We start from the raw sequence: 57,671 nt of genomic DNA on the forward strand, positions 1-57,671 counted from the left end.
TTAGTTTTCAAAGAACTTGTGTGTCACTCTCTCAAAGCGACCACTTAAATATATCATATATCTCTATCAACAGTCAACATTTTTCTTGAAAAACATTTTATTTTTTTAAGAAGTTTCCACTGTAAAAGAGATAAAAAATAGAGCCTCTTTTTGCTCCTTTGAAAGATTAACACATATCTATGAAAAAAGCATTATAAATTTCAAAAAAACTCATGTTTTTTCAGAAAAAAATAAAGCCGGTGAAGAACCGGCTTTATTTTTACTCAGATTGCTCTTGATCTGACTCTATAGTTTCTACGTTTTCTTCAGAATTCTCTTCATCATCTTCTTGTGATTGTTCAACTAATGCCACTGTAGCGACATGTTCATCATCACCTAGACGAATCAGGCGGACACCTTGAGTGACTCGACCTGTTGTTGAAATGTCTGAAACGGCCATACGAATGATCACACCGCTTCCTGTAATAATCATCAAGTCCTCTTCAGCTTCAGCATTCGTCGCCTTCACTGCGACAAGCGGACCATTATTGTCAGTGATTTTACATGTTTTAAGACCTTTACCGCCCCGACTTTGAACACGGTATTCTTTTTCAGGTGTTAACTTACCATATCCTTTTTCGGTGACAATCAATACGTTTGCATCTGGCTCAAGGATTTCCATCCCAACGACGATGTCATCTTCAGAAAGCGTAATTCCTTTCACGCCAGCTGCCGTACGCCCCATTTCACGAACATCTGTCTCGTCGAAACGAATCAGCATACCTTTTTTCGTACCAATGATGATTTGTTTTTCTCCATTGGTTAAACGGACAGCCATCAGTTCATCTTCGTCACGAAGACTTAATGCGATAAGTCCATTGTTTCGAATGTTGGCAAACTGAGACAATGATGTTCGTTTTGATACACCATGTCTTGTTGTAAAGAAGAGATACGAATCTTCATCAAATTCGCTTACTGGAATAATGGCATTAATCCACTCTCCCTTTTCTACTTCAAGCAGGTTAATAATCGGAATCCCTTTCGCTGTCCGTCCGAATTCAGGAATCTCATATCCCTTCGCACGATAAACCTTCCCTTTATTAGAGAAGAAGAGGATCGTATCATGGGTAGATGTTGAAATCAGCTGTTCTACGAAATCATCCTCATTGGTTCCCATTCCCTGAACACCTTTACCGCCTCTTTTTTGACTGCGGTATGTTGATGCAGGCAGACGCTTGATATAACCATTATGAGTCAGCGTAATCACGATGTTCTCAACAGGAATCAAATCTTCGTCTTCAATTGTTTCAATACCTGCTGTTACAATTTCAGTACGGCGCGTATCATTGAAACGTTCTTTGATTTCTGTTAATTCTTCTCTAATGATTTCAAGAACTTTTTCATTGTCTGCTAAAATGGCTTTCAACTCAGCAATCAAATCAACAAGTCCTTTGTATTCTTCTTCTATCTTTTCTCTTTCCAAACCAGTTAAGCGCTGAAGACGCATATCAAGAATGGCCTGTGCTTGTTTTTCGGACAAGCTATAGTTCTCCATTAAGCCATTTCTCGCGATTTCCGCAGTTTGAGAGCTTCTGATTAATGCAATGACTTCATCTAAGTGGTCAAGAGCGATTCTTAAACCTTCTAGAATATGAGCTCTTGCTTCAGCTTTACGAAGTTCATATGCTGTTCTTCTGCGAATGATCACTTTTTGATGCTCTAAATAATATTCAAGACATTGTTTGAGAGACAAGACTTTCGGCTGTCCATCAACTAGTGCCAATAGGTTGATCCCAAATGACGTTTGCAGTGTCGTTTGTTTATAAAGATTGTTTAATAGAACGTGGACGTTCGCGTCTCTTCGCAGTTCAATCACAATCCGCATTCCATTACGATCAGACTCGTCACGCAGATCTGTAATGCCATCGATCTTTTTATCGCGCACAAGATCAGCGATTTTTTCGATCAAACGTGCTTTGTTGACCTGATATGGAATTTCATTGATAACAATCCGCTGTTTACCGCTGGATGTTTCTTCAATAATAGAATTTGCACGTAATGTAATAGAGCCCCGGCCTGTTTCATATGCTTTGCGGATTCCGCTTCGGCCGATGATTTGTCCCGCAGTCGGGAAGTCTGGTCCTGGAATGATCTCCATTAGTTCCTGTGTTGTCATTTCTGGGTTTTGACTTATCGCCAGTACCCCATCAATCACTTCACCTAGCTGGTGAGGCGGAATGTTGGTTGCCATCCCTACAGCGATACCTGTTGCCCCGTTGACTAATAAGTTCGGGAAACGAGCAGGCATGACGATTGGTTCTCTTTCACTGCCATCGTAGTTATCTTGATAATCAATCGTATCCTTGGTAATATCACGAAGGATTTCCATTGAAATTTTAGATAGACGCGCCTCAGTATAACGCATTGCTGCTGCACCGTCTCCATCGACAGAACCAAAGTTCCCGTGTCCTTCAACTAGCATATTTCGATAGTTGAAGTCTTGTGCCATACGAACCATCGCTTCGTATACAGCGCTGTCACCGTGAGGGTGGTACTTACCGATAACTTCCCCAACGATACGTGCAGATTTCTTAAATGGTTTATCACTTGTCATACCTAGGTCATTCATCGCATACAAAATTCTTCGATGCACGGGCTTCAAGCCATCTCGCACATCTGGTAATGCACGCGAAACAATAACACTCATTGCATAATCTAAAAAGGACGTACGCATTTCTTGACTAATATTCACTTCGCGTACATTTGGTGTATGTTGTTCACTCACTATAAGAACCTCCCTTTACGTATCACATGAAATAAATTATGTGGGAGTAAAATATGTATTTATCTTCACAAGACTATTCTCCATTATATCAATAATCTCGGCTTTATACACATTAATTTACTAGAAAATCAACGAAAACACGGAAAACCAGGACATTCGTTTCACACCCCTGTTTCTTGAAAAACAACCTTATTCCAAACAAGAAATAAGGTTGTTCTCAGGAGGGATTCATCTAAATATCAAGGTTTTTCACGTATTGCGCATTTTCTTCGATAAAGTTCCGTCTCGGCTCTACTTTATCTCCCATCAGCATTTCAAATGTCTCATCAGCATCGATCGCATCCTCAAGTGTGACTTGAAGAAGTGTTCTCGCATCAGGGTCCATTGTTGTTTCCCAAAGCTGAGCAGCATTCATTTCTCCAAGACCTTTATAACGCTGAAGTCCAGGCTTTGGTGTTTGAGGAAGTGATTTTAACAGCTCATCCAGCTGTTTATCGTTATACACGTACTCCACACGTTTTCCTTGCTGCACTTTATATAAAGGCGGCTGCGCAATATACACATAACCGTTTTCAATGATTTCACGCATGTAGCGATAGAAGAATGTTAAGAGCAGCGTTCGAATATGTGCTCCATCCACATCGGCATCTGTCATGATCACAATTTTGTGATAGCGTGCTTTCTCTAAAGTAAAGTCTTCTCCGATTCCAGTTCCTAACGCTGTGATCATTGAACGAACCTCGTTGTTCGATAAAATTTTATCTAAACGAGCTTTTTCTACGTTTAGGATCTTCCCTCTTAACGGTAAGATCGCTTGGAAGTGACGATCACGGCCTTGTTTAGCAGATCCGCCCGCAGAATCTCCCTCTACAATATAGAGTTCAGAGATGGAAGGATCTTTAGAAGAACAGTCCGCTAGTTTCCCAGGTAAGCTGGAGACTTCCAGTGCACTTTTACGTCTTGTCAGCTCACGAGCTTTTTTGGCAGCCATTCTTGCACGAGCCGCCATCAGTCCTTTTTCCACAATTTTTTTCGCAGAATCAGGATTTTCAAGCAAGAATTTCTCAAGTGCTTCAGAGAAAAGGGAGTCTGTGATGGTTCTCGCTTCTGAGTTCCCAAGCTTTGTCTTCGTTTGGCCTTCGAATTGAGGGTCTGGATGCTTGATGGAGATAATGGCTGTTAAGCCTTCTCGCACATCTTCCCCACTTAAATTCGCATCCCCATCTTTGAATACGCCATTTTTACGAGCATAGTCATTGATGACACGCGTTAGACCGGTTTTAAAGCCAGCTTCGTGTGTTCCGCCTTCATACGTGTTGATGTTGTTGGCGAAGGAATAGATATTGCTTGTATAGGAATCGTTGTATTGTAAAGCCACTTCAACCGTAATTCCGTCTTTCTCACCTTCGATGTAAACAGGTTCTTCATGAACGACTTCTTTTGAGCGGTTTAAATGTTCTACATAGCTCTTAATACCGCCTTCGTAGCAGTATTCATTTCTCCGCTCTTTGCCTTCACGCAAGTCTTCAATGATGATGTTTACACCTTTTGTTAAGAAGGCTAACTCACGAACACGGTTGGCAAGTGTATCGTAATCAAATTCAATGGTTTCCGTGAAAATTTCTGGATCTGGCACAAAGTGAGTGGTTGTCCCGGTTACATCTGTTTCACCAATAACCTCTAAATCTCCCACTGGAACACCGCGTTTGAACTGCTGATAATGAATTTTTCCGTCACGGTATACGGTCACGTCTAAGGTAGTAGATAATGCATTTACAACAGATGCCCCTACACCATGCAGACCGCCAGATACTTTATAACCGCTGCCGTCAAATTTACCGCCAGCGTGAAGAACAGTCATAATGACCTCTACGGCAGGACGCCCCATTTTCTCATGAATTCCAACAGGAATCCCGCGGCCATTATCTTTTACTGTAATACTGTTATCTTTTTCAATTTGCACTGTAATGTCTGTACAATAACCAGCTAATGCCTCATCAATACTGTTGTCGACAATTTCCCATACAAGATGGTGAAGCCCTTTTGCATTGGTTGACCCAATGTACATTCCTGGACGTTTTCTAACAGCTTCTAGTCCTTCAAGCACCTGTATCTGATTTTCATCATAACTATTATGTTGCTGTTCCATTGCCACGTACATTCACCTACACTTTTCTTAAACGATATATTTATATGAATTGAGCTTTTAGACTTCAATTTCAATCACAAACGAAGCACGTTTTTTGAGCGTGCTTGAGGAAAGAGGAGAGTAATAAACAGATTCAGTTGTGACGACAATGGATTTGGGTGTCCCTTGTGATAACGAAATGATATGTTTCTCCTGTTTTTGTAGAAATTCTTCTACAACAGAAGACGACCTCATTTTGTAATCAACAATTGCGACAATCTCTCGTGTAGAAACAACACAATCATCACCTAAATGAATATACAAGACTCACACCTCATTTATCAGTCAATTACTTTTCCACTGGCTACTCTGAAAATTTCCGCTTCTTTCAGGGTGGCGTGATCGATGCCTTCAACACTTGTTGTGGTGACGAAGGTCTGTACTCGCCCCTGAATGGTATGGAGCAAATGAGACTGTCTGTAATCATCAAGTTCAGATAACACATCATCAAGTAGAAGAATAGGATATTCTCCGATTTCTTCATGTATCAGATCAATTTCTGCCAGCTTTAGTGAAAGAGCTGTTGTTCTTTGCTGCCCTTGAGAGCCATATGTCTGAACATCCCGACCATTCACAAAGAAAAGCAGGTCATCTCTGTGAGGTCCCCACAGTGTCACTCCTCGGTCAATTTCTCTCTCTCTTAGTTTCTGAAACGATTCTTCATAGCTATTCTTTATTTTCGACAAGTCTGACGCTTCTGATACCTCTATTGCCGTCTGGTATTGGAGCGTAAGTGTTTCTAGCTCTCTAGAAATCCCAAAATGCAGCGGCTGCGCCCATTTTTCGAGCTGTTTCGTAAAAGTCAGTCGTCTTTTGACCACTTTCGCTGCCGCATCAATCAACTGCTCTGTTAAAATCTCCAGCATCGCTTGATCCGATTGCTTTCTTGTCTGCAATTGTTTCAAGTAATGATTCCGCTGAGAAAGAATTTTTTGATAGAGCGATAAATCATGCAAGTAGACAGCAGAAACTTGTCCAATCTCCATGTCGAGGAATCTTCTGCGGATTTGCGGGCTGCCCTTCACAAGACTTAAGTCCTCTGGCGCAAACATGATGGTGTTTAATGCACCAACATAATGACTGAGCTTCTGTTGTTCAATGTGATTGACCTTGCCCTTTTTCCCTTTTTTTGAGATCACGAGCTGCATTGGGAGTGGACCATTTTTTTTAATGACTCTACCTTCTATTTTAGCATAGTCTTGGTCCCATCGGATAAGTTCTTTATCATTTGACGTACGATGAGACTTTGCCATCGACAATACATAGATCGCTTCCATCAAGTTCGTTTTACCTTGGGCATTCTCACCGATCATGACATTCACCTTATTGTCGAATTGAAGCTCGGTGTGTTCATAGTTTCGGTATGAAGTTAACGCCAGACTTTGAATGTACATGTATTGTCACCCGTTTCTAATTCACAACTTGAAATGTGCCGTAACCTTCAATCTCGACAACATCTCCTGGGTATAGTTTGCGTCCCCGTCTATTATCTGGCTCTTGATTAATGAACACCTCATGTTCACTTAAAAACCATTTCGCCATTCCGCCAGATTGGATGACTTCGGCTAATTTCAAAAACTGCCCTAATGTAATCATTTCTGTTTCAATGGTTATAAGATTAGGCATTGTATCGACCTCTTTCAATATCACTAATATCTAATTGTACTAAAAAACAAGACAAGAAGGAAAGGGGGAAAGCGAACTGGGATGAAAGAAAGCATGGAAAACGAGAAGAAAAGCTGCTGTGCACTCACACAGCAGCCATTTTAGATTGAATTAATACGTTCTTACCGGAAGAATCAATTGCAAGATAGAATCATCATTCGGCGTACGTAGCAGGAACGGTCTCATTGCACCAGTGAAGCTTACATGAATATCTGTTCCCTCTAATACTTTTAACGCATCCAGCATATATTTTGGACTGAAGGAGATTTTAAGATCTTCCCCTTTAATGTCATCTGCTTGAACCGTCTCCACCACTTTACCGATCTCAGGCGAATTAGAAGAGATTTCAAGGCTTTGTTCAGGATCAGCTGACAGTTTCACGACATTATTACGTCCTTCTCTTGCCAAAAGTGATGCACGATCAATGGCTTGAAGGAACTCTTTCGTGTTGACCACGACATCCGTTTTACTTTCTTGCGGGATCAGACGGGCTGTATCTGGATAATTTCCATCCAGCAACCTTGAGAAGAACAGCACGTTTTGTGCTTTAAAAAGAACTTGGGTTTCTGTAATGACGATGCTCACAAGATCTTGTCCATCATCAAGAATTTTACTTAGCTCAGTTAAACTCTTCCCTGGAATCACGACATTATACGAACTTTCCTCGTTAATATCTAACTTCGCTTTTCTTAAAGCAAGACGGTGGCTATCCGTTGCTGTGCATATTAATTCACCTTTTTCGACCTTCCAGTTTACACCTGTCAAGATAGGTCGTGTTTCTGAGGTGGACACTGCAAAAACAGTTTGACGAATTAAGTTTTTAAGCAAATCTGTCGGAATTTGAAATGCATGATGTTCTTCAATTTGTGGAAGATGCGGATATTCTTCAGCATCTAAGCCGTTTAAGTTAAATTCTGCTGAACCAGAACGGATGATAGTCAGGTGATTTTGTTCTACTTCAATTTCGACAGTGGACATAGGCAGTTTCTTTACAATTTCACTAAAGAAGCGGGCTTGAAGCACAATACTTCCCGGACGATCAATGGTGATAACCTCTAAATCTCCATCTCTTTGAGGAATGAAAGATTCAATTGAGATATCAGAATCGCTTCCTGTTAGAGAAACCCCTTCATCAGACGCAACAATTTTAATCCCTGTCAAAATAGGAATCGTTGTTCTAGAGGATACGGCCTTTAATACATCTTGGACACTTTGGACAAGACGATCTTTTTGAATCGTGAATTTCATAGTGGTCCTCCTAAATTTTCTTAATGACATGTATATATATTTTATTAATAAAAATCGTAGAAGTAATAGTAGGGCTTGTGAATATGTGGATAAGTCGACAAAAAGAAAGGAAAGACAGCCTATCCACATGTGGACAGACTGTGTATGACTATGCTCTAGTTATTCACATTTTCCCGTACTCATTATATCAGCTTGGTTATTTTAATTGTTCTTTGATCTCTTTGACATGCTGCTGAAGCTGTTCATCTTCAACAATTAATTTCGAAATCTTCTCATGAGCATGAATGACAGTCGTATGATCACGACCGCCAAATTCTTCTCCGATTTTAGGCAGAGAGGAATCGGTCATTTCTCTAGAGAGGTACATGGCAATTTGTCTTGGATAAGCAACTGACTTTGTACGTTTCTTTGCTTTGAAATCCTCTAATCGAATATTAAATTGCTGCCCTACAATTCTTTGAATATCTTTAATTGTAATGACCTTAGGCTTTGATGAAGGAATGATGTCCTTTAGCGCCTCAGCTGCTAGATCTGCATTAATGTCTTTATTAATTAAAGATGAGTAAGCAACGACACGAATCAAAGCACCCTCCAGCTCACGAATGTTGCTGTCGATTTGATTGGCAATGTACAGCATGACTTCATTTGGAATGTCTAAGCCTTCTGCCTTTGCTTTTTTTCGCAGGATCGCGATACGCGTTTCTAGATCTGGCGGGGTAATGTCTGTAATTAAGCCCCATTCAAATCGAGAGCGTAATCTGTCTTCAAGTGTCGGAATTTCCTTCGGAGGCCGGTCACTAGAAATGACGATTTGCTTACTTTCTTCGTGAAGTGTGTTGAATGTATGGAAAAACTCTTCTTGTGTTTGTTCTTTTCCTGCTAAAAATTGAATATCATCTATCAAAAGCACATCTACATTCCGATAGCGGTTACGGAAGTCGACAGCTTTGTTATCTCGGATTGAGTTGATAAATTCATTAGTAAATTTTTCAGATGATAGATAGACCACTTTGGCTGATGGATTATGGTCGATCACGTAATGACCAATCGCATGCATCAAGTGAGTCTTTCCTAAACCAACGCCCCCATAAATAAAAAGCGGGTTATATGCTTTTGCTGGTGCTTCCGCGACTGCAAGTGAAGCGGCATGAGCAAAACGGTTGCCTGAACCAATAACAAAAGTATCAAATGTATATTTTGGATTCAGCATATTTTGTGGAATGTCAACGGGCTCTTCTTTAGACATTTTTTTGATAGGAGACTTTGGCATGGCTTCCTCTTCATCCTGATTTTGAGGAATAATAAATTTAATGCTGAGCTCTTCACCTGTTAGTTCATAGATGGTATCAGCAATTAAGTGAAGATATCTTGACTCGAGCCAATCTCTAGCAAATTCATTAGGTGCCGTAATTGTAAGCGTATCTCCCTGAAGAGAATGGGCTTTTGTCGATTTCATCCATGTCTCAAAACTGGGTTTGCTCAATTTTGTCTCTATTTTTTGAAGTGCTTTATTCCACAGATCCAAAATATTTTCCATAAGGCTTCTCCCCCCTCCTTTTCTTTTTAAAATGACCAATATCAAACTGTTATAGAACACGAAAAAGAGCAAATGGTCATCACCATTCGTGCACATACATTGTTGAAAACAATTAATATAGTAGAAAAACGTCTTTTCGACAAATTACACAAGCTGTGGATAAACAATTCAACAGGCTGTGTAATAACTTTCCACAGGTTATCCACAAATTGTGGATAATATAAATGGGCCAGATAAGTAATTAAGAGTTAAAACACAAATATAATATCAAAATAAACAAGATGGTGCAATGGGTGTCACAAACTTATCCACACACTTTACATCCTGTTGAAAAATAATTATCCACATCGGTTATTTGTGTGAAAAAAATGTCGATAATGGGTGTGGATAGTCTAAATATGCCGGAAAAATATCCACATTCTTGTTTTGAAGGTCTTTTAGGAGGAAAAAGAGAATAAAATGCTGGAAACTAAAAAAGAAGGTTTCTTCGTTTGATAACTTATGTTATGCTTATAAGGTTGATAATAAGAGTTTTATCATTGATATTGACAATCGATGGGTTACACAAATATAATGAGTTAGACTGTCTTAAACAGCTATTCCTCAGGGAGGTGTCATAAATGAAAAGAACGTTTCAACCAAATAACCGTAAGCGTAGTAAAGTTCATGGCTTCCGCAGCCGTATGAGTACTAAAAACGGACGTCTAGTTTTAAAGCGACGCCGCAGCAAAGGTAGAAAAAAATTATCAGCTTAGGCCACTGAATAATGTCAGTGGTCTTTTTTACATAAAATCGTAAATGAACTGTCAGTTTTTATCGGAGTGGAAGAAAACATGAAGAAGCGAAACAGGCTAAAAAAAAATGAAGAGTTTCAAAAGGTGTTCAAAAAAGGTCAATCAATGGCAAATCGCCAATTCGTTATTTACCAGCTTGATCAGCCAAATCAAGTTGAACTGCGTCTAGGATTGTCTGTCAGTAAGAAGATTGGTAATGCAGTGATTAGAAACCGAATAAAACGTCTGATCCGTCAGGTGTTTTTAGAGGAAGGCCATAAGTTAAAGCAAGAAAAAGACTACATTGTCATTGCACGAAAACCAGCGAGTGAATTGACCTTTGAAGAAACAAAGAAGTCTCTCCAACATTTATTTAGAAAATCCGCTGTTTATCAACAACAACCGAAAAAGTCTTCGTAATAGAAACTTTCGTTGAATCAATTTTTAAAAGCGCTTCCTTCATCTAGTGAATTAAAATGAAACCACCACTTTGCAAAGAAAAAATGTTACCATACTGATTAGGTGAGTCACTTTCTTAATCAATTCCAACTTAAATAAAGTTTGAAGTAATGGGAGGAATCTTGTTGAAAAGGCGATTATTACTAATATTTAGCTTGATTGGCGTATTGGTTTTATTGGCAGGATGTACACAGATCAATGAACCAATTACATCAGATAGTAAGGGATTCTGGAATTCTTATATTGTTTACCCGCTATCTCAATTAATCACGTACATGGCAAACTTAACTGGTGAAAACTATGGTGTAGCGATTATTATTGTGACACTATTAATTCGCTTGCTTATTTTACCATTAATGATTAAACAGTTAAGAAGTACAAAAGCGATGCAAGCATTACAGCCTGAATTGAAAAAGCTTCGTGAAAAATATAGCTCTAAAGATCAAAAAACACAGCAGCAGCTTCAGCAGGAAACAATGGCCCTTTTTCAAAAAAATGGCGTCAATCCATTAGCAGGCTGTTTCCCAATTTTAATTCAAATGCCAATCCTTATTGGTTTCTATCATGCAATTATGAGGACAGCAGAAATTAAAAAGCATACATTCTTATGGTTTGACTTAGGCAGCCCAGATCCATTGTTTCTATTACCGATTATTGCGGGTGTAGCTACTTTCATTCAGCAAAAGCTGATGATGGCTGGAAATCCTTCGGACAACCCTCAAATGGCTATCATGCTATGGGTGATGCCGATTATGATCGTTGTGTTTGCAATTAGTTTCCCAGCAGCACTTTCATTGTACTGGGTTGTAGGTAACATTTTCATGATCATTCAAACATTGGTGATAAAAACACCTCAAGTAAAAGTTGATACAAAAGAAAAAGCTGGCGGGAATAAAAAATGAAGGAAATAACTGCTGTCGGTCGCACAATCGAAGAAGCAGTAGATTCCGGACTTAAACAAATTCAGCTACTACAAGAAGAAGTAGAAATCACAATAGTAGATGAAGGAAATAAAGGGTTTTTAGGATTATTTGGTAAAAGACAAGCTGTGGTCAAGTTAGTAGAAAAGATAAATGCATTTAAATTAGCTACACAGTATTTAGATAAAATTGTTAAGTCTATTGATCCTAAAGCAAAGATTATTTCCAAACAGGAACCGAAAAAGATTTCTTACCACATTGATGGAGATAAAACGTCATTAATGATTGGAAAAAGAGGCCAAACATTGTACTCTTTAGAAACGTTGGTACAGCTAGTGTTTAATCGTTATTCTGATCAGTATCATCATATAACAATTGATATTGGCGATTATAGGAAGAAACGACAAGAAGCACTTGAACAATATGCAGTCAAAACAGCAAATCGGGTTTTAAAAACGAAGAGAAAGGTTCATTTAGAACCAATGCCTTCGAATGAACGAAAAATTGTTCATGATGCGATTGCTGCATTCTCTAAAGAACTTGCAACGGCATCTGAAGATACAGGCAGCAAACGTCATGTTGTGGTGCTGTATAAAAAATAGCAGAAAGGCTAAGATTCAGCAAAGCTGGATTTTAGTCTTTTTTTATTGAAAAATTGCTTTTTATAGAGGATTCATCCTTTATTTCTAAAAAATGAGTGTGTGATATGGGTGCAAAACGCCAATTTAACAAGTAAGCATAGGGATCAGGGCGTTTAAATTTATTGGATTTAGGTGTAAGATGTGAAGACAAGTTTCAAACGTCGTTATTCACATGTGGATAAGTTAAGTGTTAAAATAGATAAGATGCAAAGCTGTGGATAATTAGATATGAGATACTTTCACTTCGCTTTCATTTATGGTATCTTTAAATTTTGGATTAAGCGTTTTTGATATAGAGATGGACAATGTCCATTTAATAGATAACAGACTGTTTATTAAGTAGAGAAAGAGGTGAATGAGTGATGGATACAATTGCAGCAATTTCTACACCGATGGGTGAAGGAGCAATTGCGATCATCCGTTTAAGCGGGCCTGATGCGGTACAGATTGCTGATCGGATGTATAAAGGTCCTAAGGAGAAAAAACTTGTATCGGTGGATTCACATACAATTCATTATGGTCATATTGTGGACTCTAGCACTGAGCAAGTCATAGAAGAGGTCATGGTGTCAGTATTACGAGCGCCAAAAACATTTACGAGAGAAGACGTTATTGAGATTAACTGCCATGGCGGAATTGTAACGGTCAATAAAGTACTGCAGCTTGCTTTAAGAGAAGGAGCAAGATTAGCGGAGCCAGGTGAGTTTACAAAACGAGCTTTCTTAAATGGAAGAATTGATCTTTCACAGGCTGAAGCGGTAATGGATTTGATTCGCGCAAAGACAGATCGTGCGATGAATGTAGCGATTACTCAAATGGAGGGAAGACTCTCCGGTTTGATTAAACGACTTCGCGGTGAGATATTGGAAACTCTGGCCCATGTTGAAGTCAATATTGACTATCCTGAGTATGACGATGTTGAAGAAATGACGCATCGGGTTTTAGTTGAAAAGGCAACATCAGTGAAAAAGGAAATTGAGTCACTGCTAACGACTTCTCAGCAGGGGAAAATACTTCGCGAGGGCTTATCCACTGTCATTATTGGAAGACCGAATGTTGGGAAGTCTTCCTTGTTGAATAGTCTTGTACAGGAAACAAAAGCGATTGTAACGGATATTCCTGGAACAACGAGAGATGTCATTGAGGAATATGTAAATGTTAGAGGTGTACCGCTTCGATTAGTCGATACTGCGGGTATACGTGAGACGGAGGACATTGTTGAGCGTATAGGGGTTGAACGATCTAGACAGGTCTTAAAAGAAGCTGACCTGATTTTACTTGTGCTCAATTATAGCGAGGAATTGTCAGAAGAGGATATCAAACTTTTTGAGGCCGTCTCAGGCATGGATATCATCGTAATCGTGAATAAGACAGATCTTGAGCCTAAGCTTGATATCGAAAAGGTCAAGCAGTTAGCGAAGGATCGTCCGGTGGTTACTACATCATTATTACAAGAAAAGGGGATTGATGAGCTCGAAATTGCGATTCAATCACTCTTTTTCACGGGTTCAATTGAAAGTGGAGATTTAACGTATGTAAGTAACACAAGGCATATTGCTCTTCTTCAGGCAGCAAAACAATCCATTGAGGATGCTCTTGAAGGAATTGAAATGGACGTACCGATCGACATAGTTCAAATAGATTTAACACGCTGCTGGGAACAGCTGGGTGAAATTATTGGGGATGCTGTTCATGAAAGCTTGATTGATCAGTTATTCTCTCAATTCTGTTTAGGAAAGTAAAGGGAGGAACATAAGAAATGGGTTATGAAGCTGGCAATTATGACGTAATCGTCGTGGGTGCCGGTCATGCTGGAGTTGAGGCTGCTCTTGCTTCTGCAAGACAGGGCGCCAAAACACTTGTATTGACTATCAACCTCGATATGGTTGCTTTTATGCCATGTAATCCGTCCGTAGGCGGCCCCGCAAAAGGGATTGTCGTCAGAGAAATTGATGCTCTAGGCGGAGAAATGGCACGAAATATAGATAAGACGCATATTCAAATGCGCATGCTGAATACGGGGAAAGGACCTGCTGTCCGTGCGTTAAGAGCGCAAGCAGATAAGTTCCAATATCAGCATGAAATGAAAAAAACAATGGAAAATGAACCAAACCTGACAATGCTGCAGGGTATGGTAGATCATTTAATTGTAGAAGATGATGAATGTAAAGGTGTTGTTACTCAAACGGGGGCGAACTATCGTGCGAAGTCTGTTGTATTAACGACAGGGACTTTCTTAAAAGGCCGTATTATTTTAGGAGACTTATCGTATTCAAGTGGTCCAAATAACCAGCAGCCTTCCATTAAATTATCGGATCATTTAGCAGAACTAGGATTCGATTTGGTTCGCTTTAAAACAGGAACACCTCCTCGAGTGAATAGCCACTCGATTGACTATAGTAAAACAGAAATTCAACCAGGTGATGAAGTCCCGCGGGCATTCTCCTATGAAACGGTTGAATATATTACCGACCAGCTGCCATGCTGGTTAACGTACACGAGTTTAGAGACTCATCAAATTATTGATGAGAATCTTCACCGTTCTCCAATGTATTCAGGTATGATTAAAGGAACTGGTCCTAGATACTGCCCGTCCATTGAAGATAAAGTGGTGCGTTTCAATGATAAACCGAGACATCAAATTTTCTTAGAGCCAGAAGGTCGTAATACGCAGGAAGTTTATGTTCAAGGATTGTCTACAAGTCTTCCTGAGGATGTACAGCAGCGAATGCTTTCAACCATCCCAGGACTCGAGAATGTTCAAATGATGAGAGCGGGTTATGCCATCGAGTATGATGCGATTGTGCCTACTCAGTTGTGGCCTACACTTGAGACGAAGAAAATTTCTGGATTATATACAGCCGGCCAAATTAATGGTACGTCTGGTTATGAGGAAGCAGCAGGTCAAGGGATTATGGCAGGTATTAATGCAGGAAGAAAAGCATTAGGTAAAGAAGAAGTCATTTTAAGCCGATCTGATGCATATATCGGTGTCCTCATCGATGACCTTGTCACAAAAGGAACAAATGAACCATACCGTCTCTTGACATCACGTGCTGAGTATCGTCTACTTCTACGTCATGACAATGCTGATTTAAGATTAACTGAACTTGGCTATCAAATTGGATTAATTTCTGAAGAAAGATTCCAAGCATTCCAGCAGAAAAAAGAAGCCATTGAAGCAGAGAAAAAACGCTTATATTCTGTGATCATTAAACCTACAGCAGAGACTCAAGAATTTATTCGTTCACTCGGTGGAAGTGAGTTGAAGGACGGCATTCGTGCAAGTGATTTGATGAAGCGTCCAGAAATGAATTATGAAACTGTTGTGAAATTAGCTCCTGCGGAAACACCGCTTCCTTCTGATGTGTGTGAGCAGGTAGAGATTCAAATTAAATACGAAGGTTATATTGAAAAGTCACTCCAGCAAGTTGAAAAACTGAAAAAGATGGAGAACAAAAAGATTCCTGATCGTATTGATTATGATGCCATCAAAGGGATTGCAACTGAAGCGAAACAAAAGCTGAAAGAAGTCCGACCGCTTTCTGTTGCACAGGCTTCTCGTATTTCAGGCGTTAACCCTGCTGATATTTCTATCCTTTTAGTATATTTAGAGCAGGGGCGTATTGCGAAGATAGCAGAATAGAAAGGATGTCGGCATGAACATTGAACAATTTACAGCAGCACTAGAGGAGAAAGGGATCACTCTTTCTCCTGTGCAGCTTGAACAATTTGAAACCTACTTCCGCATGCTTGTAGAATGGAACGAGAAAATGAATTTAACGTCCATTACTGAAAAGGAAGAAGTGTATTTAAAGCATTTTTATGATTCAATATCAGCAGCATTTTTTATTGATTTTCACAAAGTGACGACGATTTGTGATATTGGAGCTGGTGCTGGTTTTCCAAGCATTCCTCTTAAAATTTGTTTCCCTCATCTACATGTGACCATTGTTGATTCTCTTCAGAAACGAATTACGTTTCTCAATGAGTTAGCAAAAGGATTAAACTTACAAGATACTACTTTTTATCATGATCGTGCGGAAACGTTTGGACAACGTAAGGAAAAGCGTGAAAGCTATGATCTTGTCACTGCTAGAGCAGTTGCACGTTTATCCGTCTTGAGCGAACTATGTCTGCCTCTAGTGAAAAAGGAAGGATTGTTTGTTGCCTTAAAAGCATCTGCCGCTGATGAAGAAATGCAAGCAGGGAAAAAAGCTGTCACAGTCCTCGGAGGAGAGGTTGTTGAAAAGCATTCCTTTGTTCTTCCTTTAGAAGAAAGCGAACGGAACATCATTGTCATTGAAAAGAAAAAGCAAACACCAAAAAAATATCCTAGAAAACCAGGAACACCTAATAAATCACCAATAGAAGGTTGATCATGTAAAAGGTCGGTTTTTCTTCAATATTTATGATTTTACAGAAGGAAAAAACATGAGAAAATAGAATTATAAAAAGGTAGTTTTTAAAGGTGGTGTAGGTTCATGAAGCATTCACTCTCACGCTTCTTCGGGCTTGGAGACAAAGAACATCCTGAGCGTGAAACCGAAATAGAGGCAGAGATTGCTGAGCATGATACATTAAAGGAAGAGATACAGGAGCTCCCGGTCGACACAATTATGCCAAACCGTTTTCAGCCACGCACCATTTTTTCAGAAGAAAAGATACAAGAGCTGGCCACGACGATTCATACCCATGGCATTATCCAACCAATTGTTGTTAGACCAACAGAAGAAGAAGGAAAATATGAACTGATCGCCGGCGAAAGACGTTGGAGAGCGGTGCAGACTCTTCAATGGGAGAAAATCCCCGCTATTATAAAAGATTTTACTGATACGGAAACGGCATCTGTGGCATTGATTGAAAATTTGCAAAGAGAAGAGCTGTCTTCTATTGAAGAGGCTCATGCTTATGCCCGTCTTTTAGAGCTTCATGATTTAACACAAGAGGCGCTTGCTCAGCGTTTAGGCAAGGGACAATCAACTGTTGCAAACAAATTAAGACTTTTAAAGTTGCCTGAAGAGGTACAACAGGCCATTTTAGAGAAAAAAATCTCTGAAAGGCATGCCCGTTCACTTGTGCCCCTAAAGCTTCCAGAATTACAAATCGCGCTATTGCAGGAAATCATCGAAAAGCAGTTGAATGTGAAACAGACTGAAGAGCGTGTAGTGAAGATGCTTGAACAAAAAACAGATCGCAAACCGAAGCCAAAGCGTAAGGCGTTTAGTCGTGATACACGAATTGCAATGAATACCATTCGTCAGTCTCTCCACATGGTAGAAGACAGCGGACTTAAAATAAATACCGAGGAAGAAGAGTTTGAGGAATATATCCAATTAACGATTCGAATTCCTAAATAGAAAAAAGCTGATGAGCGCCACTCGTCAGCTTTTTTTGTTTGTCTTATTTTCTGCACACACCATATTTACATAATATTTATAAATTGGTAAAATATGATTTTCGTAGTATGAAGGAGGTGACAACTACTGATGAAAATGAAGAAGACTATTTTCGCCATTATTTGCTATTTACTAATTTCTTTTTCTCTTTTTCCAAATGAAGCGACAATATACGCTGTGAAATCGCCAACGGCTCATGCGGATGAAGGCCTGATGACCAACGAAGAATTGAACGTTCTGAAGAAGCAAGGTGTTGTTTCTAAAGATGTGACTGTACAGCAATTTAATCAAGAGTATGCGTCTTCCGACGATTCGATCGACTTGATTACAGCTGACGATGATTTGAAGAACTATGGTTTAAGACAAAATAAGCATGATGAGCTGGTGACGGATGAAAAGCCGCACACCCTCAAGCAACTTTTAGGAAAGCCGTATCCTGGTACCGATATTATCCCTAAAAAAGGAGATATCTTGGTGACAACCACTGATGCTGTGAAGGGTTTGGTTGGACATGCAGGTATCGTCATTAATGAGAAAAGCTATGCTTCTATTCCAGGGTTTCGGCAGCATCCTCAACTTGATTCCATTCATAACTGGTTTCGCTATAGTGCCAATACAAAGGTAATTCGGATTAATCAAGAGGAGAAGGCACATTTAGCAGGGGAATGGGCACACGATTATGTGAAAGGTCATCCGAAGGCTCGCTATTCCATCACCATGTCTATTCAATCATTGGACCCGACTTATTGTTCAAAGATCGTGTGGCAGGCCTATGGCAAAACAGGGGACGCTTTGGGACATGCGACATTTATCATTAAGACACCCTATGGATTTTTAAAAAAGAAAAGCTATAAAACAGTAACTCCTAAGGTCATTGTAAGTGAAGGCCGCAAAATAGGTGAATTATACTTTTGATATGTGACCCTCACTTTTGATAGAAGTGAGGGTTTTGATGTATGTCTATTTCTTAAAAAAGATATATCAATATACTTTTTAGGTGTGTTTTCATTCGTTCTTTAATGTACGAAAAGGCACATTCAACGACGAATTTATAATAGGGAAACAAAAAAAGCAAACGTTTCATACTTTTTTTGATAGAATAGAAAGTATGAATGAATGAGAAACTTGTTAAGTTGAAAGTGGGTGACATCGTGGGAAAAATCATAGCGATTACCAACCAGAAGGGCGGCGTCGGGAAGACGACAACTTCTGTTAATTTGGGTGCGTGTTTAGCATACATAGGCAAACGAGTGTTGTTAGTTGATATTGATCCGCAGGGCAATGCCACGAGTGGTATTGGGATTGAGAAGGCCGACGTAGAGAAGTGTGTGTACGATATTTTAGTTGATGATGCAGATGTTCTTGATGTGATTAAGACGACAGAGGTCGAAAATCTTGATGTCATTCCTGCGACAATACAGCTTGCAGGGGCTGAAATAGAGCTTGTGCCTACAATCTCACGTGAAGTGAGGCTGAAGAGAGCACTTGAATCTGTTAAGCAGAATTATGATTATATGATTATTGACTGCCCGCCATCACTTGGACTGCTGACGATTAATGCGTTAACTGCATCCGATTCCGTTTTAATACCAGTTCAGTGCGAATATTATGCGCTGGAAGGATTGAGCCAATTGTTAAACACAGTTCGTCTCGTGCAGAAACATTTAAATACCGATCTTGCCATTGAAGGTGTCTTGCTGACAATGCTTGATGCCCGAACAAATCTTGGGATTCAGGTTATCGAAGAAGTGAAGAAATACTTTAGAGATAAAGTCTATCAAACCGTCATTCCGAGAAATGTGAGGCTGAGTGAAGCGCCAAGTCATGGAAAGCCTATTATCTTGTATGATCCACGTTCAAGAGGTGCAGATGTCTATTTAGACTTAGCAAAGGAAGTGGATGCGAATGGCTAAAGGTCTTGGAAAGGGTATTAATGCACTATTTAACAACGTAGACTCAAATGAAGAAACGGTTGAAGAAATTAAATTAAAGGATTTGCGTCCGAATCCTTATCAGCCAAGGAAAACGTTTGATGATGATGCGTTGTCTGATCTGAAAGAATCGATTCAGCAGCACGGTGTTTTACAGCCGATCATTGTTCGTAAATCGATTAAAGGATATGACATAGTAGCAGGAGAACGCCGTTTTCGCGCAGCACAACAAGCTGGTCTGACAACAATTCCTGCGATCGTTCGAGAGTTTTCAGAAACGCTGATGAGAGAAATTGCCCTTTTAGAAAACCTGCAGCGTGAGGATCTCTCTCCACTAGAGGAAGCGGAAGCGTATGCTTCCTTGCTGGATCATCTAAGTGTGACGCAAGAGGAATTAGCGAAGCGATTAGGGAAAAGCAGACCGCATATTGCGAACCATCTCCGTCTGTTGACTTTACCGGATGACATCCAAAAGCTGATTGCAAATGGAACGTTATCAATGGGACATGGCCGGACATTGCTTAGCTTAAAGAACAAAAAGAAGCTGGCGCCTTTGGTAAAGAAAATCGTGGATGAGGGGTTAAACGTACGACAGGTTGAAAAACTTGTTCAGCAGTTAAACGAAAATGTTCCACGTGAAACAAAGAAAAAAGAAGCACCAAAGGATCGAGTGTTGAAAGAAAGAGAGTCTTTCTTACAAAACTACTTTGGTACTTCCGTGACGATCAAGAAACAGAAGAAAAAAGGGAAAATTGAGATTGAATTCCTCTCGAATGAAGATTTAGAAAGAATCCTTGAATTGCTTTCTACGAGGGAATCATCAGAGTGACCATCTTGATATGAGATGGTCTTTTTTATATTCTCCCAGTGATATTTTGAATAGGGGTGAAGAGAGACCGGTTTTTTTCTCTTGTCCAATCCATTTGGTCAATGTGAGATAGACTTTCAGAAAGTGTATTGGCCATAGACATGACAAGATGAAGACGTGTGTTTTGGAGGACGAAATATTCCATGAAACCACTCACATTGACGATCCCATTAATATGAATATCTCCTACCTCTGGCAGCTCCTTTTGGACACCAGCTCCAGGCTTTAACGGACCATCTCCAATTTGGAAGGAACCGACACTTTTCACTCTTCCTAAACAGGCATCAACCGCTACAATAAACGGGTGTTTATGAGCTTGTTCAATTTCAGCGAGTTTTTCTTTTAAATTGACCGCATGCACTGGGTCAGAGAGTGTTCCATATACATGAAGCTTTTTCAAATCCAGACCTGAAAGCTTTGTACCAACAAGTGGACCTAGAGAGTCGCCAGTTGAGCGGTCTGTTCCAATACAAACGATGGCAACGGGTCTTTTTCCTGCTTTCTGAATATGCGAGAATAAAATACTTTTAAGCTGTTGAATGGCGTTTGTATCCGTATGGGACACGTATTCTTTTACCCTATTTCTAAAAAAAAGACCGTTCTTGCTATTCATAGGTCTCACTTCCTTGTCATAGTAGTTAGTAACAGTATACGGAAACAAGCTTAATTCTATACCTATGAGGTGATGATTGTGTGGAAGGCTGGTTCAAGGTGGACGCTTTTAATTTTAGGAAGCTTAATAGGTGCGGGATATGCTTCCGGCCAGGAAATTTGGCAGTTTTTTGGCATTGATAGCGGACTAGCCATTCTACTGTTTACATTGATGTTTATGCTGTCTACCTATGTGGTGTTAAAAATCAGTTATGAGGTGCGTGCCGATCACTTTGTGCCAGTGCTGGAACGGCTTGTCGGTCCATGGCTGGCTAAGGTGTATGACGTGTTAATTGTCCTTTATTTATTCACGACAACGACGGTCATGATTGCTGGCGGCGGGGTGACGCTTGAGATGTATCATGTGCCTTTTTGGGTTGGCATCGGCGCGTTTTGTTTGTTTTCATTTATGATTTTTTTCTGGGATGTGAAAGGGCTCTTATCTGTGAATGCTTTCATTATACCAATTTTGGTGGCGGGGCTCATCTATGCGTTTGTTTTTTATTATATGAACCATGATCATATGTGGCGGATTGATTTTGGGCAGCAGTACAATTGGCCTGCCAGCATTGTCTTTGCTTCTTTGAACATATTATCTGTTGTGGCAGTGCTGTCTTCGGTTGGGAAAGAAATGAAGGGGCTTGGGGAAGCCAAAGTGGCGAGTATCTTAAGCGGTCTTATTTTTGGTGTCATCTCGTATGTGTATAACGAAATACTGGTTGATATTTCGGGAAGTCTTTCATCAGAGGGAATTCCTTTGTTTACAGTATTAGAAGGGGCGCCGACTTCTTTGTTTGTGTTTATGACCGTTGTCCTTTGTCTAGCAATTTATACGACGACGGCAGCAGGTTTATTTGGATTATCCAGCCGGATGCTTTCTTTTGTACGAATGCCCCGCTGGCTGGTTGTATTGGTGATGCTTCTTTTGATGGCACCTTTAACATCTCTTGGATTTGCTGATTTGATTGCTTTCTTGTATCCAATTTATAGTTTGTTGAATCTGTATTTGCTCGTCTGTTTAATGCTGTATCCGATTTTAAGTAAAAAGATATTTTCTCGTTCTAAAAATTATATTGATAAAACAAAATAAGCACCTCTCTTTTTTAGAGCTGTGCTTATTTGATCTGAATTGAATCAATAGCTTCTTTGATATCATCATAGACAGGCATTTGCTTGAGACGCTGGAGGCGATCCTCTAATTCTGAAATGGCCTGTCCCTTTAAATGCTGGGAAATGTGTTGTTTGACAATGGTCGTCTGGTTTATCATGTCTTCTGTTTTAGCCAATTGATACTCCAAGTGCACGCGAGTATTTGCTAATTCGTCGTGCAGCCGCATTTTGAGCAGCCGTTTTAGATCCTTTCGCTGTCCTTCTCTGCGCATGGCCTGAATGGCGGCGATTTCTTCAGGAGAATGTGTTTGTGTATTTGGTGCCGATTGATTTTCGAATACAGACATGGAGCGGCGGGCACTCACATTTTGCAAGAAACGCTGGGCGTCACTAGGAGGCTTATTTTGATTGATCATGCGATGACTCCTTTCTTAATGAATACCCATTTGCATCGCAAGGCGTCTATCTGCCTTGGCGTAGTCATCACCCATTGTGTACATATGTCTTGAAAGGGCAGAAAGCTCTTGTTCGTAATCCCTCAGGGTGTACAAGGCATTCAGTTGTTTTTCGTGTGAATAAAAGGAGGAATGTGTCTGTTCCATTCTGACTTCCTCTACCAGTGCTTCCACATCACTATGACTTAATAAATCATAGTGGCCAAAGCCGACGAGTCCTTTGAGCTCTTGTTTCACATGATGGACGGCGTCTTTTACGCTTTCATCAATTCCATCGATTTTTTCAAATACAGTGTGCACTTCATGTTCAATAATACTTTGTAGATCATAGGATGAATTTTTCAGTAAATGGGATTTTATGATAATTTCAAGTCCGCTTTGTGCATATGCACGTCCAGAATGAATTTCTTGCAGCAGCATGGCTGTAAAACTTGTATTATGATCAAGCTGTTCATCTAAAATACGGGCGGATCCATTCGGATGGAATGAATATCCATTTGCTTTGAATTCTCCTGAAACGAGAGCTAAAAAAGCATTTGTATCAAAGGATTCGTTCCATTCTATATTCATAGATGCAAAAGCTGATTTTAAAAAGGTGTCAATTTCCCTTTTTTTGTATTTAACGGATTCTTGGACTGAGTCTTGCTGCCGTGGCGGTACGGTGTACTTGACTTGCCCAACTCCTTGATCATGGCGATTGAGTAAACCGACGTAATGACTAGGCTGAATATATTCAATCAACATGCGTGTATATTGACCTTGCTGCGCCTTTTGCTGAATCGAAGGCGACAGGCTGCTCCATATATTTGGGCTGTCAAAGGTGACGGCTTTTTTGACAGCTGGCTGTTCTGTTGCAACATAAGCACAAACAGCACCGGCAAGTGCTTGTCCAGTGAGATGGATACCTGCATTCGGATGCTTCTGACAGACTTTCTCTATGTATTCCTTCCCTTTAAAAAAGACATGGTCTTGATTGCCATCAAGGGACTTTCTTTCAATTGGATAGGCATAGTCTGTTTTGAGTAATGACTGTGCCGCGTTGTGTACATCTTGCTTAGATGTCACCGTCATTTGGTTTGGCAGTGGACAGTGAAAAGCGACGATGAATTCATCTGATTGTTCTGGCTGCATTGTTAAACCATATATTTTATGGTCGATCTTTAGAAAATCGTGGACAGTGAGTGTTTGCTGACCTATTTCTATCGTATGGTGCTGCTGGTAATTGTCTATATTTCCAGCATGATCGGATATGATTTTATATTCTTTATCAGTTAATCTATCCTTTCGATTGACCATCGTACCTGCTCCCTCACATAACATTTATGCAGATATCATAAATCAAAAAATATGGAAAAACCACCGCGTTCTACCAATAAAAACCTTTTGACCTACAGTGTTTGTGACAATATTGAAAAAAAACGGAGTTTAAGTAACTATTGGTCACAAATAAAATGATCTAAAAGAAGGGTTTTTTCTCTAAAAAAGAATAGGATGAACGATTGAAAGAGGCTCTTGGTTTTGTGCATTGCCCTTCATCACCGTTTTTTTGTACAATAGATTCAATGAAGTGAGCAAGGAGAGGTGAAGGCTGATGGCAGACAAAGCGTTTGGGTTACATGATGTTGTAGAAATGAAAAAGCCCCATCCATGTGGTGCCAATCGGTGGAAGGTCATTCGTTTGGGCATGGATATCCGTATTAAATGTGAAGGCTGCGGACACAGCGTGATGATCCCAAGAAGAGATTTTGAACGAAAAATGAAGAAAATTCTCGTCAAGCATGAGGAGCCAACTGCTTAAGTAGGCCTCATGCTTTTTTTATTAAATTTGTCTTTTCTACAGCAAAACCAGGTGCATCTTCTCGTTTTGAAGCATTGATTTATTCTTTTTGACGATGTTTCTTCTATTGAAAATGCATGATGGTTAGCTTGTCTTTTCATGTAAACCTACTTATAATTGCTCTAGGTTCATATTACGCAGTATAACGAGCACGTTTGATATAGAGGAGATGAAAGAATGGCTTTAACAGCTGGTATTGTTGGCTTACCTAACGTCGGGAAGTCAACGCTATTTAATGCAATTACACAGGCTGGAGCGGAGTCTGCTAACTATCCGTTTTGTACCATTGATCCAAACGTCGGAATTGTAGAAGTTCCTGACGAGCGTTTACAAAAGCTAACAGAATTGGTGCAGCCGAAAAAGACAGTTCCCACTGCTTTCGAATTCACTGATATTGCGGGTATTGTCAAGGGTGCATCTAAAGGTGAAGGTTTAGGGAATAAATTCCTTTCTCATATTCGACAAGTAGATGCGATTTGTCACGTGGTCAGAGCTTTTGCAGATGATAACATTACACACGTAGCTGGTAAGGTTGATCCTGTGGCAGATATTGAAACGATTAATCTCGAATTGATTTTGGCTGATTTAGAAACAGTTGAAAAGCGTTTAGCTCGTGTGAGTAAGCTTGCAAAACAAAAGGACAAGGAAGCAGTAGCTGAATTTGAGATTTTGTCGAAGCTAATGAACGCATTTGAAGCTGGGAAATCGGCAAGATCTGTAGAATTTACTGATGAGCAGCAAAAGCTTGTGAAACAGCTTCATTTACTCACATCTAAACCAGTTCTCTATGTAGCAAATGTGAGTGAGGATGAAGTAGCAGATCATGAGGGCAACGAATATGTGCAGCAAATCCGTGAGTTTGCTTCTGGTGAAAACGCTGAAGTTATCGTCGTTTGTGCGAAGATCGAGTCTGAAATTGCAGAGCTTGAAGGAGAAGAGAAGCAAATGTTCCTTGAAGAGCTTGGTATTAATGAGTCAGGGCTTGATCAGCTAATTAGAGCATCTTATTCACTTCTAGGATTAGCTACGTATTTCACAGCAGGTGAGCAAGAGGTACGTGCTTGGACATTTAAAAAAGGAATGAAAGCGCCAGAATGTGCTGGAATCATTCACACAGACTTCGAGCGTGGATTTATTCGTGCTGAAACGGTTGCGTATGAGGATTTACTAGCTGGCGGAAGCATGTCTGCTGCTAAAGAAGCAGGGAAAGTTCGTCTAGAAGGTAAAGAATATGTAGTGAAAGATGGAGACGTCATTCATTTCCGTTTTAATGTATAGGTTCTTGTCATAGGCCAAGTGATTTGTTATAATATACAATTGTGAGTAATATAATTTATTGCTCCTTGCCCGTTTAGGGCCGCTTAGACCAAAAGGAGGTGCAATCAGATGAGAAAGTACGAAGTTATGTACATCATCCGCCCAACAGTTGACGATGAGGCTAAAAAAGCAGTTATCGAGCGTTTCAATAACGTGTTAACTTCTAACGGTGCGGAGATCACTGGAACAAAGGATTGGGGTAAACGTCGTCTTGCATACGAAATCAACGATTTCCGTGACGGTTTCTACCAAATCGTAAACGTTCAATCTGACGCTGCAGCAGTTCAAGAATTTGACCGCTTAGCTAAGATCAGTGACGATATCATTCGCCACATTGTTGTTAAAGAAGAAGTATAAATCATTGAAATATATATTTAAAGGTGGTCTTTCAATATGCTAAACCGTGTTGTATTGGTCGGAAGACTAACAAAAGACCCTGAGCTTCGCTACACGCCTAATGGTGCGGCTGTAGCCACGTTTACTCTAGCTGTGAATCGTACGTTTACGAATCAATCTGGAGAGCGTGAAGCCGATTTCATTAACTGTGTTACTTGGAGAAGACAAGCCGAGAACGTGGCTAATTTCTTGAAAAAAGGAAGTCTTGCCGGTGTAGACGGTCGTTTGCAGACAAGAAACTATGAAAATCAGCAAGGACAGCGTGTCTTCGTGACAGAGGTTCAAGCTGAAAGTGTTCAATTTCTTGAGCCTAAGAGCGGCGGTGCTGGTTCAGGTGGATACAGCGGCGGTGGCAATAGCGGAGGCCAGTATTATGGCGGTAGCCAAAACGATCAGAATCCATTTGGAAATGAACCAAGTCAAAATCCATATGGCAATCAAAACAACCAAAATCGTAATCAGGGAAATAGCTTTAATGATGACCCATTTGCGAACGATGGTAAACCGATTGACATCTCCGATGATGATTTGCCATTCTAATTGATCTGAAAAAATGACTAAAGGAAAGGTGTGAAAACAAATGGCAGGTGGACGCAGAGGCGGTCGTGCGAAACGTCGTAAAGTATGTTTCTTTACTTCTAACGGTATCACGCACATCGATTACAAAGATGTTGATCTTCTTAGAAAGTTTGTTTCTGAGCGTGGTAAAATTTTACCTCGTCGTGTAACAGGAACTAGCGCTAAGTATCAACGTAAATTGACTTTAGCGATCAAAAGATCACGTCAAATGGCATTACTTCCATACGTTACTGGTGAGTAAGTCGTTGACTTAAAAAGCGGAGAGCCCCGGGCTCTTCGCTTTTTTTATTTTCCTCACTGTGAATCTCATCTATTTTTGCTAGAGTTGTTTCTGACAGTCAACCGAGGGGAAGTATGTAAAAGTGACAGTTTATTCTATACAAATATGAGGTTGATCTGTCATATTGGTAGTCTAGAAAATAATTGCAGTCAGGGCGTGGGAAGATGATTGAATTTAAAAAGGTATCGATGCAATTTTCTGATGAGCGCTATGCCGTTCAATCCGTTGATTTGGAGATTCAGAAAGGTGAGTTTTTTGTATTGATTGGACCTAGTGGCAGCGGGAAAACGACAACATTGAAAATGATCAATCGTCTCATTTCTTCTACAGAAGGTGAGATTTACATAAAGGGTCAAAAAATAAGTGATTATGATATGTATGAGCTGCGCTGGGATATCGGTTATGTTTTGCAGCAAATTGCGCTTTTTCCTCATATGACCATAGAAGAAAATATTGCTGTGGTGCCAGAGCTTAAACAGTGGAGCCGGAATGAGACCAATCAGCGTGTCGATGAACTCATGTTGATGGTCGGGCTTGATCCTGCTATGTATCGACATCGAAAGCCAGCAGAGCTCTCTGGTGGACAGCAGCAGCGTGTCGGTGTGGCACGTGCACTTGCAGCTGATCCTGAGATTGTCCTGATGGATGAACCTTTCAGTGCGTTAGATCCACTAACGAGGGAGAAATTGCAGGATGATCTGCTTGATTTGCAGCGCCGTATACAAAAAACCATTGTTTTTGTGACGCATGATATGCAGGAAGCTATGAAGCTTGGTGATCGGATTTGTGTGATGAATGAAGGAAAAGTAGTGCAGATCGGACGTCCTGAGGAATTGGTTCAACATCCAGCCAATGCCTTTGTACAGGAGTTTGTTTCAGGGGCTGCCCGCCATGTGGGACATCGAGCTTTTGAGCTGGAAACCTTGGCACAACCGATAGCCCACGAAGCTCTTTTACCCTATGAGGCGGTCTCATCAGATGCCGAACTGGATGAAGTCTTGTCTCAATTGGCAAAGCACGAGGAATTGGCTGTTGAAAAGAATGGAGAGCGGATTGGACTAGTGAATCGTCAAGCAGTGATTCAGTATTTAGCTGATTCTCCTAAAGAGAGGGGCGAGTCACATGAATGATTGGACCCGTGTGTTATGGGAACGCAAAGAACAATTGGGACATGCCTTACTTGAGCATATTCAAATTTCTTTTATTGCTTTATTTTTAGCGATTTTGATTGCTATTCCATTAGGTATCTATTTAACGAGGGTTCCAAAGCTAGCGGAGTGGGTCATCGGGGTGACGGCCGTCTTACAAACGATTCCGTCGCTCGCACTTCTTGGCTTGTTGATTCCTCTCGTGGGGATTGGGCAAGTACCTGCGATTATTGCGCTTGTGGTCTATGCCCTACTCCCTATTTTAAGAAATACATATACAGGCATTCAGGAGGTTGATCCTTCTCTGAGAGAAGCGGCGCTTGCTATGGGGATGAATCATCGCAAACGGTTATTAAAGGTGGAGCTTCCTCTTGCCATGCCAGTCATCATGGCTGGTATTCGAACCGGGATGGTACTCATTGTGGGGACCGCCACTCTGGCAGCACTGATCGGGGCTGGGGGATTAGGAAGCTTAATCTTGCTGGGAATTGATCGAAATGATATGTCGCTCATTGTCATTGGCGCGATACCAGCTGCCTTACTCGCTCTATTATTTGATGTGGTGCTGCGTACCTTTGAGAAAATTTCCTTTAAAAAGACTGTGATCTCTGTGACTGTTTTTGCTCTGATTGCAGGAGCAGTTGTCGCTGCCCCCGTGCTGTTTCAGCAAGAAAAGAAAGAAATCACCATTGGCGGGAAGCTAGGATCAGAGCCTGAGATTTTGATCTCGATGTATAAGCTTTTAATTGAACAGGATACAGATATTCAAGTGAACCTGAAGCCCGGTCTTGGTAAGACGTCCTTTGTTTTCCAGGCTTTACGCTCTGGTGATATTGATATTTATCCTGAGTTTACGGGTACAGCAATTTCTGAATTCCTCAAAGAAACAGCAAAAAGCACAGATAAAAGAAAAGTGTATGAGCAAGCGCGGCGTGGATTGGAATCGTCCTTTCAGCTCCGCCTTCTTGAGCCCATGGCATACAACAATACGTATGCTTTAGCCGTGCCGCAGTCACTGGCTGATCAATATGAGGTGACCAATATTTCAGATCTAGGGAAGATCAAAAACCGTATAAAAGCTGGATTTACCTTAGAGTTTTCTGATCGTCAGGATGGGTATCGAGGTATTCAAAAAGCTTATCAATTTTCCTTTGACGATGTTGTGACGATGGAGCCGAAGCTTCGGTATCGAGCGATTCAAAAAGGAGATATCAATTTAGTCGATGCGTATTCGACAGACAGTGAATTGAGACAATACAAATTAAAGGTGCTTAATGATGATCAGCATGTTTTCCCGCCATATCAAGGAGCACCGCTGCTCAGGCAGGAGACATTAACTGAATTCCCTGAGATTGAGACCTCTCTCAATAAGCTTGCGGGTCAAATCACAGACGATGAGATGAGAGAAATGAATTATGAAGTCAATGTGAAGGGAAAGGATGCATTTCAGGTAGCGAAGGCCTATTTAAAAAAGAAAAAGTTGCTGCAATAAACAAGGGAAAGCAGGGCTGTTTATGCAAAACAGCTCTGCCTTTTTAAAAGAAAAACAAAAATCATTGACATTTACTTAAAAACATCATATCCTTAATTCGAGATAAATATATTTTTTTGATCTATTATCTCGAATTCGAGATAATATAAAGATGTCAGTAAAGACATAATGAATAGAGGCTTATTACTTCATGATTAGGAGGTCATTAGAAGTGAAAAAAACAGAAGGAATTCACCATATTACAGCTATTGTCGGTCATCCTCAGGAGAACGTTGATTTTTATGCAGGTGTTTTAGGACTTCGTCTCGTGAAGAAGACCGTGAATTTTGATGATCCGGGCACATACCATTTATATTTTGGAAATGAAGGCGGCTCTCCAGGGACAATTATTACGTTTTTCCCTTGGCCAGGTGCACAAAAAGGTCAAATTGGTGCAGGTCAAGTGGGCGTGACGACATATGTCGTACCGACAGGCGCTTTCTCTTTCTGGAAGGATCGTCTTGAGCAGTTTAATGTCTCTTATGAAATGGTTGAACGTTTTGGGGAAGCTTTTCTCTCATTTGAAGATCCACACGGCTTATTGATTGAGCTGGTAGAGCGTGCGGAAGGAAAGCAAAACGAGTGGACATTTAATGGTGTCACACCAGATGTAGCCATTAAAGGATTTGGCGGAGCTGTTTTATTAACATCACAGCCGGAGCAAACGATGCAGCTGCTAGAGCAAACGATGGGACTTGAACGAGTGGGAGCCGAAGGAGACTATGTGAGATTCCGTTCGTTTGGTGAAATAGGCAATGTGATTGATGTGAACATTACGCCTGTTCCACGAGGACGTATGGGTGTTGGGGTTGTGCACCATATTGCATGGAGAGCAACAGATGATCAGGATCAATTAGATTGGCAAAGACATATTGCACAAAGCGGGTATCAAGTGACACCTGTGCAAGATCGAAATTATTTTAATGCTATTTATTTTAGAGAGCTTGGCGGCATATTATTTGAGATCGCTACTGATCCTCCAGGGTTTGCACACGATGAATCAGTGGAAACAATGGGTGAAGCATTGAAACTGCCACCGCAATATGAGGCGCAGCGCCGTCAGATTGAACAAATTGTACTGCCAATTGAAGTGAGAGAAGTTAAAGGGAAAGGAGATTCATGATGAAGCATCTTTTTCGAAAAGGAAAGAATGAACAAAGACCTGTCCTGTTATTACTGCATGGAACTGGCGGGACGGAAGAAGATTTATTGCCGCTTGCACATATAGTAGATCCTGATGCATCTGTTCTTAGTGTGAGAGGGAATGTATTAGAAAACGGCATGCCGCGTTTTTTCAGACGTTTGGCAGAGGGTGTATTTGATGAACAGGATTTGATTGAACGTACTGAGGAACTATATACATTTATCGGCGAAGCAGCTGATGAATATGGATTTGATCGTCACAATGTGGTAGCTATCGGATATTCCAATGGGGCAAACATTGCTGGAAGCTTGTTATTCCATTATGGGGATGCCCTAAAAGGCGCCATCCTGCATCATCCAATGGTTCCAAGACGCGGAGTTTCATTGCCTTCATTAGCGGGGAAACAAGTCTTTATAGCAGCTGGTGAAAATGACCCAATGTGCCGTCCAGAGGAATCACAGGAGCTGGAGCAATTGCTGCAGGGTGCAGGTGCATCGGTTACACTTCATTGGGAAAATCGCGGACATCAGCTAACGAGAGAAGAAGTCGATGCTGCGGCTTTATGGTATCGTCGTCAATTTTAAATAAGGTGGGGAATACAGGTGGGATTTTTACAGAAGCTTTTTGGGCAAAACAAACAAAAGGAGCTGGAACAAATGGAAAACGTAAAATTAGCGATTATTTATTATAGTTCAACAGGTACAAACTATCAGATGGCGAAATGGGCTGAAGCGGGAGCAAAAGAAGCTGGCGCAGAGGTCAAAGTATTAAAGGTTGCTGAATTGGCACCAGAAGCAGTTGTCGCTTCAAATCCAGCATGGAAAGCACATTTAGACGAAACAAAGGATGTGCCAGAGGTTCAATTAAGTGATTTAGAGTGGGCAGATGCCATCATCTTTAGCATGCCGACACGTTTCGGTAACCTGCCAGCTCAAATGAAGCAGTTCTTAGATACAACAGGCGGCTTGTGGTTCCAAGGTAAATTGGCAAACAAAGCAGTCAGCGCGATGACTTCAGCTCAAAACGCAAATGGCGGACAGGAGCAGACGGTTCTCAGCCTATATACGACGATGTTCCACTGGGGAGCCATTATTGCCGCTCCTGGATACACAGATGATTCCTTATACGGTGCAGGGGGCAACCCTTATGGCGTAAGTGTCACTGTTGACCAAAATGGAAAAATCCAAGAGGATGCAGAAGCCGCTGTGAAACATCAGGCAAAACGTACAGTCAATGTGGCAGAATGGATCAAAAAAGGTCAAAACGCTTAATAGATGTATACAAAAAGAATGCAGCCTCGCCGCTGCATTCTTTTTTTCATTAATAAGGATCTGATGGTGTGCTGTTGTTGATGGCTTCGTCCACGGCTTCGGCAGCGCCTGTAGAGCCGATAGGTCCGCTTGGCTGCTCTTGTTTAAAGGCTTTTAAGCCGTCAGCAACACGCTTTCCGTAATCAGGGTCTGCTTTTGTAAAGTTTTCGATCATTTGGTCTTGAATGTCCTTTTGACATGTCGCAAGGGTATTGACTAAGTTCTTAATCAGTTCCTCACGCTCCCAATCATTAAAACGGCGATATGTTTCTCCCGCTTGTCCAAAGTTGTTCGGGCGGTCAATGGCTTCTCGTTTGACTTCACCTTCTACAAAAGGCGTATGATCCTTTCCATCCTGTTTGGCTTCTTTTAATCCTCCGAGGATCGATGGCTCATAATTCACATGGGGATTTTGGCCTTTGCCTTGATCGACATGGTATTCCATTTGTCCGTCTCTCTGATTGGTGGCGACATGCTTTTTCGGTGCATTGATCGGCAGCTGTAAATAGTTTGGCCCTACACGATATCGCTGCGTGTCAGAGTAGGAGAAGGTGCGGCCTTGTAGCAATTTATCATCTGAGAAGTCCAAACCGTCTACGAGTACGCCAGTCCCAAAGGCAACCTGCTCGACTTCTGCGAAATAGTTTTCTGGATTTTTGTTTAATACCATCCGTCCGATTGGTTTCCATGGATAGTCATCTTTGTACCAAAGTTTTGTCGGGTCTAGCGGGTCAAAGTCGAGGTGAGGGTGGGCATCATCTTCCATGATCTGTGCATATACCTCCCATTCAGGATAATCTCCTTGCTCAATGGCTTCATATAAATCCTGTGTGGCATGGTTAAAATTTTCTCCCTGAATCGCTTGCGCCTGTTCTTGGGTCAGGTTGCGAATGCCTTGTTTCGGTTCAAAATGATATTTAACCAGCACCGCTTTTCCGTCATGGTTGACCCATTTGTACGCATGGACACCTGAGCCTTGCATGTGCCTGTATGTTGCAGGGATGCCCCACGGTGAAAAGAGAAATGTCACCATATGCGTCGCCTCAGGTGATTGTGAGACAAAATCAAAAATACGCTCGCCGTCCTGACGATTGGTGACAGGATCTGGCTTAAAGGCATGAACCAAATCAGGGAACTTTAAAGCATCTCGGATGAAGAAAATTTTCAGGTTGTTCCCCACGAGATCCCAGTTGCCTTCCTCTGTATAAAATTTAATCGCAAACCCTCTCGGATCGCGTAATGTTTCTGGCGAATGACCGCCGTGGATCACTGAAGAAAAACGAACGAAAACAGGCGTCTTTTTCCCTTTTTCCTGAAACAATTTCGCTCTCGTATAGGTAGAGATGGGTTCATCCCCGAATGTGCCGTAGGCTTCAAAATAACCGTGAGCTCCAGCACCGCGTGCATGAACGACACGTTCAGGGATGCGTTCACGATCAAAATGACTGATTTTCTCTAGGAAATCGTAGTTTTCAAGCGTAGTGGGTCCTCTATTCCCAACAGTTCTCATATTTTGATTGTCTGTTACGGGATGACCTTGCCGATTCGTTAAGGTTTCTTCTGACTCTGAAGATGGTTTAGGCTGTTGATCTTCTTTCAATTCGAATCCCTCCTTCAATATCTCCCTAACAATATGGTCATGTTGTTCCCTATTTCATACAAGGATTGATATAATGATTGAAAACTTTCACGAGGAGCAAACCAGATGATTCGATTACACTGCCTTCACGCCCATCCATCCAATCAGTCTTATATAGAAGATGTTTTTGGTGATACAGATGTTGATTTGCATCACACGGTCGATTCATCATTTATAGAACGCGCGACACAAGATCCTGCATTTGATCAACACAAGCAGCAAACGTATGCTATCAACAGATTAAAGCAAGAAAGTAAAGCCGATCTCATTCTGCTCACGTGTACACAATACATTGCCGCTTTGGGTGATCAGCAGCACCTCTTTAAACAACCGATTGTTCCGATCGATGAACCGTTATTTGAGCTGATTTGTGAGAAACAAGGGCCTCTTCAACTGGTGTTTTCCAACCCAGATACAGTGGAAGGGACGATGCATCGGCTTGAATCATATGCCACAGAGCGGGGCAAACAGCTTGAAGTAGACATGGTTGTGATGGAGGATGTCTTTCATCTCTGCCTAAACGGTGATATACAAGCCTATGATGAACAAATCAAGGAGCAGCTGAGAACATGTATGATGCAAAAAGGGAGAGACATTTGTGTGATGCAGCTTTCGATGGTTCGTGCGGCAAAGCAGATGGAGCAGAAGACAGGCGTTCCTATTATTCATCCGCTTTCTCCACTAAAACAGTTTGTCCATCAAACATTATCCGCTTGGAAAGAGTGAACCCATCAGGTTCGCTCTTTTTGTATAGGAACGTAAATGCGATGACATGTTAAAAAAATAACCGAGCGCAAACTATTTTCAAAAGGCGCGCGTCTATCCAATGTAAGAAATAACAGATGCGCATTTAAGATAAAGGAGCTCTTTGTAAAATGAAGAAACGAAAAATAGATGATCAATTTGCGGATTACGTCATGGAGCATAAACACAGTTTTTATCGGTTGTCCTATAGTTATGTCAAAAACCCAGAAGATGCTATGGATGTTGTACAGGAGGCCATTCATAAAGCACTCAAATCTGTTCACCGATTAGAGGATGAGAGCAAGATGCATAGCTGGTTTTATAAAATCGTGGTGAACGCTGCCCTAGACTTTTTACGAAAGAAGAAGCGGGTGCAGGTGACAGATGATGAAACGCTTGAATTCTTATCACAGGGCGAATCAGATGTATACGAGGATCAAGACGTCAGACGGGCTATAGAGGATTTGCCTGAGATGTATCGGGTCATCATTATTTTGAGATTCTTTGAAGATTTAAAATTAGAGGACATCGCCCAGATTCTCGATGAAAATGAAAACACCATTAAAACAAGATTATATAAGGCGCTGCGGCTTTTAAAAGTAGAATTATCACAGGAGGAAATATAAATGGATAAGTATTTGGAACATTTAAAAGATGAATATTTAGAAATTCCTATTCCACCGGAATATGATGCAATGGTTGAACGAACGTTGAAACGAAAAAATAAAAAACCTCATTTTCAGCAATGGACCATCGGACTTGTTGCGGCTGCTGCTCTTTTTGTTACAACGGTTAATGTCAGTCCACAGGCAGCAAGAGCGATTTCAGAGGTGCCTGTCATTGGCGAGCTGGTGAAAGTCGTAACGTTTACAGAATTTAAAAAGAGCGATCAAGGAACGAATATTGATCTTAAAACACCACACGTTTCAGGACTTGGGGACGGAACATTACAAGACAGCCTGAATCAAAAATATTTAGCTGAAAACAAAAAGCTGTATCAAGATTTTGAAAAGGAAACAAAGGGTTATAAAAATGGTCATTTAAGTGTTGAGAGCGGTTATGAAGTGAGAACGAACAATGATCAAATCCTTTCACTAGGCCGATACAAGGTGACGACTCAGGCTTCTGCGGCAGAGGAAATGACATATGATACGGTTGATAAGAAAAACCATGTCCTTATTACATTACCAAGCCTGTTTAAAGATGATCGTTATATTGATGTGATTAGTGAAAATATTAAAGAACAAATGAAGAAACAGATGAAAGAGGATTCAAACAAAATGTATTGGATTGGCAAGCAAGATATGGCGGATCCATTTAAGAAAATTAAGCCGGATCAAAACTTCTATATCAATTCAAAAGGGAAGCTTGTGATTTCCTTTAATGAATATGATGTCGCGCCTGGCTACATGGGTGTTGTTGAATTCACGATTCCAACAAGCGTGCTAAAGGATATTCTCGTGAGTGATACGTACATTCATTAAAAAGAAGACAGACAAAAAAGACTGCTGAACAATTCAGCAGTCTTGTCGTGTTTTATTAAGAAAGTGCGTCTGTCAGTGCAGGTACGACTTGTTTCTTTCTTGATACAACACCTTTTAGTAAAGCTGTGTTGTTTTCAAGTGTGACGTTAAATGCTTTTTCTACTTTTGCTGCTTCTGCACCGAGTGCAAGAGCAAGGGAGTCATTTTCTAAAATATCTGTGATGACTAAAACAAATAGATCAAGACCTTTTGCTGCAATGACTTCATTGATTTTCGCTTCAATGTCAGCCTGTCTTGCTGTCACTTCAGCGATATCTACTGTATTGACTTGTGCAATTTCGACTTTGCTTTTGCCTAGTGCGAATTCTTTCGCATCAAGTGTAATTAATTCTTGAACCGTTTTTTGGCTTAGATCAGCGCCTGCTTTCAGCATGTCTAGGCCGTAAACTTCTGGATCTACCCCTGCGATTTTTGCAAGCTCATGCGCAGCATCAATATCTTGCTGTGTGCATGTTGGGGATTTGAATAGTAAGGAATCAGAAATGATCGCAGATAAAAGCAAACCAGCGATTTCTTTTTCAATTGTCACTTGGTTTTCTTTATACATTTTGTTTAAGATCGTTGCTGTACAGCCTACAGGCTCAGCACGATAGTAAAGAGGTTCACTTGTTTCAAAGTTGGCAATACGGTGGTGGTCAATGACCTCAGTAACTTGTACTTGATCAATGTCGCTTACACTTTGCTGGAATTCGTTATGATCGACAAGAATGACTTGCTTTGTTTCGTTTGCAGCCGTTTCAATGAAACGTGGTGCTTCTTGTTTAAAGAAATCTAATGCGTATTGTGTTTCTCCATTGATTTCTCCAAGTCTGACGGCTTCTGCCTGAACGCCGATTTTGTTTTTCAGATCAGCGTAAGCAATAGCAGAGCAAATCGTGTCTGTGTCAGGATTTTTGTGTCCGAATACGAGTGTTTTTCCCATGTGAATTCTCCTTCTTACATTTATTGATGATGTTTCTATTCTAACAGCTTTTGACCTTGAATTCAGGGTTTATAGCTAAGAATAATCTAAAAAATTGTAACATGCTGTTTGAAAACTTGCATGTGCGATTCCATATCGGCGTTCCACGTGAAACGCTCCCAGGACAGCCTGCATTTTACTTGAGATTTACCGCTATGGTAAAATAAAGGTTGGGGCAAGACATGATGGAGCTTACATCATACGTATACATAGAAGGACACATTGAGCAAGATATAGACAAAAGGATTGGATAGAGGTGAAGGTGTGAAACAAACAAAAGCGTTAGTAGAGGGCGCAATCATGATGAGTATTTTTGCGGTCATGATGCTGTTTTATTTGTATGTGCCGCTATTATCTATTATTTTCTTTCTAGCTGCTCCGATTCCGATCATCCTCTATACAATCAGACACGGCTTGAAAAAAGGAATTGCTGCTGGCGCTATTGGCATAGTGATCAGCTTTTTAATTGGGTCTATGGCTGGGCTCATGAGTGCACCTATCTTAATTGCCGTCGGATTAGGCATGGGTGTTTTCTACAGCAGAAGGCAGCCTGGAAATGCCATCATTACAGGTGCGCTGATTTATTTGTTCAGTATTCTCATCTCTTTTGTTATCAGTGTTCAGCTCTTTCAAATCGATATCATGAATATGGCGAAAGAGTCGATTGAGCAAATGATGCCGATGGTAGAGAGTGTTTTAAAGCAATCCGGGGCTTCTGAAAAGGACATAGCCAAACAGCTCAAACAGTTTAAAGAGATGCAGGATACGGCATTAAGTGCTTTACCTGTAGCGTTATTGATATTGGTCACCCTGATGGCTTTCGTGAATCACTGGTTCGTGCAGCCTCTGATCAAACGGTTTGTCAAAGACATGCCGTCCTTGAAGAAATTTAAGGATATGCGGCTGCCAAAAAGCATGGTATGGTATTATTTACTCACATTGCTTTTGATGCTGATTCAGACGGAAAAAGGCAGCTTTTTATGGCTCGTTCAAACGAGTGCGTTTCAAATTTTATTTATACTGGTGCTTATTCAGGGATTTTCTTTTCTCTTCTATTATTGCCACGAAAAAAACATCTCAAAAGCGGTACCCATTTTCGCTGTTGTGCTAACGGTTTTCTTTCCGCCGATCGGTGTGATTGTGCGAATTATAGGGATTGCTGACATAGGCTTTGATTTAAGAGAAAAAGTAAAAAACAAATAATTCACTCTGAATGTTGAGGAGTTGATATCAGTGCCAAGCTTCTATAGAAAACCTGTCATCAAGTATCCGATCTTCGCGTTAATTGTTCTTGCGGTGGTCACAGTCCTCCTCAACCTTTATTTTAATTGGATCATAGGAGCAGTTGGTCTTTTCGTCCTTGCAGGTGTGCTCTACTTCTTAAAGTGGGCAGATACGCAAGTACAGAAAGAGATTGATTCATATATTTCAACATTATCCTATCGAGTCAAAAAGGTTGGAGAAGAAGCATTAATGGAGATGCCTATTGGTATTATGCTGTTTAATGACCAGTATTATATCGAATGGACGAATCCGTTTCTCGCTTCATGCTTTCATGAAAGCACACTTGTCGGCAGATCCTTGTACGATACATTCGAGTCCATTGTGCCTCTTATTAAACAAGAGGTCGAGACCGAAAATGTGACGCTGAATGACCGGAAATTCAAAGTCATTATTAAACGGTCAGAGCGCCTTTTATATTTCTTTGATGTCACGGAACAGGTGCAGATTGAACGACAGTACGAAAATGAACGAACGGTGTTATCTTATATCTTTTTAGACAACTACGACGATGTCACGCAGGGCCTTGATGATCAAGTGCGCAGCGCGATTAATAGTGAAGTGACGTCTCTGCTCAACAATTGGGCACAAGAATACGGTATTTTCCTGAAGAGAATTTCGTCTGAACGATTTATGGCGGTTCTAAATGAGAGTATTTTAGCTGAGCTTGAAGCGTCGAAATTCTCTATTTTAGACGAGGTCCGTGAGAAAACAGGGGCACATAGTGCGACGCTCACTCTGAGTATCGGGATCGGTGCGTCCGTTCCTTCTTTGAAAGAGCTTGGAGCACTTGCGCAGTCGAGTCTTGACCTTGCCCTCGGACGAGGCGGGGATCAGGTCGCCATTAAACAGCCGAATGGAAAAGTGAAATTCTACGGTGGAAAAACGAATCCAATGGAGAAACGGACACGCGTACGCGCACGGGTCATTTCTCATGCTTTAAAAGAAATTGTATCTGAAAGCGGTAATGTCATGATCATGGGGCATAAGTTCCCAGACATGGACTCAATCGGTGCATCCATTGGGATTTTAAAGGTTGCCCAGGCCAATGGAAAAGAAGGTTATATTGTCATTGATGCCAACCAGATTGGCGACAGTGTTCAACGCTTAATTAGTGAAATTAAGAATTATGAAGAGCTTTGGTCACGTTTTATCACACCAGAGGAAGCAATGGAGCTTGCAAAGGATGACACATTGCTTGTGGTCGTGGATACGCATAAACCTTCTCTCGTCATGGAGGAACGACTGCTGAATAAGATTGAAAATGTCGTGGTCATTGACCATCATAGACGCGGCGAGGAATTTATCCGTGATCCTTTACTTGTTTATATGGAGCCGTATGCTTCATCTACAGCAGAGCTTGTGACAGAGCTTTTAGAGTATCAGCCGAAGAAATTGCGGATTAACATGATTGAGGCGACTGCGCTTCTGGCTGGGATCATTGTTGATACGAAGAGTTTCTCTCTGAGAACGGGGTCAAGAACGTTCGATGCAGCATCCTATCTTCGTGCAAAGGGAGCAGATCCTGTCCTTGTGCAAAAGTTCTTAAAAGAAACAGTCGATCATTACATCAAACGAGCAAAACTTATTCAGCATACAGAGCTGTATCAAAATCAGGTGGCTATCGCTTCATTGCCATCTGACAGGTCGGAGTATTATGATCAAATTACAATTGCCCAGACGGCTGATTCCCTGTTGTCAATGAGTGAGGTAGAAGCGTCATTTGCGGTCGCTAGACGAGATGACGACACAGTATGTATTAGTGCCAGATCATTAGGGGATATCAACGTTCAAATTATTATGGAAGCATTAGACGGCGGCGGTCATTTGACTAACGCTGCTACCCAGATTTATGGTATAACCATTGAAGAAGCGGTAGGGAAGTTAAAGGCTGCCATAGACGAATATTTCGAAGGAGGGGTTCAAAGATGAAAGTCATCTTTCTAAAAGACGTAAAAGGCAAAGGGAAAAAAGGCGAAGTCAAGAATGTAGCTGACGGATACGCTCACAACTTTCTCATCAAACAAGGGTTAGCTGTTGAAGCAACTCCAACGAACCTAAGCGCATTGGAAGGGCAGAAAAACAAAGAGAAAAAGAATGCCATCCAAGAGCTTGAACAAGCAAAACAATTAAAAGAAACACTTGAGGCGTTAACAGTGGAACTCACTGCAAAATCAGGTGAAGGCGGCCGTTTGTTTGGCTCAATTACAAGCAAACAAATCGCTGATAAATTGCAAAAAGATCATCAAATTAAACTCGATAAGCGCAAAATCGAGCTGAATGACGCCATCCGTGCGTTAGGTTATACAAATGTACCGGTAAAGCTTCATCCAGAGGTACAAGCAACGTTAAAGGTACATGTGACAGAGCAGGCATAAGCAGAAAAGAACCCGTCTCACGAGGAGACGGGTTCTTTTTTATGAAGGATCTGAAATATAGACGCTGCGTCCGGCACGCATACCGGATAAAAACATGAAAAATAGGATGATGATAAAGATGATAATCGCTGGTGTCCATGTATGTGTGGAATCAAATAGGATTCCAATCATGAACGGCCCAACAGCAGCTAATAAATAACCGAGAGACTGCGCCATTCCAGAGAGGGCAGCTGCTTGTTCCATATTGGTTGTTCGTAATCCGATGAATGTGAGGGCAAGACTGATACTGGCCCCTTGTCCAATGCCGATCAAAAGAACAGAGATGACAAGGATTGGCGTCGATCCTCCGAGAAGAAGTCCAATCATGCCAAGTAAATACACAAGGACAAGGCCGGCGACAAGCGGTCTTTGCGTTTTTAATTTTTCTGCAAAAACGGGCGTTAAGAAGGTGGATGGCAGCCCAACAAACTGCATAATGGACAGCATCCAGCCAGCTGTCGACAGGTTCATTCCATGTGATGTTAAAATATCAGGAAACCATGCGATGCTGCTATAGAAAAGGAATGACTGCAAACCCATAAAAAAGGTCACCTGCCATGCAACACGTGAACGCCATATTGGCTGCTCTGTAAGAGAAATACTTTTGACGGCCGCTGTATTCTGATGAAGAAGCTGCGGCGCCCAAACCATCATGGCGAGAAGGGCAAGTCCAGCCCATACAAGGAATGATGTATTCCAGCCGCCAGGCATCGTATGACTGAGCGGAACACTGACACCTGATGCAAGTGCAGCGAAAACGGACATTGAAGTCGTATATACACTTGTCATCAAACCTGCATGTGCAGGAAATTTATGCTTCACAAGCCCCGGTAAGAGCACATTACAAATCGCAATTCCAACACCGACTAGCGCCGTTCCAATCATTAAGAAGGTGATGGTGCCAAACGAGCGAATCACAATCCCAAAGAGAAGGACGGCAAGTCCAAGCCAGAGGGTTCGTTCATTGCCCAGTCGTTTTCCGATTTTAGGTGCAATTGGAGAAAGCAATGCGAATGAGAGCAGTGGTAATGTCGTGAGAAAACCCGCCAGTCCATTTGAAAGCTGTAAATCGGAACGAATCGCGCCGATCACAGGGCCAACGGATGTAATGGCAGGCCGAAGATTAAATGCAATGAGCAAAATCCCAGCAATCAGCAGGATGGTTTGTCCTGTACTGCGAGGATGTAATGTTGATTTTTCTAGTTGTTGTTCCATGAATGTAAACTCCTTTATTTCTTTAAGAAGAACGATCTTTCTTCTGTTCAAGCTCCGCTAATTTAGCTAATAAGATATGCTGCGGCATATGCATGATTTGTTCTAACGGTACATTGAGTGATGCAGCTAGCTTTTGTGCGGTATCGGCTGAGATTTGTAAAGGTCTCAAGCGCAAATCCCTCCTCTTTCAATCTATACGTTCCAATATATCATATCGGCTTTGTGCCATGCTGATAAAAAATTAGCGTTCTCTTTGATAAAACCACTTTAGGGCCGATAAGAAATTTTTTTGAAATTGTTTCTGATGATGGCCCTCCCCTTGTTCGATGTGATATTGCAGCTGCCTTTCTTGCATCCCTTTCTGTAATAAAAGATCATGTAGTTGTTTGTTGAATAAAGGCATGTGCTGTTGAGCAGATGTTTTTCCTTTCCCTTCTTCACTGCCTACAGACAAATAGACAAGGTGATCCACACACTGAATGCTTTGTTGTTTAGCAAACGATAGAAAATCTTGATACCAAAATGACCCGGAGATCGATGCGATGTTTTTAAAAAGATCAGGGTGCATGAATAAAGTATAAATAGCAAACAGCCCGCCTAATGAAGCACCTACGTGGCTATGTTCATGACAGGTTTCTTGAACTGGATATTCTCTTTTGATATATGGGAGCAAGTCATTCGCTAAAAATGACACATACGTCTGTGCCTCGCCTTTAAAGTCAGGGAACCCAGATCGCAGTGATGACGCCTTCCATGGCGTATATTCGTCAAGTCGATTGAAGGGGTGTATGCCGACGATGATGATTGGCGCGATGGTTTTGGTTTCGATCATTCTTTCGATCTCTAGCAGGCGAGTTCTAAACAAAGAAGAGCCATCTTGTACAAAGACAGCTGGAACATCAATAGAGGTGTCCTGCGGAAGGTAAATATCAAGCTGGCGCCCATTAAACTCGTCATATAGAAACGTTCCGTTCATGTGTATCCTCTCCTAAAGGTTTTCAACTACGTTGAAAAGAAGACAAAGGGCTAAACAATTTAGCCCTTTGTCAAAAATCTGATCACGCATCTTTTTAGTTGTTTTGATCTAACCATTTGACGGCCTTATCAAGGAAGGTTGTTTTGCTTAGTGCTGTTCCTCCTTGAAGCATAGGATCAACGACATTTTCATTGATGTGCCCATTTTTCACAGCTTTTAGGCTTGTCCAAATTTTATTTTTCTCTAAGTCTTTCAATGCATTTGGATTCGATGAGTTTTCCTCTTTAGAGAACTGAACAAAAATATAGTCAGGATTGAGTTCGCCTAGGCGCTCCAATGAAATCAATGCTTGTGCTTTGGCTTTTTTGATATCACTTGGTACTGTAAATCCTAAATCCCCATATAAGGTAGAGTTGAAGTATACGTCTTCTGGATATACGTACAGGTCGCCCTGTCTAATGCGCAAAATGACAGCTGTTTTGTTGCTGCTTTTGTCTTTCAGGGTTTCTTTCGCTTGTTTGAGGTCTTTCTGATAATCTGAAATGATGTTTTTCGCTTCTTTATTTTTTCCAGTCAGTTCACCGAGTAATAATAGATTGCTTTCCCAGTCAGAAGAGACATGGGATACTGGGATTGTTGTTTGGACTTTATCTAGTTTTTTAATTGTTGCAGGCGGGAACTTGGTTGATCCGAGTATCACATCTGGCTTTAGTTTTAAGATTTTCTCTAGGTTCGGTTCTGTTTTTTCACCGATGCCTTCTGTTTTCGCTGTAATGTCTTTAAATAATTCAGGGAATGTGCCGCCTACAGTAGAAGCACCAATAGGCTCGATACCAAGTAATTTTGCATCTTCCATTGATTCAAGGCTTCCAGCAATGACAATTCGTTTCACTGGTGTTTTGAGTTTGTACGTTTGATCTAAGTAGTTGATATTTGTTTCTGTTGTTTCAGCTGACTTGCTTTTGGCTGTGTTTGAAGCAGGTTTATTTTCTGCAGCACCACAGGCTGCTGCGGTGATCGTCATGATACAAAGGATAAGCAATGCGAACCATTTTTTCATTTGTTTTCTCCTTTAACTGATAATTGTTCTCAATTAAAGATTGTATTAGGCTTTCGTCCTTTTATCCATAGACAAATCTCTGTCAAAGGATGGACTTTTTACGGAAAAAAAGATAAAAGGTCCTGAATGACTCGTTGATGACTGGCTGCTGTGTATTCACGCCAAGGGTCAGAAGTGAGCGGATAGACGGCTTGCTGCGTCACAGCTTTGAGATTTTGCCAAGCCTCCTGCTGCTTTAACTTTTGATAAAAAGCAATGGTTTTTGGCTCCTTATGCAGGAAGAGGAAGATGGCGTCTGGATCTAGCTGTTGTATAGAGCGAATGCTGATTTTTTTTTCTATTAGCTGACCGTCATTCTGAAAAGCTGGCAGAAGGCCAATGTCTTGAAAAATCACTTCGGACATGGTGCGATTTACAGACAAGTAGAGCTGATCTTGAAAAATACGAAGAGGCAGGACGGTTTTTGGATCAAAAAGGCATGCCTTTTTCGCTTGATTGACGAGTTCCTCGTAATGAATCAGCCATTCTTCTGCTTCCTTCGCTTCGTTTAGGAACATAGCTGTTTGTCTGAATTGAGTGCGCCAATCCAATTGTGTGAATGGAACAAAGTGAACAGGACAGATGGTTTTTAACACTTGTTTTTCTTCCTCTGTCACATGATCATTGGCAATGATCAGCTCAGGTTTTGTTTCCTTTAATAGCTGTAAATTGGCTTCAGCGTGCTCGTTGATCCGATGTGCACTCAGGTGAATCGGAATTTCTTCTGCATGATGCTCAAAATCATGTGCTGTCCATTTAGGGTGAAGAGGGGCAGCATATGGGATGATATGAATGGGTGTGAGCTGGCCGAGTATGGAATGGCCATAGGCTGCAATTTTCCGCTGACGGCTTTTCATATAAGTAGAAGGGGTCATGCCCGTTTTTTTCTTAAAGATGCGGCTGAAGTAATACGGATCTTGATAGCCGATTTCAAGTGCAATGTCTTTGAGCTTTGCGTTGCCTTTTGCCATTAATTGTTTGGCTCTAGCCATCCTTTTCTTGGTGATATAATCAGTGACACTCACATCAAAATGCTTTTTAAATAGCTCACTGTAATGATTGGCGCTGATGCCAGCCATATGAGATAGACTTGTCAGGCTGAGGGGTTCTTCGGAATGTTGATCGATATATTGTTTTGTTTTGAAAAGGGCATGTGCCGTGTCACAAATATCTTCTTTATGCAGTGTGAAAAGCTGCATAATAAGCTGCTGGAAAAGAGTTTGGCTTCTAAAAAAGCTAATGGATTCAGGTTTTTGCCATTCCTCTGTCATATCGGACAATAAAGAATGAATATGTTCAATCGAGCTAATATCGATAAATTGCCATTTATTCAGTAAAGAACGGGCATGTGCCGTTGATACTTCTCCTATGTTTTGATTTTGCAGCGTGTAGAGCTGAAAGCGAAACAGATAGAGCTCGTGTTTTTGATAAGGCTCTGTTTTCAACATAAATGTTTCCCCAGGCATGATCGTATAGAGTGTCAGATGTTTCAATCGCCATTTTTGATCGTTCAATGTGAGTAAACCGCTGCCGCTTATGCTGAAGAGGAGGCAGAATGTATCTGATAGCTGCTGCTCCGTATGTGGAAGCTCTGCATTATTTATTTTTTCAGTATATGTTAATCGGTAGATGAATTGTTCGGCATTTGCCAATGTACGTAATTGATTGTTGTTTCCCATAAAACCACCTGATCTCTTATTGATTGATAAACATTCTCAATTAAATTGTAGCAGAAAGAGCTGAAAGATGGTGATGTTTATTCTGTCAAAAAAGCACCCTGATGGAGATCAGGGTGCGGTGATTTATTCCGTTTTTCCATGAGCTAGCGCAGGTTCTTTTGTTAAGCTTAATGGCCGCAAGTCCTGCCAGTGTGTCTGGATATAATCGATGCAGGCATTTCTAGTGTCTTCACCAAAGACCTTTTCCCATCCATCTGGCACTGGTGCAAATGATGGCCAAAGTGAATGCTGTCCTTGTTCATTGACAAGCACAAGAAATACACCGTCTTCACGATCAAAGGGATTTGTCATTTGTCATCTCTCCTTTATTCTTAGTGCTTTTGTTTGACCCGATGCAGTGCGTTGTCTAAGATGACACCAATTTCTGCTAGGGGTTTAGGCTGGCACATGTCTTTGTGCCGGCAATGAATGTCGTGCTGTTCAATAGTTCCGTTGATATAAGGTGCCCATGCTTCGGGATCAATTGGTGTAAACCAATCTGGGATAATGGTAGATCTAAAGAATAATATGTCCCCCTGATAAGTTTTTGGCTGATATTCTCCGAGCAATCGAACTGAATTCACATAGGTTTCTTTTAGATTTCTAATGGCATCTTCATTTAAGCTAGCTAGTGCACTGCCATCTTTTTTCAAGATGTCGATGGCACTTTTCATTGTGAGCGGTTCACCTGTTAAGGTATCTGGATCATAACCGCCGAGCGCAAGAAGAGCGATTAGTGCTTCTTCTTCATCAGGTGCTGCTTTAATCGGTAAGAAATGGTTTGGATAGGCATCCAGCATCGCAACGAGTGCGATTTCTTCACCTTGCTGCTGGAGCTGTGTAGCCATTGCCTGAACAACGTTTCCGCCTAGTGACCAGCCAAGAAGATGATAAGGACCTTTTGGCTGAATCGTTTGGATGTGCTTGATGTAATCCGCAGCCATATCATCTAGTGTGTGCGGGTAGTCATCTTTTCTTGCGATTCCTCGAGCCTGTAATCCATAAATAGGGATGTCTTTTTCTAATGTATTCAAGAGACCTGCATAGCACCAGCTCAAACCACCTGCTGGATGAACACAGAAGAGAGGATATCTTTCTCCATTTGTTCGCAGCGGCAGCAAGATGTCTAGTGCGTTTTCATCGCTTCCTGTTTCTAGTTTTTCTGCCAAACTTGCTACATTTGGTGCTTCAAACAATGTTCCGATGCTTAGTTTGACACCAAGTGCATCACGAATGCGGCTGATTAAACGAACCGCAAGTAAGGAATGCCCGCCAATGTCAAAAAAGCGATCGTCTATGCTGATTTTAGGCAAATCAAGCACCTCTTCAAAGAGATGACATAGGATTTCCTCTTTCGGGTTTCTAGGGCCGCGGCCATCCGTTTGCTGTACATGCAATTGAGGGGCCGGCAGTGATTTTTGATCAAGCTTCCCGTTTGCTGTAAGCGGCATGGTGTCAATTTGTACATATGCCGCGGGCACCATGTAATCAGGAAGACTGGCTGCTGCAAAATGACGAAGGGTCTCTGTATCGAAACGGTTTTCTTCAGTTGGGACGATATATGCGACTAAACGTTTGTCGCCAGGCTGATCCTCTCGCATCATGACGGCAACTTGTGCAACTGTATCGTGGCGTGCCAGAACGGCTTCGATTTCTCCAAGTTCAATGCGGAAGCCGCGTATTTTAATTTGATGATCAGCTCTGCCAATGTAATCAAGAGCCCCTTCTTCTGTCCAGCGCGCAAGGTCGCCTGTGCGATACATCCTTGTGCCAGGTGCGCCATAAGGATCGGCAGGGAATCGATCTGATGTCAGGTCAGGTCTGCCTAGATAACCTCTTGCAAGGCCAGCTCCAGCTACATACATTTCACCTGTCGTCCCAGGGGGAACAGGCTGCAGGTATTCATCTAGAACGTAAACGTGTAAATCAGGAATCGGTTCGCCTATTAAACTGCTGGAGTTCTTTGTGATCATGTCTCGATTGAGTTCATTGTACGTAACGTGTACGGTAGTTTCTGTGATGCCGTACATGTTAATGAGCTTTGGCTTACAGTCTGAGTGACGGCTGTACCAATCTTCTAATCTGCTAAGCTCTAATGCTTCACCGCCAAAGATGACATAGCGGAGTGATAATGCTTGACCAAGTGTTTGTTGTTCCTTGTCTATCTGCATAAGCTGATAGAAGGCAGAAGGTGTTTGATTAAGTACAGTCACGCCTTCCTCAACTAGAAGCTGCAGCATCTCTTCTGGAGAGCGAGAGATGGTATGAGGTACAATGACAAGTCGGCCGCCATATAAAAGTGGTCCCCAAATTTCCCATACTGAAAAGTCAAAGGCATATGAATGGAACATTGTCCAAACATCTTCTTCATCAAATTGGAACCAATGTTCAGTAGATGTCAGAAGACGGATGACATTTTGGTGTGGGATGACCACTCCTTTTGGTTTCCCTGTAGAACCGGATGTATAAATAATATAGGCCGGATGCAGAGAAGATAGCGGCTCAATTCTGTCTATATCAGCCGGATTGTGATTTGGCATAGTCAGCAATTGATCGCTCGTTTCCTTTTCGTCTAACAAAATCAAATCGCAATCAGCAGGGAGGTGCACTGCATCTGCTTTTGTTGTGATGCTGCAAACTGGTTTGGCATCTTGTATCATGTATGCCAGCCTGTCTGCTGGATAATCAGGATCAAGCGGAACATAGGCTGCGCCTGCTTTATGAACGGCTAATAAACTTACGAGCATATCGATTGATCTAGGCAGGGCAAGTGCAACGAACTGTTCTGGTCCAACGCCTTTTTCTATTAATAAATGAGCAAGACGATTGGCTTTGTTGTTTAACTCTTCATAGGTCAGCTGCCTCTTGCCATCCGTTACTGCGACTCGATCAGGGTATTGCTCCGCCGTTTTTTCAAATAAGGCCGGGAGACTATGTGCTTGGTCTAACTGAGCAAAAGTCTTTTTGTCAGGGAGAAATGTTTGCCGCTCTTTATCTGATAAAATGTTCACTTGACCAATTGGCACGTGTGGGCGCTCAGTCACTTCAGTTAAAAAGCGCTTCATTCTGTCAGCGATTGCTCGAATGGTGCTTTCTTTAAATACATCTGTACTGAATTCAAACAAACCTGTTAATCCTGCTGCTGATCCAGTTTCCGTTCTTTGTTCTGTCAATTCGATGGTCAAATCAAATTTAGCTGACCCTACTGGTTTCACGTAAAGATCTGAGTCAAGTTGTGTCAGCTTCATTTCTGCCTTCGGTGTATTTTGGAAGGCAAGCATGACTTGGAACAATGGATTTCGTGATCTGGACCGGGTTGGATTTAGGATTTCGACTAGACGTTCAAATGGCAGATCCTGATGCTCATACGCTGCTAAGTCAACGTCTCGCACTCGCTTCAATAGCTCACTAAAGGTTGGATTACCAGCTGTATTTGTACGTAATACTAGTGTGTTCACAAACAATCCCACAATGTCGTCAAGTGCATCGTCATTCCGTCCAGCAATTGGACTGCCAATTGGGATATCTGTACCGGCCCCAAGGCGTGTCAGTAATGCTGCAAGTGATGCTTGAAGCACCATGAACAAACTCACCTGATACTGCTTTGCAAGCTCAAGGAGGTTCTGATGTAAAGCGGGTTCAATCGTAAAATCTATCGTAGCACCGTTGAAGCTTCCTTCCTGTGGACGCGGGAAGTCATAGGGAAGCTCAAGTTCTTCAGGCAGGTCATGTAAGGCGCCTTTCCAATAGCTGAGCTGCTTGGCAAATAGACTATCCGTCTCTTCTTCACTGCCCAACAGCTTCTGCTGCCAAATAGCATAGTCAGCATATTGAACAGGTTCCGCTGGCAAGGAGATGGATTTTCCTTGTATACGGGCTTCGTAAGCAGCAGCTAAGTCTCGCGTCAGTGGTGCAAGTGACCAGCCGTCACCAGCAATGTGATGCAGCAATAGAAGCAGTACGGATCGCTTTGCATCAAGCGTGAATAATTCAGCTCGAAGTGCAGGTTCTTCTTCAATCTGAAAGCTATAGCGAATGGCTTCGTTTAACTGATTCTCAATTTGTTGATCGCTTGAAGCTGTGACATGGAGTTCAGGCTGAACACTTTTGGGGTGTAAAATGACCTGTCTTGGCATGCCGTTCTTATTTGGAAAAATGGTTCTAAGGGTTTCATGTTTTTCAGTGATATCTGCTAAAGCACCAATGAGAGCTGTTTGATCTAGTGTACCTGTCAGTTGAATGACAAGTGGAATATTGTAAGTTGGACTTGGCCCTTCAAGGCAATGAAGGAACCAGAGCCGTTTCTGGGCAAAGGATAACGGAATCTCATCTGGCTTGTCTTCTACCTGAAGCGGCGGCCGAATGTCCTTCGCTTTGTCAATGTGCTGCGCAAGCTCAGCAACCCGAGGAGATTCAAAAATGATACTCATGCTTAGGTCTGCACCAAGTGTATCGCGTATACGTCGAAGCAGACGAGCGGCGAGTAAGGAATGTCCTCCTAAGTCAAAGAAACTATCATCTATGCCGATTTGAGATAGACCCAGGGTTTCTGCAAATAAACTACATAACATGTCTTCTTGTGGTGTTCTAGGTGTACGCTCAGAACTGACTAAAGACATATTTGGTGCTGGTAATGCTTTGCGGTCGATTTTGCCGTTTGGTGTAAGTGGAAGTTCTGGCAAAACGACAACAGCAGAAGGCACCATGTAATCAGGAAGTAATGCAGCCGCAAACTGCCTGAGCTCTGAAGGGTGCAGAGAAGAGCCATCTGTCAGCACAACATACGCACAAAGCATCTGCTGCCCAGGTTGATCCTCACGAACGATAACAGATGTATGCTTAATGGATTGGTGCTGCATCATTACGGTTTCGATTTCACCTAGTTCAATACGGAAGCCGCGGATTTTAATTTGATGATCAGCACGGCTGATATAATCAATCGAACCATCTTCACGCCATCTGGCTAAATCACCAGTACGATACATTCGTGTGCCTTTTGTGCCGAATGGATCAGCAACAAAACGTTCAGCCGTTAAATCATATCGTCCAAGATATCCTCTGGATACTCCTTCACCTGCAATATAAAGCTCACCGATTGATTCTGCTGGGACTGGGTTTAGTCCTTCATCTAAAATGTAAATGCTCGTATTCCAAATGGGTTTACCAATTGCCGGCCCGCTATTCTCCCGGTGTGCTGTGACATTTTCCATCGTAGACCAGATCGTCGTTTCTGTAGGTCCGTACAAATTAGTAATGTCACATTGAAGAGATTGCAATGTGTGCAAAAGGGACGCAGGGAGTGCTTCACCTCCAACAAGAACACGCATACCTGTGATCACATCAGGGTACTCATCTGCTAGCGCATGCCACAACGTTGGCGTTGCCTGCATGATTGTGACATGATGAGAACGAATCATGTCTGAAAGCTTTGCTGGTTCTTGTATGGTTTCTTTTTTTGCCAATAAAATAGCAGCACCATGTAAAAGAGGTAGGAACATTTCCAGCCCAGAAATATCAAAGGCAATGGTCGTTACCGCTAAAAGCTGGTCTTCTTGATCTAATAAAAATGAATCTTGCATAGACAATATAAAGTTGATCACATTTCGTTTTGTTACAACAACACCCTTTGGTTTGCCTGTCGATCCTGATGTGTAGAGGATGTAAGCCGGGTGATGTGGAGAGCCCTCGCTCCAAGTCGGATTGAGGTGCGGACTGTCTGCTATCTCCTGATGAACAGTTGCATCATCCAGCTGAACGATGTGCGGATGGTCCAAACCGTCTGCTGTCTCTTTGACTGTGAGCAAGCACGCTGGTTTGGCATCTTCTAGCATATAGGCGACACGATCGTTAGGATAATCAGGGTCTAGTGGCAGATATGCGGCTCCCGTTTTGACGACGGCTAATAGACTTACGACCATATTGATGGACCGAGGCAGAGCAATTGCGACAAATTGTTCTGGTCCAATGTCATGTTTTTTCAAATAATGAGCTAATTGATTAGCCCGCTTATTCAACTCCTCATAGGTCAAAGTAATTCCTTCAAACTGTAATGCTTTTGCTTGTGGTGTTTTGCTTACCTGTTTTTCAAATAGTTCCCGTAAAGATTCCTCTGGTAATTCTCGTTTTGTATCATTCCAGTGCTTGAGGATGTTCTCTTTCTCTTCAGACAAAAGAAGGTTGAATTGACTGATCGTCTGATCTTGCTCTAGTCCGGTTATTTCCTCCAGCAATTGAAGAAAACGCTGCTGATGAGCGTCAACTGCTTGCTCTTTGTAAACGGCAGGGTTTGCATCAAAGTCGATTTGAAATCCGTTCCCATCCGCGCGGTCGTATATGTTAATCGATATATCATCTACGGGTCCTGCTGAAAGGTTATGTGCTTGACCAACGCTCTGATCGAACATGAGATCATAATCAAATGGCATGATATTGATCTGTGGGCCAAATAATCGCTGATTTCTTCCGATGAGTTTAAAGTCTCTCCGCATGTCCTCGTGACGATATCTTTGATGAGGGCGAATGGCTTTTAGTTCATCAGATACTTGGCGAACAAGTGCTGAGAGTGTCATTTCTGGTTTGCATGTTAAACGAAGCGGTACCAGGTTCATGACCATTCCTGGTGTTTGTAAGGCGCACGATCCAAGGCGCATCATAACTGGTAATCCTAAAACAATATCATGTGCACCAGTCATACGATGCATATATAAAGCGGATGCTGCAAGGATCATTTCATGCCACGTACCACCGAAGGCTTGAGAATTTTTTTTCATTTTGCTTACCTTTTCGGCATCGTAGCCAGCCGTTTTTCGGATAAAATGATCCGACGTTCTTGGGGCAAGCTCAGCAAGGCTGACAATTTCAGGTTGATCAGCAAAGCGATTTTTCCAAAACGTTCGATCAGCTTCATATCGATTGGACTGTCGATAAGTGGTCTCCTCTTGGACTACGTTATGTAAGGCTCCAAATGTTTGAGGAGGCACAGGTGATCCTTGCGATAGGGCTGAATAGACCTCAGCAACACGACGTGCAATGAGCGAAAAGGCGAATCCATCAATGGCAATGTGATGAATGCGCTGATACCAGATAAATCGGTCGTCAGCAAGCTGAAAAAGTACTTCACGGAATAATACATCTTTCTCTAAAGAGACTGGTGTTGAAAGATCTGCCTTCATCCATGCTTTAGCCGCATCAAGCGGCTGTTTTTCATTTTGTAAATTGATATATTGAAATGGAATCTCTTTCTTAGATATCAACCATTGCTTTGGACCGTCAGTATCCTCAACGAAGCGCATATACAAGGAATCTGCTTCTAAGACAGTCTTTCTAATGGCGGCTTCAAAATGTATGGGATCAATTGGACCTTTAATATCTATATACTCAGCTGTATTGAAAATAGGATTAGCTGGATCAAGCTGCTGCGCGTACCAAATGCCTGATTGGGCACCGGTTAGTGGGAATGAATCGACTGACTGGATCGACAAGGGTCTATACCTCCTTTACAAGTAATCGATATTTGGGATAGATGGCTGTTTTTCTGGGAAAAGAAGAGTCCGCCAATGAGCGAGCGTTGGATTTGCGGCAAGCTCAACGAAATTAACTGTCGCTCCTTGCTGCCTCCACTTTTCCGCTAGGCTCATCATTCTAATAGAATCAAGCCCAAGGTAGACGAGATTCTCATCAAGTGGTATTTCATTTGGCTCGATTTGGAGATACTCAGCTACTTGGTGAACGATGGCCTCAAAGGATAAATCATCACTGTTTGCTTCTTGTCCTGTTAAACGACGGATGATTTGGTTTGTCGTTGTGGTGACTGCACAGCGTTCAGCTGCATAGGTCATGGCCATTTTGTGATGTTTCAGTGAAAAGTCAGCGACGGCATCGGCGACAAAAAAGGTTTCAATATCGAGCATGAATGCTTCTGCGGCTGTCAGCATACAGCCAATATGTGCATATACGCCAGTAATGATCAGTTGATCACGCCCGCCTTCTTGAAGGATATCCAAAAAATTAGATTTCTTGAATGCGCTATAACGCCATTTTGTCAGCATTGTATCTGCTTCAGATGGAGCAAGCTGATCAATGATTTTTGTCAATGCTTCATCATCACCAAGTCCAGGTCCCCAAAAATCTGTTAATAAGGCACGATCCTTCGGGTCTTGGTCACCAGGCTGAGCTGTATAGACGACTGGAATGCCAAGTTCATTGCATGTGTCACGTAATTGTTCAATATGCTGAACTAACTCTGTGATCGGTGATGAATCTTGTTGAAATGCATTTAAAAAATATTGCTGCATGTCATGTATCAGCAGAACAGCACGTTTCGGATCTGGTATCCAGTTCACTTTATTTTCGGGTAAATCTTGTGTGCTTGGCATTGGATATGCAGGAATAGTAGGGATTGCCATGGTTTTCACTCCTCTTTTTTATACGTTGGCAGTATGGGTTGCAGCTAGTTCTCTTAATACTTTTTTACTGACTTTGCCTACACCTGTTTGTGGGAACGCATTGATCCATTCAATGCGGTCAGGAATTTTATAGGCTGCGAGCCCGCGTTCTCTTAGAAATGATTTTAAGACGTGCGGTGCTGGTTTGTTGTTTCCTTTCGCGATAACAAAGGCACATGAGCGTTCGCCAAGAAATGGATCCGGCATGGATACCATGGCGGCATCATGAATGTCAGCATGCGCAAGTAAATGGTTTTCCACTTCTTCAGCGGCAACCTTTTCGCCGCCACGATTGATTTGATCCTTGTCTCTGCCTTCTACAACAACATTTCCTTCTTTGGTTAATCGCACGATGTCACCTGTTCTGTAAAAGCCATCGGGTGTAAATGCTTTTTTGTTTTGTTCATCGGCTTTATAGTAGCCGCGAATCGTATAAGGTCCTCTTGTTAAAAGATGTCCAGCTACTTCATGCGGGACGGGCTTGTCCTCATCATCAACCACTAGTACCTCATCATATTCAGACATCGGGCGTCCTTGTGTATGAATTATGATATGTTCAGGATCATCTAATCTGGTATAGTTGACCAGACCTTCTGCCATGCCAAAAACTTGCTGTAACTTACATCCAAGGGCAGGCATCACTCGTTTTGCTGCCTCAGCACTGAATTTAGCACCACCGACTTGTAAGACCTCAAGACTCGATAAGTCATCTGATCGATGAGGAGCGGCCTCTAGCCAAATCAATGCGATAGGTGGAACGACAGCGGTAATGGTCGCCCGTTCTTTTTCAATGAGTGGAAAGACGACATCAGGGCTTGATCCAGGTGCAAGAACGACTCTACCGCCTGCGTATAACGTCCCAAGGACGCCAGGCGAGCTTAATGGATAGTTGTGCGCAACTGGAAGTGCAGCTAGATACACACTATCTTGTGTGAGCTCGCACACCTCATTGCTTTTCCAAAGACTATAAATATAGTCATCATGTGTACGAGGAATGAGCTTTGAAAGGCCTGTGCTGCCTCCAGATAACTGAAGAAACGCTATATCGCTTGCCTCTACATGAATTTGAGGATCGAGTGCTGGGTCCTTGCGCAGATCATCCAAGCCAAGGAATTCCTCAGCTTCCCCTGCAACAATGACATGAGGTAATGAGGGAAGCTTTTCTTTCACTTGACGTGCGAGTGATCGATAATCAAAGCCGCCATCAATATCTGGTATGACATATGCATCTGCTTCGGCAAACTCAATAAAATAAGTGATTTCACTGCTTCTATGAGATGGCAGAGAGAAGACGGGTAAAGCACCGATTCGAAATAAAGCGAAAATGACTTCAAGAAAAGCAGGAATGTTAGGAAGCTGTACGACAACTCGACTTCCCTTTTGAATTCCAAGCTGATGAAAACCGGCGGCAAGACTGCTGACACGCTGATCAAGTTCTTGGTAGCTTATGTGCGTATCAGCGTATGTAATGGCTGTTTTATTTCCTAGCGATGCGGCTCGTTCACGAAGCATACCGCCAAAGGTTTCCCCACGCCAACAGCCGTTTTCACGGTAGCGTTTTGCAAAATCTTCTGGCCATGTAGGTGGTTGAACAAACATGTTTTTGTCATCTCCTATTTATTTTTATCACTGATGGATGCCCATCGCATGAAGCATCGTGTTGAATTTTGCAGATGTTTCAGCTAGCTCTTCTTCTGCCTTTGATCCTTTGACCACTCCTGCACCAGCAAAGAGACGCAGGGAGTGACCCTCAGCTTCTGCACAACGAATGGTGACAATCCAATCACCATCACCATTTGTATCTGCCCAACCGATCATTCCTGTGAAAAATCCTCGATCGAAGGGTTCAATCGCTTGAATGGCTTCACGTGCATCTGCTGTAGGTGTTCCGCATACTGCGGGTGTTGGATGAAGGCTAAGAGCCAAATCAATTGAGGACACATTGGAATCTATTAATTCACCTTTGACCACAGTAGATAAATGCCACATCGTTTCTGTTTGTATGACGGATGGTGATGCAGGCACATCTAGTGTATGACAGTATGGAGTAAGCGCTTTAGTGACAGCTTCGACAACCACTGCGTGCTCGTGTAAATCCTTCGCTGAAGTAAGGAGTTCATCACGGCGGCGCTGGTCTTCTATTGGATCTGAACTGCGCGGCCGAGAACCAGCGAGTGGATTAGAAATCACAGATGAACCAGTTTTTGAAAGAAGCAGTTCAGGGCTTGCCCCAAGAAGTGTGCGCTTTTGGGAAGCCTTCGGGTCAGCTATATTTGCAGCAAACGTATAGCCAGTCGTATTATGACGAGCCAGTCGTTCGAGTATTGTTTTCGTATGAATATCTCGATTTGCTTTAAGATGGAGAGATCGAGAGAGTACGATTTTGCTAAGCTCTCCGTTCTCAATTTTAGCTAATCCTTCGTTCACACCATTCATGTAGACCTCTGGAGAGGGGACAGGTGTCACCTCATAGGATGGCGATGCCGCTTCTGACTCCTCATCACCTTGTTGAAATTCGAGTGGATCACTAAACTGTACATGGACTGGTACATTTAAACGAACGGGCTGCGCCGGATCAAATGGGACAGCACCAGCCACAATCGGTGTTTGGATACCAGCTTGTTTGGCATCGTCAAATACATGCGCTACCCTTGTGGATAGTTCATTTAGCTGATTGGTTTCAATATGCTGGAAAATCCCTTCGGCAAGTATTGTGCGTTTAGGTGAAGCAAGAAAAAAAGCGCCTGGCTGATAGTCTTGAAGCAACTGTATTTTTTCTTCTGACGACAATAATGAATGTTTCATGAAAAGGCCTCCTTTTAAATGAAATGCTAGATTCCGAGTGTTGCCCCGCCATCAATCGTGAGGTTCTGCATCGTAATATGACTGGATTGCTCAGATGCAAAGAAAATGACTGCATCAGCAATGTTTTGAGGATCAGCGATTTTTTGTAAAGGAATACCGGTTTTATACGTCTCTAATGAGCCTTTAATTACCTGATTTTCTCCTTGTTCATCAGACCATAAAGCCCATTGCATGGGTGTTGCGGTAGAGCCGGGAGAGACGACATTGCATCTGATTCCATAAGCAGCCAGCTCTAAACCAAGCGTTTTTGTAAATGAAGTAGCTGCTGCTTTTGAAGCAGCATAGGCAGCCATATTCATTCTAGGAATGGCACCAGCGTTAGAGCTGACGGTCACAATGACCCCATCTGATCTTTTCATCATGTATTTGGAGACAGCTTGAGATACGTAAAAGACACCATGTGTGTTGACTGCGAAAGTTTGTTGCCAGTCATCTGCACTAAGCTGGTCAATAGAACTGATTCGAAGAATGCCTGCTACATTGACCAGTAAATAAATAGGGCCAAGCTGCTTTTCAATTTGATCAACAATGTGCTGAACAGAAGTTTGATCGGTGATGTCACCAGGATAGGCAAAGGCACGTATCCCTTCATCCCTCATTTGCTGGACGGTGCTTTG

The 57,671-nt window shown here is 41.8% G+C and carries 51 protein-coding genes (1 of these 51 running past the window's edge); 28 read left to right on the forward strand and 23 right to left on the reverse strand.

All coding sequences use genetic code 11. The annotated features are described in order from the left end of the window. Window positions 1-259 precede the first annotated feature (259 nt). The 7 genes from gyrA to dnaA form a co-directional block, all read right to left on the reverse strand. Window positions 260-2,764: a DNA gyrase subunit A gene (gyrA, locus tag AWT60_RS04555; RefSeq protein ID WP_087976616.1), complete on the reverse strand. Its 2,505-nt coding sequence runs from the start codon at window positions 2,762-2,764 to the stop codon at window positions 260-262. 232 nt (window positions 2,765-2,996) lie between these two features. Continuing rightward, window positions 2,997-4,913 (reverse strand): DNA topoisomerase (ATP-hydrolyzing) subunit B, encoded by a 1,917-nt coding sequence (gene gyrB / locus AWT60_RS04560; protein WP_024424077.1) that lies wholly within the window; start codon window positions 4,911-4,913, stop codon window positions 2,997-2,999. Window positions 4,914-4,970: 57 nt separating this feature from the next. Further along, on the reverse strand, window positions 4,971-5,216 hold the full coding sequence (gene remB, locus AWT60_RS04565; protein WP_034283648.1) for an extracellular matrix regulator RemB: 246 nt from the start codon (window positions 5,214-5,216) through the stop codon (window positions 4,971-4,973). 17 nt (window positions 5,217-5,233) lie between these two features. Next, window positions 5,234-6,346 (reverse strand): DNA replication/repair protein RecF, encoded by a 1,113-nt coding sequence (gene recF, locus AWT60_RS04570; RefSeq protein ID WP_041105878.1) that lies wholly within the window; start codon window positions 6,344-6,346, stop codon window positions 5,234-5,236. Between the two features lie 16 nt (window positions 6,347-6,362). After that, on the reverse strand, window positions 6,363-6,578 hold the full coding sequence (gene yaaA, locus AWT60_RS04575) for a S4 domain-containing protein YaaA (protein WP_008360916.1): 216 nt from the start codon (window positions 6,576-6,578) through the stop codon (window positions 6,363-6,365). Between the two features lie 150 nt (window positions 6,579-6,728). After that, entirely contained in the window at window positions 6,729-7,865 is a 1,137-nt protein-coding gene (gene dnaN, locus AWT60_RS04580; RefSeq protein WP_024424074.1) for a DNA polymerase III subunit beta, read from the reverse strand. 196 nt (window positions 7,866-8,061) lie between these two features. Then, the gene (gene dnaA, locus AWT60_RS04585) at window positions 8,062-9,402 is read right to left on the reverse strand and encodes a chromosomal replication initiator protein DnaA (RefSeq protein ID WP_024424073.1); all 1,341 of its coding nucleotides are present in this window, start codon (window positions 9,400-9,402) and stop codon (window positions 8,062-8,064) included. Window positions 9,403-10,022: 620 nt separating this feature from the next. Here dnaA and rpmH point away from each other — a divergent pair. The 11 genes from rpmH (at window position 10,023) to AWT60_RS04640 (ending at window position 20,354) form a co-directional block, all read left to right on the forward strand. After that, a complete protein-coding gene (gene rpmH / locus AWT60_RS04590; RefSeq protein WP_073208224.1) occupies window positions 10,023-10,157 on the forward strand; it encodes a 50S ribosomal protein L34 in 135 nt (44 codons plus the stop codon). 78 nt (window positions 10,158-10,235) lie between these two features. Next, entirely contained in the window at window positions 10,236-10,595 is a 360-nt protein-coding gene (rnpA, locus tag AWT60_RS04595) for a ribonuclease P protein component (protein WP_024427652.1), read from the forward strand. Window positions 10,596-10,753: 158 nt separating this feature from the next. Further along, complete coding sequence (gene spoIIIJ, locus AWT60_RS04600; protein ID WP_087976621.1) at window positions 10,754-11,536, forward strand: YidC family membrane integrase SpoIIIJ; 783 nt, start codon at window positions 10,754-10,756, stop codon at window positions 11,534-11,536. Then, the gene (jag, locus tag AWT60_RS04605) at window positions 11,533-12,156 is read left to right on the forward strand and encodes an RNA-binding cell elongation regulator Jag/EloR (RefSeq protein ID WP_024424071.1); all 624 of its coding nucleotides are present in this window, start codon (window positions 11,533-11,535) and stop codon (window positions 12,154-12,156) included. The genes spoIIIJ and jag overlap by 4 nt, the downstream gene beginning before the upstream one ends. Window positions 12,157-12,557: 401 nt before the next feature. Continuing rightward, window positions 12,558-13,937, forward strand: a complete 1,380-nt coding sequence (mnmE, locus tag AWT60_RS04610) for a tRNA uridine-5-carboxymethylaminomethyl(34) synthesis GTPase MnmE (protein ID WP_024424070.1) — start codon at window positions 12,558-12,560, stop codon at window positions 13,935-13,937. Window positions 13,938-13,954: 17 nt separating this feature from the next. Continuing rightward, window positions 13,955-15,841: a tRNA uridine-5-carboxymethylaminomethyl(34) synthesis enzyme MnmG gene (gene mnmG / locus AWT60_RS04615; protein WP_041105876.1), complete on the forward strand. Its 1,887-nt coding sequence runs from the start codon at window positions 13,955-13,957 to the stop codon at window positions 15,839-15,841. Window positions 15,842-15,854: 13 nt separating this feature from the next. Further along, window positions 15,855-16,574, forward strand: a complete 720-nt coding sequence (rsmG, locus tag AWT60_RS04620; RefSeq protein WP_024424068.1) for a 16S rRNA (guanine(527)-N(7))-methyltransferase RsmG — start codon at window positions 15,855-15,857, stop codon at window positions 16,572-16,574. 105 nt (window positions 16,575-16,679) lie between these two features. Further along, on the forward strand, window positions 16,680-17,555 hold the full coding sequence (gene noc / locus AWT60_RS04625; RefSeq protein WP_024424067.1) for a nucleoid occlusion protein: 876 nt from the start codon (window positions 16,680-16,682) through the stop codon (window positions 17,553-17,555). Between the two features lie 129 nt (window positions 17,556-17,684). Then, on the forward strand, window positions 17,685-18,509 hold the full coding sequence (locus tag AWT60_RS04630; protein WP_041105874.1) for an orthopoxovirus pf05708 family protein: 825 nt from the start codon (window positions 17,685-17,687) through the stop codon (window positions 18,507-18,509). Window positions 18,510-18,745: 236 nt separating this feature from the next. After that, entirely contained in the window at window positions 18,746-19,507 is a 762-nt protein-coding gene (gene soj, locus AWT60_RS04635) for a sporulation initiation inhibitor protein Soj (RefSeq protein ID WP_008360890.1), read from the forward strand. Further along, window positions 19,500-20,354, forward strand: coding sequence for a ParB/RepB/Spo0J family partition protein (locus AWT60_RS04640; RefSeq protein WP_024424064.1), 855 nt, complete (start codon window positions 19,500-19,502; stop codon window positions 20,352-20,354). Before soj ends, AWT60_RS04640 begins: the two co-directional genes overlap by 8 nt. Before the next feature lie 25 nt (window positions 20,355-20,379). Here AWT60_RS04640 and yyaC read toward each other — a convergent pair whose 3' ends face one another. Further along, a complete protein-coding gene (gene yyaC, locus AWT60_RS04645) occupies window positions 20,380-21,006 on the reverse strand; it encodes a spore protease YyaC (protein ID WP_076840624.1) in 627 nt (208 codons plus the stop codon). 72 nt (window positions 21,007-21,078) lie between these two features. Between yyaC and AWT60_RS04650 the strand changes: the two genes are divergently transcribed. Then, entirely contained in the window at window positions 21,079-22,134 is a 1,056-nt protein-coding gene (locus AWT60_RS04650) for a YkvI family membrane protein (protein ID WP_076840623.1), read from the forward strand. A gap of 25 nt (window positions 22,135-22,159) precedes the next feature. Here the strand turns inward: AWT60_RS04650 and AWT60_RS04655 are convergent, their stop codons facing one another. After that, window positions 22,160-22,570, reverse strand: a complete 411-nt coding sequence (locus tag AWT60_RS04655; RefSeq protein WP_041105868.1) for a hypothetical protein — start codon at window positions 22,568-22,570, stop codon at window positions 22,160-22,162. Window positions 22,571-22,585: 15 nt separating this feature from the next. Next, complete coding sequence (locus AWT60_RS04660) at window positions 22,586-23,905, reverse strand: phage hydrolase (RefSeq protein ID WP_041105866.1); 1,320 nt, start codon at window positions 23,903-23,905, stop codon at window positions 22,586-22,588. Window positions 23,906-24,200: 295 nt separating this feature from the next. Here AWT60_RS04660 and AWT60_RS04665 point away from each other — a divergent pair, with 295 nt between their 5' ends. From AWT60_RS04665 to wrbA, 10 genes are all read left to right on the forward strand, one after another. Continuing rightward, entirely contained in the window at window positions 24,201-24,407 is a 207-nt protein-coding gene (locus AWT60_RS04665; protein ID WP_008347561.1) for a DUF951 domain-containing protein, read from the forward strand. Between the two features lie 216 nt (window positions 24,408-24,623). Beyond that, window positions 24,624-25,724, forward strand: a complete 1,101-nt coding sequence (gene ychF, locus AWT60_RS04670) for a redox-regulated ATPase YchF (protein WP_024424059.1) — start codon at window positions 24,624-24,626, stop codon at window positions 25,722-25,724. Between the two features lie 108 nt (window positions 25,725-25,832). Next, window positions 25,833-26,120, forward strand: coding sequence for a 30S ribosomal protein S6 (gene rpsF, locus AWT60_RS04675; protein WP_024424058.1), 288 nt, complete (start codon window positions 25,833-25,835; stop codon window positions 26,118-26,120). A 36-nt stretch (window positions 26,121-26,156) separates the two neighbouring features. Continuing rightward, complete coding sequence (gene ssbA / locus AWT60_RS04680; protein ID WP_007497456.1) at window positions 26,157-26,699, forward strand: single-stranded DNA-binding protein SsbA; 543 nt, start codon at window positions 26,157-26,159, stop codon at window positions 26,697-26,699. Between the two features lie 40 nt (window positions 26,700-26,739). Then, window positions 26,740-26,979 carry a 30S ribosomal protein S18 gene (gene rpsR, locus AWT60_RS04685; protein ID WP_008359105.1) on the forward strand — a complete coding sequence of 80 codons (240 nt, stop codon included), beginning with the start codon at window positions 26,740-26,742 and terminating at the stop codon, window positions 26,977-26,979. Window positions 26,980-27,182: 203 nt separating this feature from the next. Then, a complete protein-coding gene (locus AWT60_RS04690) occupies window positions 27,183-28,148 on the forward strand; it encodes an ABC transporter ATP-binding protein (RefSeq protein WP_218676969.1) in 966 nt (321 codons plus the stop codon). Then, complete coding sequence (gene opuFB / locus AWT60_RS04695; protein WP_075621353.1) at window positions 28,141-29,658, forward strand: osmoprotectant update ABC transporter permease/substrate-binding subunit OpuFB; 1,518 nt, start codon at window positions 28,141-28,143, stop codon at window positions 29,656-29,658. The genes AWT60_RS04690 and opuFB overlap by 8 nt, the downstream gene beginning before the upstream one ends. 190 nt (window positions 29,659-29,848) lie before the next feature. Further along, on the forward strand, window positions 29,849-30,820 hold the full coding sequence (locus AWT60_RS04700) for a ring-cleaving dioxygenase (RefSeq protein WP_041105860.1): 972 nt from the start codon (window positions 29,849-29,851) through the stop codon (window positions 30,818-30,820). Next, window positions 30,817-31,425 carry an alpha/beta hydrolase gene (locus AWT60_RS04705; RefSeq protein ID WP_041105858.1) on the forward strand — a complete coding sequence of 203 codons (609 nt, stop codon included), beginning with the start codon at window positions 30,817-30,819 and terminating at the stop codon, window positions 31,423-31,425. Before AWT60_RS04700 ends, AWT60_RS04705 begins: the two co-directional genes overlap by 4 nt. A 72-nt stretch (window positions 31,426-31,497) precedes the next feature. After that, a complete protein-coding gene (gene wrbA / locus AWT60_RS04710; protein WP_034283654.1) occupies window positions 31,498-32,112 on the forward strand; it encodes an NAD(P)H:quinone oxidoreductase in 615 nt (204 codons plus the stop codon). 49 nt (window positions 32,113-32,161) lie between these two features. On the opposite strand, the gene katX is transcribed toward wrbA, so the two are convergent. Next, complete coding sequence (gene katX / locus AWT60_RS04715) at window positions 32,162-33,772, reverse strand: catalase KatX (RefSeq protein ID WP_373272896.1); 1,611 nt, start codon at window positions 33,770-33,772, stop codon at window positions 32,162-32,164. 84 nt (window positions 33,773-33,856) lie between these two features. On the opposite strand from katX, the gene AWT60_RS04720 reads away from it, so the two are divergent. From AWT60_RS04720 to rsiV, 3 genes are all read left to right on the forward strand, one after another. Next, a complete protein-coding gene (locus tag AWT60_RS04720; RefSeq protein ID WP_218676970.1) occupies window positions 33,857-34,516 on the forward strand; it encodes a hypothetical protein in 660 nt (219 codons plus the stop codon). 149 nt (window positions 34,517-34,665) lie between these two features. After that, window positions 34,666-35,160, forward strand: coding sequence for an RNA polymerase sigma factor SigV (locus AWT60_RS04725; protein WP_218676971.1), 495 nt, complete (start codon window positions 34,666-34,668; stop codon window positions 35,158-35,160). Beyond that, entirely contained in the window at window positions 35,161-36,018 is an 858-nt protein-coding gene (gene rsiV, locus AWT60_RS04730; RefSeq protein WP_041105852.1) for an anti-sigma-V factor RsiV, read from the forward strand. It begins immediately after the preceding gene. A 55-nt stretch (window positions 36,019-36,073) separates the two neighbouring features. Here rsiV and AWT60_RS04735 read toward each other — a convergent pair whose 3' ends face one another. After that, a complete protein-coding gene (locus AWT60_RS04735) occupies window positions 36,074-37,000 on the reverse strand; it encodes a manganese-dependent inorganic pyrophosphatase (protein ID WP_024424048.1) in 927 nt (308 codons plus the stop codon). A gap of 303 nt (window positions 37,001-37,303) precedes the next feature. Here AWT60_RS04735 and AWT60_RS04740 point away from each other — a divergent pair, with 303 nt between their 5' ends. Genes AWT60_RS04740 through rplI form a run of 3 tightly spaced genes read left to right on the forward strand, consistent with a single transcriptional unit; the run spans window position 37,304 to window position 40,698 of the window. Continuing rightward, a complete protein-coding gene (locus tag AWT60_RS04740) occupies window positions 37,304-38,242 on the forward strand; it encodes a YybS family protein (protein ID WP_218676972.1) in 939 nt (312 codons plus the stop codon). Between the two features lie 30 nt (window positions 38,243-38,272). Beyond that, window positions 38,273-40,252: a DHH family phosphoesterase gene (locus tag AWT60_RS04745; protein WP_024427639.1), complete on the forward strand. Its 1,980-nt coding sequence runs from the start codon at window positions 38,273-38,275 to the stop codon at window positions 40,250-40,252. Beyond that, complete coding sequence (gene rplI, locus AWT60_RS04750) at window positions 40,249-40,698, forward strand: 50S ribosomal protein L9 (protein WP_008359128.1); 450 nt, start codon at window positions 40,249-40,251, stop codon at window positions 40,696-40,698. Before AWT60_RS04745 ends, rplI begins: the two co-directional genes overlap by 4 nt. A gap of 39 nt (window positions 40,699-40,737) precedes the next feature. On the opposite strand, the gene AWT60_RS04755 is transcribed toward rplI, so the two are convergent. The 11 genes from AWT60_RS04755 to AWT60_RS04805 all read right to left on the reverse strand — a co-directional run. Then, entirely contained in the window at window positions 40,738-41,952 is a 1,215-nt protein-coding gene (locus tag AWT60_RS04755) for a CynX/NimT family MFS transporter (RefSeq protein ID WP_076840620.1), read from the reverse strand. A 22-nt stretch (window positions 41,953-41,974) separates the two neighbouring features. Further along, window positions 41,975-42,121 (reverse strand): YycC family protein, encoded by a 147-nt coding sequence (locus AWT60_RS04760; protein WP_064498621.1) that lies wholly within the window; start codon window positions 42,119-42,121, stop codon window positions 41,975-41,977. Window positions 42,122-42,193: 72 nt separating this feature from the next. Then, window positions 42,194-42,928 carry an alpha/beta hydrolase gene (locus tag AWT60_RS04765; protein WP_218676973.1) on the reverse strand — a complete coding sequence of 245 codons (735 nt, stop codon included), beginning with the start codon at window positions 42,926-42,928 and terminating at the stop codon, window positions 42,194-42,196. 94 nt (window positions 42,929-43,022) lie between these two features. Continuing rightward, on the reverse strand, window positions 43,023-43,988 hold the full coding sequence (locus AWT60_RS04770; protein WP_218676974.1) for an iron-hydroxamate ABC transporter substrate-binding protein: 966 nt from the start codon (window positions 43,986-43,988) through the stop codon (window positions 43,023-43,025). A 98-nt stretch (window positions 43,989-44,086) separates the two neighbouring features. Next, window positions 44,087-45,706, reverse strand: coding sequence for a helix-turn-helix domain-containing protein (locus AWT60_RS04775; protein WP_076840618.1), 1,620 nt, complete (start codon window positions 45,704-45,706; stop codon window positions 44,087-44,089). A gap of 123 nt (window positions 45,707-45,829) precedes the next feature. Then, window positions 45,830-46,057, reverse strand: a complete 228-nt coding sequence (locus tag AWT60_RS04780; RefSeq protein ID WP_025093680.1) for an MbtH family protein — start codon at window positions 46,055-46,057, stop codon at window positions 45,830-45,832. A 20-nt stretch (window positions 46,058-46,077) separates the two neighbouring features. Continuing rightward, window positions 46,078-53,226, reverse strand: a complete 7,149-nt coding sequence (locus tag AWT60_RS04785) for an amino acid adenylation domain-containing protein (RefSeq protein ID WP_218676975.1) — start codon at window positions 53,224-53,226, stop codon at window positions 46,078-46,080. Between the two features lie 15 nt (window positions 53,227-53,241). Next, window positions 53,242-54,150: an isochorismatase family protein gene (locus AWT60_RS04790; RefSeq protein WP_218676976.1), complete on the reverse strand. Its 909-nt coding sequence runs from the start codon at window positions 54,148-54,150 to the stop codon at window positions 53,242-53,244. An 18-nt stretch (window positions 54,151-54,168) separates the two neighbouring features. Continuing rightward, window positions 54,169-55,788, reverse strand: a complete 1,620-nt coding sequence (locus AWT60_RS04795) for a (2,3-dihydroxybenzoyl)adenylate synthase (protein ID WP_218676977.1) — start codon at window positions 55,786-55,788, stop codon at window positions 54,169-54,171. Between the two features lie 27 nt (window positions 55,789-55,815). Continuing rightward, window positions 55,816-56,994 carry an isochorismate synthase DhbC gene (dhbC, locus tag AWT60_RS04800; RefSeq protein ID WP_218676978.1) on the reverse strand — a complete coding sequence of 393 codons (1,179 nt, stop codon included), beginning with the start codon at window positions 56,992-56,994 and terminating at the stop codon, window positions 55,816-55,818. Window positions 56,995-57,020: 26 nt separating this feature from the next. Then, a protein-coding gene (locus AWT60_RS04805) for a 2,3-dihydro-2,3-dihydroxybenzoate dehydrogenase (RefSeq protein ID WP_041105831.1) crosses the window boundary here: on the reverse strand, window positions 57,021-57,671 show its 3' portion. Its footprint extends 135 nt past the window's final position; the window shows 651 of its 786 coding nt (coding positions 136-786); the start codon falls outside the window, past its right edge; its stop codon occupies window positions 57,021-57,023.

This window comes from Bacillus sp. F2HM (assembly GCF_019266135.1).
Classification (GTDB): domain Bacteria; phylum Bacillota; class Bacilli; order Bacillales; family Bacillaceae; genus Bacillus; species Bacillus safensis.

Bases quoted from the DNA above. Each gene is read 5' to 3' on its own strand.
- rsiV (WP_041105852.1), top strand. From the start codon at position 35,161: ATGGATAAGTATTTGGAACATTTAAAAGATGAATATTTAGAAATTCCT.
- AWT60_RS04655 (WP_041105868.1), bottom strand. From the start codon at position 22,570: ATGATCAATCAAAATAAGCCTCCTAGTGACGCCCAGCGTTTCTTGCAA.
- yaaA (WP_008360916.1), bottom strand. From the start codon at position 6,578: ATGCCTAATCTTATAACCATTGAAACAGAAATGATTACATTAGGGCAG.
- AWT60_RS04775 (WP_076840618.1), bottom strand. From the start codon at position 45,706: ATGGGAAACAACAATCAATTACGTACATTGGCAAATGCCGAACAATTC.
- dnaN (WP_024424074.1), bottom strand. From the start codon at position 7,865: ATGAAATTCACGATTCAAAAAGATCGTCTTGTCCAAAGTGTCCAAGAT.
- AWT60_RS04690 (WP_218676969.1), top strand. From the start codon at position 27,183: ATGATTGAATTTAAAAAGGTATCGATGCAATTTTCTGATGAGCGCTAT.
- AWT60_RS04790 (WP_218676976.1), bottom strand. From the start codon at position 54,150: ATGGCAATCCCTACTATTCCTGCATATCCAATGCCAAGCACACAAGAT.
- recF (WP_041105878.1), bottom strand. From the start codon at position 6,346: ATGTACATTCAAAGTCTGGCGTTAACTTCATACCGAAACTATGAACAC.
- AWT60_RS04660 (WP_041105866.1), bottom strand. From the start codon at position 23,905: ATGGTCAATCGAAAGGATAGATTAACTGATAAAGAATATAAAATCATA.
- AWT60_RS04795 (WP_218676977.1), bottom strand. From the start codon at position 55,788: ATGTTTGTTCAACCACCTACATGGCCAGAAGATTTTGCAAAACGCTAC.
- rplI (WP_008359128.1), top strand. From the start codon at position 40,249: ATGAAAGTCATCTTTCTAAAAGACGTAAAAGGCAAAGGGAAAAAAGGC.
- AWT60_RS04640 (WP_024424064.1), top strand. From the start codon at position 19,500: ATGGCTAAAGGTCTTGGAAAGGGTATTAATGCACTATTTAACAACGTA.
- yyaC (WP_076840624.1), bottom strand. From the start codon at position 21,006: ATGAATAGCAAGAACGGTCTTTTTTTTAGAAATAGGGTAAAAGAATAC.
- rpsF (WP_024424058.1), top strand. From the start codon at position 25,833: ATGAGAAAGTACGAAGTTATGTACATCATCCGCCCAACAGTTGACGAT.
- AWT60_RS04780 (WP_025093680.1), bottom strand. From the start codon at position 46,057: ATGACAAATCCCTTTGATCGTGAAGACGGTGTATTTCTTGTGCTTGTC.
- AWT60_RS04725 (WP_218676971.1), top strand. From the start codon at position 34,666: ATGAAGAAACGAAAAATAGATGATCAATTTGCGGATTACGTCATGGAG.
- AWT60_RS04770 (WP_218676974.1), bottom strand. From the start codon at position 43,988: ATGAAAAAATGGTTCGCATTGCTTATCCTTTGTATCATGACGATCACC.
- gyrB (WP_024424077.1), bottom strand. From the start codon at position 4,913: ATGGAACAGCAACATAATAGTTATGATGAAAATCAGATACAGGTGCTT.
- dhbC (WP_218676978.1), bottom strand. From the start codon at position 56,994: ATGAAACATTCATTATTGTCGTCAGAAGAAAAAATACAGTTGCTTCAA.
- AWT60_RS04755 (WP_076840620.1), bottom strand. From the start codon at position 41,952: ATGGAACAACAACTAGAAAAATCAACATTACATCCTCGCAGTACAGGA.
- mnmE (WP_024424070.1), top strand. From the start codon at position 12,558: ATGGATACAATTGCAGCAATTTCTACACCGATGGGTGAAGGAGCAATT.
- ychF (WP_024424059.1), top strand. From the start codon at position 24,624: ATGGCTTTAACAGCTGGTATTGTTGGCTTACCTAACGTCGGGAAGTCA.
- rsmG (WP_024424068.1), top strand. From the start codon at position 15,855: ATGAACATTGAACAATTTACAGCAGCACTAGAGGAGAAAGGGATCACT.
- AWT60_RS04700 (WP_041105860.1), top strand. From the start codon at position 29,849: ATGATTAGGAGGTCATTAGAAGTGAAAAAAACAGAAGGAATTCACCAT.
- AWT60_RS04735 (WP_024424048.1), bottom strand. From the start codon at position 37,000: ATGGGAAAAACACTCGTATTCGGACACAAAAATCCTGACACAGACACG.
- rpmH (WP_073208224.1), top strand. From the start codon at position 10,023: ATGAAAAGAACGTTTCAACCAAATAACCGTAAGCGTAGTAAAGTTCAT.
- wrbA (WP_034283654.1), top strand. From the start codon at position 31,498: ATGGAAAACGTAAAATTAGCGATTATTTATTATAGTTCAACAGGTACA.
- mnmG (WP_041105876.1), top strand. From the start codon at position 13,955: ATGGGTTATGAAGCTGGCAATTATGACGTAATCGTCGTGGGTGCCGGT.
- rpsR (WP_008359105.1), top strand. From the start codon at position 26,740: ATGGCAGGTGGACGCAGAGGCGGTCGTGCGAAACGTCGTAAAGTATGT.
- opuFB (WP_075621353.1), top strand. From the start codon at position 28,141: ATGAATGATTGGACCCGTGTGTTATGGGAACGCAAAGAACAATTGGGA.
- dnaA (WP_024424073.1), bottom strand. From the start codon at position 9,402: ATGGAAAATATTTTGGATCTGTGGAATAAAGCACTTCAAAAAATAGAG.
- AWT60_RS04705 (WP_041105858.1), top strand. From the start codon at position 30,817: ATGATGAAGCATCTTTTTCGAAAAGGAAAGAATGAACAAAGACCTGTC.
- AWT60_RS04650 (WP_076840623.1), top strand. From the start codon at position 21,079: ATGATTGTGTGGAAGGCTGGTTCAAGGTGGACGCTTTTAATTTTAGGA.
- AWT60_RS04630 (WP_041105874.1), top strand. From the start codon at position 17,685: ATGAAAATGAAGAAGACTATTTTCGCCATTATTTGCTATTTACTAATT.
- rnpA (WP_024427652.1), top strand. From the start codon at position 10,236: ATGAAGAAGCGAAACAGGCTAAAAAAAAATGAAGAGTTTCAAAAGGTG.
- noc (WP_024424067.1), top strand. From the start codon at position 16,680: ATGAAGCATTCACTCTCACGCTTCTTCGGGCTTGGAGACAAAGAACAT.
- AWT60_RS04765 (WP_218676973.1), bottom strand. From the start codon at position 42,928: ATGAACGGAACGTTTCTATATGACGAGTTTAATGGGCGCCAGCTTGAT.
- ssbA (WP_007497456.1), top strand. From the start codon at position 26,157: ATGCTAAACCGTGTTGTATTGGTCGGAAGACTAACAAAAGACCCTGAG.
- AWT60_RS04665 (WP_008347561.1), top strand. From the start codon at position 24,201: ATGGCAGACAAAGCGTTTGGGTTACATGATGTTGTAGAAATGAAAAAG.
- AWT60_RS04720 (WP_218676970.1), top strand. From the start codon at position 33,857: ATGATTCGATTACACTGCCTTCACGCCCATCCATCCAATCAGTCTTAT.
- jag (WP_024424071.1), top strand. From the start codon at position 11,533: ATGAAGGAAATAACTGCTGTCGGTCGCACAATCGAAGAAGCAGTAGAT.